The organism is Pseudomonas sp. NMI542_15 (assembly GCF_021283425.1).
GTDB classification, from domain to species: Bacteria; Pseudomonadota; Gammaproteobacteria; order Pseudomonadales; family Pseudomonadaceae; genus Aquipseudomonas; species Aquipseudomonas fortuita.
Window position 1 is genome coordinate 110,882 of record NZ_JAJSRO010000012.1, and the last position, 57,671, is coordinate 168,552.

Here is a 57,671-nt window from a genome sequence, read left to right on the forward strand (position 1 = left end):
GGCGTTCATGGGGTCGAAGAACGCCGGCAAGATCATGGTGGCGGAGGCAGGCTTCAAGTACCAGGGCATCACGATGAACCCTGAGGCCGCCCAGATGCTGGAGTCCAGGTCTTTCGGGATCGAGGAAATGTGCCGTTGGTTCCGTGTGCCGCCCTTCATGGTCGGTCACATGGACAAGCAGTCCAGCTGGGCTGCTTCGGTTGAGGCGCAAAACCTTCACTTCCTCACCAACAGCCTGCGGCCGCTACTGGTCAACATCGAGCAGGAAATCACTCGTTGCCTGATCGGCGAGGCCGATGCCGACGACTACTTCGCCGAGTTCGCGGTGGAAGGCTTGCTTCGCGCTGACAGTGCTGGCCGCGGGGCCTGGTACAACACGGCTCTGCAAAACGGTTGGATGTCTCGCAACGAGGTGCGCCGGCTTGAGAACCTGCCACCAATCCCGGGCGGCGACACATACACGGTCCAATCCGCACTGGTGCCATTGGACCAGCTCGGGAAGCCGAGCGCAGGGGTCTCGCCGGCTGCCTCGGCTTTCATGCTTCGGCTGGTCTCGGCACGCAACAACGACGACCGAGAGGCCATCAACAATGCGGTCGAACTGGCTTCCCAGGCATTGGCAACCGGAAACCCAGACGGGCCCATGATGGCCCACGCGCTGATATCGATGCCGCTGCTCAAAGCGGCCTGACCTGGAGTAACCCATGACTCTCAAGACACTACCGGCGGCGCCGGCGGTGCGGCCGCACGCGCGCGTCGAGTCCGATCTGCTGCCGAAGGCCATGGAGCGCTGGAATCCGGCGATCAAGGCGGCGGCCGGCGACGACTCCACCACCATCACCATGTACGACCCGATCGGCATGGATTGGTGGACAGGCGAGGGCGTCACCGCCAAGCGCGTCAGTGCCGCTCTGCGCAGCATCGGCGACAAAGACATCACCGTGAAGATAAACAGCCCAGGCGGCGATGTTTTCGAGGGCCTGGCGATCTACAACCTGCTGCGCGAGCACAAGGGCAAGGTAACCGTTCAGGTGCTTGGTCTGGCTGCCTCGGCCGCGTCGTTCATCGCCATGGCAGGCGATGAAATCCAGATCGCCCGAGCCGGTTTCATGATGATCCACAACGCTTGGACCATCGCCGCTGGCGACCGAAACGACTTCACCGAAGTCGCTGACTTCCTCGACCAGATCGACGCAACCCTGGCCGACATCTACGCGGTCAGGACGGGCGATGAAGCCGCAGCAATGCGCATCCTGATGGACGTAGAGACCTGGATGGACGGCAGTTCGGCAGTCGAGGCCGGATTCGCGGACGGCCTGCTCCCATCTGATGCGGCACAGGAAGACCCCCAAGCCAGCGCGCCTCAGCAGGTCGCAGCGCGACGCCTGGACACGATCCTAGCCAAACAGGGCATGCCTCGCTCCGAGCGCCGAGCCCTGATTCAAGAACTCAAGGGGGGTAAGCCTGGCGCTGCCCCCTCCGGTACGCGCAGCGCTGCCGAAAACCAGGCCGATCTGGCCAACCACTTTGCCGATTTGCAGGCCGCCATGTCGCGGTTTTCGGCAGCAGCCCTCAAGTAACCGGAGAAGATCCTATGGCAGACAACACCGCCGACCTGCTTAAGCAGGTCTCCAACGAGCTCAAGCAGGCCACTAGCGATTTCAGCAAACAGGCTGAAAACGCCCTGGCCGAGGCCAAGAAGGCCGGCAGCCTTTCCGAAGAAACCAAGAACGCTGTCGACGAGCTGGCGACCAAGTTCAACAGCCTGACCGAGGCCGAGAAGCAGCTGAAGGCCCAGCTGGGTGAGCTCGAACAGGAGTTCGCGCGCCTGCCTTCGGCTGGCACCCCGCAGACCCAGGACAGCCTCGGTGGCGTGGTGATCAAGAGCGAAGCGCTCAAGCAGTTCGCGGCCAGCATCGAAGGCGGCAAGCGTGTCAACATTCCGGTCAGCGCCGCGCTGCTGTCCACCGATGTTCCCGCCGGCATCGTCGAGCCTCAGCGCCTGCCTGGCATCGACACCGCGCCGAAGCAGCGGCTGTTCATCCGCGACCTGATCGCCCCGGGCCGAACCACTGCCCCGGCGATCTTCTGGGTACAGCAGACCGGCTTCACCAACGCCGCCAAAGTCGTGGCCGAGGGCACCGCCAAGCCCTACTCCAACATCGAATTCGCGTCGAAACTCACTGCAGTTTCGACCATCGCCCACATGTTCAAGGCCTCCAAACAGATCTTGGACGACTTCGCCCAGCTGGGTTCGACCATCGATGTCGAAATGCGATACGGCCTCAAGTACGTCGAGGAGCAGGAGATCCTGTTTGGTGACGGCACTGGCGTTCACCTGCACGGCATCGTCCCTCAGGCCTCGAAATACGTCCCGGCATTCGAAGTGGAGAAACGGTCGGGCATCGATGATCTCCGCCTGGCGATGTTGCAGGCCCAGCTGGCGCGCTTGCCGGCTTCCGGTCATGTCCTGCACTTCATGGACTGGGCCAAGATCGAACTGACCAAGGACACGCTGGGTCGCTACATCCTCGCCAACCCGCTGGGTCTGGCTGGCCCCGTCCTGTGGGGCTTGCCGGTGGTGGCCACCGAGGTCGCCGCCTTCCTAGGTAAGTTCCTGACCGGCGCATTCCAGACTGGCGCTCAGCTGTTCGACCGTGAAGACGCCAACGTGGTGATCTCGACCGAAAACGCCGACGACTTCGAGAAGAACCTGATCTCGATCCGGTGTGAAGAGCGCGCTGCGCTGGCGGTGAAGCGTCCGGAAGCGTTCATCTTCGGTGAATTCGCCGCCCCGGTCACTCCGTAACCCAATGTGAGGGCCGCACAAGATGCGGCCCCTGGAGGCATTCATGAAGCTGAAAACCCTGAAACCTCTGTACCTGGGTGGCCAAACGCTGGTGGAGGGCACGCCCTTCGAAACCATCGAGCAGCACGGACGCCAGTTGATCCAGAAGGGCTATGCAGAGCTGGACGACTCGGAAAGCAAGGTGGTGGTTACCATTTCGCAGGAAGATGCAGCTGGCGCGGGCGTGCTGACCACCAGCAGCCTGGGGGCGGTAGCCTTGCCGATTGCTCCGCCAGTCGCCGCCTTCAAGGCTAAGCACAAGGGCGCTGGCAAGTACATCGTGGTGGACGCTGAAGGCAACCAGGTTGGCGAGTTCTCCGGTAACCAGGAAGAAGCCAACGCGGAAGCTGAGCGACTGATCGCCGGTGGTGAGCCGGCGCAGGCCGAGGAGTAACCCATGCCCGTGATCGCCATCGATCTGGCCATGCGTCACCTGCTGGCCGAGCCGGAAGATCAGGTGCTGGTCGAGGCGCAGCTTGGTGCAGCGGAAGATGCGGCGATGGGTTTCCTCAACCGCCGCTTCTACCTGGATCAGGTGGCCCTCGACCAGGCCCGCGCCGGATTGTCGGCTTCCATGCGGCAAGCCAGGGAGGCGAACGCGGCGGCGGTTGCTGCTGCGGAAGCCGAGCAGGATCACACCCTGCGCTGTCGTCTGCTTGAACACGCCCGGCAAGCACTGGCCGAGGCTTACGACCATGCCGACGCCATCGCGTACGGCATGGTGCTCAACCCAGCGATCCAGGCTGCCTGCCTGCTCAAACTGGGTCATCTGTTCTCCAATCGTGAGGAGGTGGTCACCGGAGCGACCGCTGTCGAGCTGCCGCTGGCCTCCCAGCACCTGCTGATGCCGCACCGCATCCGGATGGGTGTGTGATGCAGGCCGGCAAGCTCCGGCACCGAATCGACATTCAGGAGTTTGTGCAAGTCCGCGACCCGGAAACCCTTGAGTTCGGCGAGCCCCAATGGATAACCCGCTGGTCCAAGTGTCCGGCTAGTGTCGAACCTCTTTCCGCCCGCGACCTGGTGGCCGCTCAGGCGGCTCAGTCCCAGGCCTCCGCAAGAATGGTGATTCGGTACCGCCCCGGCGTTCTGCCGACCATGCGCATCGTCTATAGGGGCGAGCCGTACAGCATCGAAGGTCCACCACTGGAAGACGCAAAGTCCGGCCGGGAGTATCTGACCATTCTGGCTTCCAAGGGGGTGAAGGATGGCTGACGGTGTCGAGTTCAGCATCACCGGGCTCGAAAGCCTGCTGGGGAAGCTGGATTCGGTCAGCTATGACGTGCGCCGCAAGGGTGGCCGTGCCGCGCTACGCAAGGCGGCCCAGGTGGTGGTGCAAAAGGCCAAAGAGGGAGCCGAGCGGATTGACGACAAGGCGACCGGCCGGTCGATATCGGACAACATCGCGTTGCGCTGGAATGGCCGCCTCTTTAAGCAGACCGGTGACCTCGGCTTCCGGATAGGTGTGCTACACGGCGCCGTGCTCAAGTATGGCGGTGATCTCAGCCAGAACGCCCCGACGCCGCACTGGCGCCTGTTCGAGTTCGGTACCGAGAAGATGGCCGCTGCCCCGTTCATGCGTCCGGCCGTGGCCAACAGCATCAGCGAGGTGACCAACACCTTCGTAACCGAGTACGAAAAGTCCATTGACCGCGCTATCAAGCGCGCAGCGAAGAAGGCAGCTTCCCGATGACACCACCGATTGCGCAGGCCTGCTTGCAGAGCTCTGCCGTCACAGCACTGCTCGGCACCGGCACTGATATGCGGCTCTATTCGTTTGGTGAGGCGCCACAGGGTGTGACGAAGCCCTATGCCGTCTGGCAGATCGTCAGCGGCAACCCTGAGAACTACCTGGCGGGCCGCCCGGATGCCGACAGCGTCACGCTGCAGGTCGACGTGTACGCGACCACCGGTGACATCGCGCGAAAGGTCCGTGACTCGATCCGTGACGCCATTGAGCTGGAGGCCTACATCACCCGCTGGGGCGCCGAGGGGCGCGATACCGAGACGACCAGTTACCGCGCCAGTTTCGACGTTGACTGGTGGGTTTCCCGTTGAAATTTAGATAGACCCGATGCCCGCCCAGTGCGGGCTTTTTCATTCCTGACTGGAGAAAAACCATGTCGATGAACGCTCAGGGCGCCCAGCTCTACGCGCTGCTGCCGCCTGCCAATGGCGGATCTGGCCCCAAGACCGTGATGGAAGTGGAGTGCCTCACAGCCTTCAACCCCGGCGGCGCCCCTGCCGACCAGATTGATGACACCTGTCTGTCCGACACCGATCGCAAGTACAAAAAGGGCCTGCGCACCCCGGGCCAGGCCACTGCCACCATCTTGGCTGACCCGCGCAACGCCAGCCATGTGCGTATGTTCCAGCTGTCCCAGGACGATAGCGACGAGGACATCCTGTGGGCTCTCGGTTGGTCTGACGGCAAGGGAATTGCGCCCACCGCCGATGCTGACGGGGATGACTTCGTACTGCCGAAAACTCGCACCTGGTGCTTGTTCGCCGGCTACGTCGCGGACTTCCCGTTCGACTTCGCCAGCAACGCTTCGGTGAGCACCGCTGCCACCATTCAGCGTTCGGGCAAACTCAACTGGGTAGTCAAGGAGAATCCATGAAACTGACACTTGAAGCGCTCAAGGGCGCCGGTTCGTTCACTGGGCGCCCAGTTGAAAAGGAGATCAAGTGGCGTCAGAACGATACTGACCTCACCGCTACAGTGTTCGTGCGCCCGCTGGGTTACCAGACTGCGGTCAGTGATGTACTCGCGTTCGGCGGCAAGACGGACAGCATTGCCGGAAAAATCGCCGCATCGATCTGCGATGAACATGGGAACCCCGTGTTCAGCAGCCCGATGGACATCACTCATGGCCCACTTGATCCGGTCGAGCTGGAAGCGGACCCGGAAAGCACCAAGCGCCTCGGCTCTCTCGACGGCGCCTTGACGGTCGCACTGCTTTGCGCGATCCATGAGGTGAACGATCTGGGAAAGACGCCGAACTCGACGAGCTTGATGAAATCTGGCACGAACTCGTCCTCTGCGGCATCGGCGGCTGCACCATCGCGCAGGCGCAAGAAAACCTGAGTCTGCGTGAATTCAGGTCTTGGGTGAAGTTCAGGCAGCGCCGTGGCTCGCTGCATCTGGGTATGCGGGTTGAGCGCTCGGTAGCTATGGTCGCCACGATGTTGGCCAACCGGACGCGCGATCCGAAAACGCGGCCAGAGCCTTACACAATCCAGGACTTCACACCGCATGACCAGGATGACAGGTCGATTTCTCTGCAGGAGGCCATCGCGTCTTGGGAGTAAGTGAATTTAGCCTGCATTTGTTATCATCGGTATTTTGAACTGTGAAGGATGAAAGATGCGTAAGCTAATTGCCGTGGTAATTGCGGCGACCCTGCTTTCGGGATGTGGCGAGCCGAGGATTGATGGAAGCTCTGAAGAGGCGTTCCACAAGTCGATGTCCAAGGTCGCGGAAAGTATCCCTGAGGAAAATCGAAAGCAATTTACCGCAGATGTAATGCTGCTGGCTTTCCAGAATATGGACCTTGGGAAAGTCATGAGCGGAAAGCAAAGACCTGAAGAAGTGCCAGGAATTATGCTTTCATCGCTCAATGGGAAAACTGCTGCTGAAGTATCTGCTGAAGCCTCAAGAGTTCGCGAAGCAAGGGCTGTGCGAGAAAAAGAGCAGGCGCTTTCTGAAATCTCAGATCTCTTGGATAAGAAAAGAAAGAGTGAGCTTGCGAAGGTTGAGCTTGAAAAGTTTGAGGTTCTGAAGTCTCGATATTACAAGCGAAAAGTCGAGTACTCATTCATGGATGATTCTGTAATCGAGCTCAATGTCAGGAACGGGACAGACAAGGCCGTTTCTCGTGCGTTCTTCAAAGGCACAATTTCCTCTCCAGGCAGATCCGTTCCTTGGCTTGTCGAGGAATTCAATCATTCGATCGCGGGAGGCATGGAGCCCGGTGAGTCACAAAGCTGGTCCCTGGCTCCAAACTCATTTAGCGCGTGGGGAAAGGTCAATCCGCCAACGGATGCGGTCCTCACTGTAGAGGTTGTACGGCTGAATGGCGCAGACGGTAAGCCGATTTTCGGTGATGGAGAGTTCACCGAGCGCGACGCCGATAGACTGGAATCGCTAAGGAAACAGTATCCCAATTGATAACTAGCCCGCACACAGCGGGCTTTTTTATGCTCGGAGGAAAAGATGGCCTCAAGATCATTGGGCACTTTGACTCTGGACGTTATTGCGCAGGTTGGCGGATTTGTAGCCGGCATGGACAAAGCGGAGCGCAGCTCTGTTAAATGGCGGAAAGAGGTTGAGAAGAGTGCTAAAGCAGTAGGGACTGCTGTTGGTGCAGGTGTCGCGACTGCTGTTACTGCGTTTACGGCGATGATGGGGGCGGCGGTAAATTCGGCATCTGAGATATCCAACCTTGCGGCTGTTGCAAACGTCAGCGTCACTGATTTCCAGAGAATGGCCGTAGGAGCCAAGACTGTAGGGATAGAGCAAGACAAGCTTGCCGATATTCTCAAGGATGTGAATGACAAGGTTGGCGATTTCCTGAATACCGGTGGCGGAGGGATGGCTGACTTCTTTACGCAAATTGCTCCTAAAGTCGGCGTCACTGCGGAGCAGTTTAGGAATTTAAGTGGTAGTCAGGCCCTTGGGCTTTATGTCTCAAGCCTTGAGAAGGCGAAGGTTAGCCAGTCGGAAATGACTTTCTACCTTGAAGCTATTGCTAGTGATGCTACTGCCCTTCTACCGCTACTTCGGAACAATGCTGCTGGCTTTAGGGAATATGGGGATGCGGCCGAGGCTGCTGGCGCAGTGATGGATGAAAAGACCATTTGGGCAGCTAAGCAGTTCGGCTCTGAGCTTACTGTTATCAGCCAGTACGCAAATTCGGCGAAAATCGCATTGGCAGCGGAGTTTATGCCGGTTCTAGCCCAGCTTGCGAAGGATCTGGCTGATACTACAAAAGAGGCTGGAGGACTTAGAAGTGTTGTGCATGAGCTTGCCAATGACTTAGTAGAGGCTACCGCTGTAACAGCTAGCCTGGCAGATGGTACGGCTCGTGCTTTCAAAATTGCTGCTGCGGTCATAGTTAGCGGGTTTTCTACTACTATGGCTTACCTCCAGAGTATTGGGGCGACGGCCAATACTATTATGGGGAGTGTAACTTTTGGCGATATGTCAAAAGATTTCAAAGAAAACGCCGACAGATTAACTGCTTACGCTATAGATCATTCAAGAACTGCAAGCAGCGTAATGTCTGAAGTGGCCGATGCCTACAATAAGCCCTGGTCTGGCGATGTGATCCGTGACTATGTGAAAAGGGCAAGAGAGGCGGCTACCGAGCTAGGCACTATCGCTCCCCCTCCGCCAGGCACTTTCACCCCGATTACCCCGGCCCAGCAAGCCGCCGCCAAAGCCGCTGAAACCGCCGCCAAGAAACTCCAAAGCCAGTTCGACACGGCCGAGGAAGGCTACAAGCGCCAGATCGCCCTGATCAACACCTCGACCGACAAGCGAAAGAATGCCACTGAGGTCGACAAGCTCGCCTTTGAGCTTGAGGAAGGGAAGCTCAAAGGGCTTTCGGAGGCGCAAGGCAAGAAGCTTGAGGGGCTGGCGGCTGAGTTGGACGCCAAGAAAGCGCTACTCAAGGCCGACCAGGACGCCAAGAAGCTCGCTGCCTTGCAGGTCAACCTCGATGAGGACAACCGAACTGCCAAGGAAGGTCTGGACATGGAGCTTGCTGGTGCTGGCCAGGGCGACAAGTCGCGGGAGCGGTTCCGGGCGTTGCTCGCCATCGAGCAGGACTACAACAAGCAGCGCCGCGAAATGTACAAGGAGTACAAAGAGGCGCTTCTTGCAGAAGACCCTGATGCGGAAGTGAACTACCAGAATGAGACCGATGCACTCGATAAGGCCCTGAAGCTTCGGCTTGAGCATCAGCGCAACTTCTACGAGCAGCAGGACGAGATGCAGGGCGACTGGCTCGCAGGTGTTTCAGATGCATGGCAGAACTACGTTGATAGCGCCGCCGACTTCAGCGAGCAGGCCGGTGCAGCCACTGAGTCGATACTAAGTGATGCCACGTCGTCGATATCGGGCAGCCTTCAGGGAATCATCAAGGGCACGGAGAGCGTAGGGGATGCCTTTGGCAACCTGGCGGCAACCATGGCCAATTCTGTCCTTGGCGCGCTGACCGACATTGCTGCGAAGTGGATCGTAGTGCAGGCGTTGAAAATGGCAGGTATTACAGCCGAAACCACGGCTACCGTGGCGAGCGAGGCTACCAAGACCACTGCAAAGCTAGCCACTGACGCGGCGTCCACGGCATCGTCGCTCACTGCAACAGCTACTGTCGCGTCGGCCCAGGTGGCGGCTGCGGGCACCACAATGACGGCATGGCTTCCTGCCGCCCTGGTTGCTTCTGTCGGTTCGTTCGGCGCGGCCGCGATTGTTGGCGGTACTGCACTGCTGGCGGCCTTTGCGCTGATCAAGGGCTTTTCGGGGGGCGGGTACACCGGTGCAGGCGGGGTCAATGAGCCGGCCGGCGTCGTCCACAAGGGTGAGGTTGTTTGGAGTCAGGCAGACATCAAGCGGTTTGGCGGTGTGTCTGCAGTGGAGGCCCTGCGTAAAGGCAAGGCCACACCGAAGGGTGATCTGCGCTCTGCTGGCGATAGCTGGGAGTTGCCAGCGCAAGTCGCTTCCAGTTCGGACGCTGCGGGTAGCAACACCAACGTGCACCAGGTCTTCCATGTGAATGGAGATGTGAGCCCTCAGACGGTTGCCATGATTCAACAGGGCATGCGCCAAACGATGTCCGCAATCCTGCAGGACGTGGGCCGAAACGGCCAAATCATGCAGAGCATCCGCAAGAAACTTTAAGGTGGAACGATGGCGATCGAATGGCCAACCCAGGTGTGCCCGGCTGAGATGAGTTGGGGCATGGTCTATAACAACCGCGACTTCAGCTCCACGCTGAATAACAGCCAGCAGATCGTGGGCTATCCAGGTTCGTACTGGAAATGCTCACTTTCGCTACCTCCGTTGACCCGCGACCGAGACCGAATCGTGACTGCTTTCATGGGGCGCCTACAGGGCCGCTTTGGCACGTTCAAACTGCCCGCGTTCACCCGTCGGCGCACTGACAACATCGGCGCTCCCGTTGTGCTGGGTGGCCTTGCAATGGCCTCCCACATCACGCTGGGGGCTGTGTCGGTGAATCGGAAAGTCTTTAGTCAGGGCGACTACATCACCATTGACGGCGTGATGCATGAGGTGGTTGAGGACGTGGTTTCGAGCGCGCAAGGGGTGGCGGTGCTGCCCCTCAACAGGCGCTTGCGAGCGGCCCTGATTTCCGGCACCCCGGTTGAGTATCGAAACCCTTACTCGATCATGCGCCTGTCTGAGGACAGCTACACCCTGTCGGTCAGGCCCGTGGTGGCTGAACTGACCATCGAATGCCGGGAGGCGTTTTAAATGGCATTGGTTTTCCCTTTCTCGCCGTCGGTGCTGAACATCATTGCCGCCGGCAACTTCACGCCGGTTTTCGCTTGCGAGCTGGATTTTGCCGATGGCATGGTTCGGGCGCATACGGGTACCGGCCAACTGACGATCAACGGCCAGGTCTACGATGGTGTTGGCACCTTCGGGGAAGTGGGCACGGCCAGCGAGAGCGCCGAATCGGGGTCATCGCTGTCCATTGACCTTACGCTAAACGGCCTGGACAGCTACATCCTTTCCCAGACCTCGGTGGCTGGCTGCCGGGGCCGGTTGGCTCGCCTGATGTTCGTCGTCTACGACGAGGCGGGGAATTACGCCGCCGACATCCTGTTCAGCGGTCGCATGGACGCCGCCAAGTTGTCTTACGGCGGCTCGACAGGCGATAGCTCGATCACGGTCACCATCATTGACCGGATGGCAGAGTGGAACCGGATCGGTACTGAGCGCTGGACCGATGAGAACCACCGCGCCCGGCATGACGGTGACCGCTTCTTCTACGCCGTCGCGCAGATGGCCGAATGGCCCATCTACTGGGGCGCCAAGAAAGACGCGCCGTCCTTCACCTACGAGTAAACGCCATGCGCTATCGAGACTGGCCCACGAGGCTACACGAGACCATCAAGGCCGCTTTCGAGCGGCCTTTTTTGTGGGGCGAATTTGACTGCTGCCTGTTTGTAGCGGACTGCGCAGTGGCGATCTGCGGCGTTGACCCGGCGAAGGAGTACCGCGGGCGGTACAAGACAGAGATCGGCGCCAAGCGCGTGATGGCGTCGACGCACGGATCGGTCGAGGCGGCGCTGGACACCTGCTTCGAAAGGGTTGATGTGCAGTTCGCTCAGCGCGGCGACATCGTCACGTTCGAAAACGAATCGGGGAAGTGCGTGGCAGTGCTCTGGAGTGGCCGGTATTGGGCGGCTACCGAGTCTGGTGCTGCAGCCGTTGATTGCGAGCCCTTGGTGGCCTGGAGAGTTGAATAGTGGGAAGCTCGATCAAATCAGTCGTGAAGCTCGTCACTGCGCCCATCAAAGCGCTTTACGACCCGGTGGGCGCCTTCAAGGACGTGTTCGGCGGCGTGCAGGGTATCTTCGCGGGCCTGACTGGTGCGGCCAAGGTTTCGGGTGCCGGCAGCTCGGAGCCCAGCTCACAGACTGTCCGCTCCTCCAAGGCCCCGGTGCGCTTCATTCTCGGTCGGGCCAGCACCGGTGGTGTGCTGGCCTGGATTCAGGAGCAGCCTGGCGACCAGACCAGTGGCGAGTGGCTGCACATCGTTTACGTGCTGTCTGAGGGGGCGATCGCGGGCGTCGATCAGATCTACGTAGATGAGCGCCCGCTGTCTGAGCTGGGGGAGAATGCCACGTCCGAGGTGATCATTGACCCGGCCCAGGTGAATGCCTTTCTTCTGGCCAACTGCCCAGACTGGCGCCAAGAGCAGATCGGCCGGGGCCTGTCGTTTGTCCGGCTGTCGTTCAAGTACGACGCCGAGAAGTTTCCGTCGGGCATCCCGGATGTGCGTTTCGTGGTTCGTGGGCGCCGCGACATTTATGACCCCCGCAACGGGAGCTCCGGCTATTCGGCCAACACCGCACTGCTGATCCTTTGGTACCTGCGCAACCGCTGCGGCATTCCCGACGACGAGATCATCTTCCAGTCCTTTGCCAGTGCGGCCAATGTCAGTGATGAGGCCGTTGGGGGGCCGGACGGCACAGTGACACCTCGCTACTTTGCAGGTGCCGTCATTGGCGCCGACGAGAAGCGCAATACCGTTTTGGACAACCTGCTGTCGGCCTGTGCCGGCACCTTGATCCGGGTCGGCGGGCGCTGGTCGCTCCAGGTGGGCGCCTACTATGGGCCGGCTGACTTCACCATCAACGAAGACATGGTGATCGGCACCGTTGAGGGCACGACCGAGGTCAGTAACAGCGATGCCATCAACACCATGCGCGGGACGTTTGTTGACCCTGCACAGGCCTGGGCCGAGACCGACTACCCGGAGGTCGCGATTCAGGACTGGATCACCGCAGACGGTGGCGAGCTCGCTGAGTCGCAGTCGTTTGCCTATGTGACAGACGCCTACCTGGCGCAGCGGCTCGCAAACATCAGCCTACGACGCCGACGCTCCGGCGGCTCTGTATCCATGCCGTTGAACTTCAACGGCTACAACTGCCGCCCGGGGCGTGCAGTCAAGGTCGATCTGCCTTCGCTGAACATTCTGGGCGAGTTCATGGTCACGGAGTGGACCATGGGCGCTGCCGATGCCTGCAAAGTGACCCTCAAGCCCTACGAGCAGGCCATCTTTGATGATGCTGTGGGCCAGCCCTACGACCCGCTGGGGTTCATCAACCTGCCCGTGGGCGGCCTGGCTGCAGTTACCGGCCTGGCGTGGACGCCCAGCAGCGTGGCCGAGATCATCCAAGGCGTTCTCAGCTGGGTGTCCCCGGCGCAGACCGTGCTGAGCTACACCGTGACGATCCGCAAGGGCACTGAGGTCGTCCAGTCGCTCAAGGTGGGCGGGGATGCCGCAAGCTGCAACATCAATGGCCTGGCCTCCGGCACCTATGCCATGAGCGTCGTTGCCTTCGGCCCGGGTACCCGATCGGGCGAGGCGAGCATCAACGTGAACGTGGGCGGCCCGCCCGTGCCAGAAAGTTGCGATTATTTCGCCTCGGTGGACAGCATCACCCTGGTACCGGTCAACCGGCAGAACAGCCTGAACGGCGGGACGTACGAATACTTCCATGCGACCAACCCCCAAGCGCCCATCGCTGATGCCGTGTACCTGGGGCAGGGACTGACCTTCACCCACACGGGGTTGGCGTTTGCCAAGCAGTACTTCTACTACGTGCGTTCGGCCAATGCTTACGGGAAGAGCGATTTCCTGTACGTGGCTGCCGCAACGTCCGATGACCCCACGCAGATGCTCGAGGTGATCAAGGGCGAGATCCTCGAGAGCCACCTTGGCCAGCAACTCACCGAGAAAATCGACCTTATCGATGGCAATGGCCCTGGGTCGGTGAACGAGCGCGTAGAGTCGGCGCGCAGCGAGCTGAGCGAGCAGGTTGCCGAGGTCAATAACGTGGTCGCGGCTGTAAGTAACTCGGTCACCGCCGTCCGCGACAACTTGCAGCAGCAGGTCAATGCGGTTGGTCAGGAGGTCGGTGCCGCCAAAGCCGACCTGCAGCAGAAGATCGATGCAGTATCGGTGCTGGCCGGCTCGTTGCCGTACAACAATGACAAGACCTACACCACCAATCAGGGGGTGCTGGGTGCTGACGGCAAGCTGTACCAGGCAGTGAAAGCGGTACCGAAGAGCACCCCGCCACCGAACGCGACCTACTGGACGGACGTTGGCCAGGCGATAGTCACCGCGGCCGGCACGGCTTCGCGTGTGTCCAAGGTCGAAACCGATGTGTCCACGTTGGACGGCAAGACCACGGCACAGGCGACACAGATCGGTGGCTTGCAGTCGAGCCTCACCACCACCAACCAGAACGTGACCACCGCTCAGCAGGCCGCAGATGCGGCGAACACGCTGGCAGGCGGCAAGGGCAAGGTGATCATTCAGTTGGCAGCGCCTGCGGCCGCTGATCGCTTGGCGCAGAACCTGTGGATCGACACGACCGGCAATGCCAACACGCCGAAGCGCTGGAACGGTACCACCTGGGTTGCGGTCACGGACAAGGCGGCTACCGATGCTGCGGCTGCCGCCCAGTCGGCGCTGTCTCAGGTTGCCTTGAAGGCCGATGCCACCGTGGTCAACAACGTGGCCACCCGGGTCAGTGAGGCTGAGGGAAAGCTGTCGTCCCAGGCTTCCCGCATGGATGGGATGCAGACCAGCATCGACGGCAAGGCCAGCTCACAGGCGCTGCAGCAGGTCACGACCCGCGTCACGGCCACTGAGCAAAAGGACGCGACGCAAGACCAGCAGCTCACTTCACAGAGCCAGGCCCTGACCTCGCTGACCGATAGCGTGAGCAAGAAAGCTGAAGCGTCGGCCGTTCAGAGCATGGGCAACACCGTTTCTCAGCAGGGGCAGACGCTGGCAGCACTGGGTCAGTCATTGACCCGGATCGATGCGGCATTGCCGCTGTTGAGCGGTGAGAACCTGCTGCCGAACAGCTCGTTCGAAGATCCTGCGAGTTCAGGGCGTCCCAAGCATTGGGTGGTGACCGGGAGTGCTGCGCGCTCGTTGGTACCTTCGCCGCTGACCAGCAGCGTCAACGCCCTGCGCGTCTCGGCATCAATCGCCGCAGGCGCTTATGTTGAGGTGGTTTCTACGGCGGATGATGGCCGTGCTCGCGTCAAGGTCACCGGAGGGTCAGCCTACACACTGAGCGTCTACGCTCGCGGGGGCGCGCCAGGCCTCATGCGGATGTACATCCAGTTCCTGGATGCAGCCGGCGCAGTGCTGTCCGCCCCCTGGACGGTAGATGGTTTCCCGCTGACTGAAACTTTTGGGCGTTATGTACTGACCGGAACGGCGCCTGCTGCCGCGACACAGGCCAACATCTATGCGGCCCGCTTGTTCAATACCGGGACGGCGGCCGCCTCGCTCTGGATGGAAATCGACAACGCCCAACTGCAAGAGGGCACGGTGGCCACCGCCTACCAGCCATCGGTACTGGCGGCAAGCGAGGTCAGTGCCGAGGCCACCAGTGCGCTGTCTGCCCGTGTCGACAAGAACGAGCAAGGTATTACATCGACCAGCGTGCAGGTCACTCAGCTCGGCGGCAAACTGGACACGACCAACCAGAGCGTGACCAATGCGCAGCAGGCGGCGCAAGCTGCCTCTGACGCCGCCGGCGCCAAGGGCAAGGTGCTGTACCAGTCGGCCACCCCAGCGGTCGCTGACCGCCTGACACAGAACCTGTGGATCGACACGACTGGCAATGCCAACACGCCTAAGCGCTGGAATGGTACCGCCTGGGTCGCGGTCACCGACAAGGTGGCAACGGATGCTGCCGCAGCCGCGCAGGACGCGCTCAGCAAAGTGGCCACCAAGGCGGATGCATCGACAGTTCAAGTGCTGAGCAACACGGTGGCGCAGCATGGGCAGCAGATCACAGCGGACGGTCAGGCCATCACCCGTATCGACGCCAATCTGGCGAACATCGGTGGCGAGAACTTGTTGTACAACCCCTCTTTTGAAAAAGCTCAAAGCGGAGGCATGGCCGAGGGTTGGACCTACACAGGAGCATCCGGTACCACTCGCACACCTTCACTAGTTGCTTCTGCGCTTGCCCCCGCAGAGCTGGCCCAGCGCGTGGACATGACTGGCCTGGCTCAGAACCTCTGGGTTCGCATTCAGCCTGATCCGATTAAGCGTCCGTCCGTAGCTTCCGGCCAAACATTTACCTTTTCGGTGAGTATGCGGGGGACTCCAGGACTGACGATCCGCCCAGAGATCCTGTTTCGGGATGCTCAAGGGACGGTGACAGGTTCTGTGCAAGGCGCGAATACGGTGGCCAGCAACGTATTCAAGAGGCTGTCGGTAACCATGGTCGCGCCGGAAGGCTCGGCTACGGTTGATGTCTACCCCGTTTGCTTTGGTACCAGCGCTATCAGCTCAGGGTTTATGGAAATAGACCGCTCTCAGCTAGAGCTTGGTGCCACGATGTCTGGATGGCGAGACAGCAATGGTGTCTCCGATGCGGATACCGCTGCCAATGCTGCCGCCACCACCGCCATTTCAGGTCGCGTGTCAGCGACAGAGCAGGGCCTTTCCAGCGCTTCTAGCCAGTTGACCCAACTGGACAACTCTATCGGCGACGCCGGCGGCGAAAATCTATTTTACAACCCGACGTTCTCGAAATATGCGAGCTTGAACGGATCCCCTGAAGGGTGGGAGTCAGAAGGATCAGTCATCAGCACTGACACCTTGGTTGATTCCTGGCTGAATTCAGGTGAGAAGGCACAAAGGGTCGTGGGTTCTGGCTTTGGGACCACTACCGGCTCTGGGTACAAGTCTCTTCGTCCGCAAGGAGCTGGCCCAGACCGCAGACCAACAGTTGCCCAAGGACAAACTGTGACCGCTTCTATCTATGTTCGGGGCACAGTTGGACTTAGCATGCGGATCTTCTTGCAGTGGTTCAACGCGGCAGGTGTCGTTATATCCGCTCCTGCATCGACTTTGTTGCCGATTACTGCTGCTGGGGATCGTAAGCAATTCAGCGGGGTTGCACCTGCCGAAGCGGCGAAGCTCCATGTCTATTACCGCGTTTATAGCACCACGGGAGCGGTGACGAGCGGTAACGCGGAGTTAGCCCGGCCGCAGCTGGAATACGGCGTACGGATGACCGGATGGCGTGATAACGGTCAGGTGAACGCAGCCAACAACGCCGCAACGTCAGCGGCCGTAAAAAGTCTGACTTCAGCCGTTAACCAGCAGGGAGGCACCCTAAGCAGCGTGGCCGGGAGGACCACGACACTCGAAAACAGCCTGAGCACGACCAACCAGAACGTGACCACCGCCCAGCAAGCGGCTGATGCGGCGAACACGCTGGCGGGTGGCAAGGGCAAGGTGATCATTCAGGCGGCAGCGCCTGCGGCCGCTGATCGCTTGGCGCAGAACCTGTGGATCGACACCACCAACAATGCGAATACGCCCAAGCGCTGGAGCGGTAGTGCCTGGGGCGCGGTCACGGACAAGGCGGCTACCGATGCTGCAGCCGCTGCAGCGAATGCGTTATCGGTAGCACAGACCAAAGCCGATTCCTCAGTTGTCCAGGGCATTAATTCGCGGGTGACCGATGCCGAGGGCAAGCTGACCTCACAGGGCCAGGCGATCACGGCCATGGACAACAGCCTGACCGTGACCAACCAAAACGTCACGACCGCGCAGCAGGCGGCACAAGCGGCAGCCGACTCGGCAGGGACCAAGGGCAAGGTGCTGTACCAGTCTGCCGCCCCGGCGGTGGCGGATCGCCTAGCCCAGAACCTGTGGATCGACACCACCAACAACGCCAACACGCCGAAACGGTGGAGCGGCAGCGCCTGGGTGGCGGTCACCGACAAGGCGGCGACCGATGCAGCGGCCGCGGCTCAGTCGGCGCTCACTCAGGTTGCTACCAAAGCCGAGGCATCCGCGCTGCAAACCCTTACCAACCGTGTTGCTGCGGCTGAGGGGGTGAATACCAGCCAGTCCGCGAGCCTGATCGACTTGAGCAACAATGTCGGTGCAATCCAGAGCGGCCTGGGCGCATCCGGGCTTGATCCCGCTCCCGGCGCCTACTGGCAGTTCGATGCCGGCGCCGAGGGGTGGGTAAGCATCAACGCTAACATTGCATCGTCTGGCGGATCTCTGCGCCTGACACCGACTAGTAACGACCCGCAACTGCTTAGCAGCAGCGGTGCGCTCAGCCTCAACATTCCGGGTGCTCAATACACCAAGGTGCGGGTGGGGCTGACGCGCCGTGGCGGTGCAGCCACCTCTTGGACGGGCACGCTTTACTACTCGACGGCCAGTCACGGCATTTCGACGGCCTATCGGGGCAGTGCGCCAAATCCGAACATCGCGGTGGGTCAGTCAGCCGTGGTTGAGTGGGACATGGCCAATCTGGCTGCCGGCGGCACGGACTGGGTGGATAGCGCCATCGGCCGGCTACGGTTCAACTTCGCCAATGCGCTCGACTCTGTATGGGACGTGGACTGGATCGCAGTGGGTCGGGTAGGCCCATCAGCTTCGAGCCGCGTGGTTGAGACGCTGACCTCGACGGTCACCCAGCAGGGCGACAAGCTGACAGCCGAGGCGCAGCGTATCGACGGGCTGTACACGTCGGTGGGCAACGCCCAGGCAGCAATCCAGAACGAGATCACGGCACGGACCAACGCTGACTCGGCACTCAGCCAGCAGATCCAGACCACGCAGGCGACCTTGGGGGAAACGACTGCATCTGTACAGCGAGTCAGCACGACGCTCAACCAGCTCAATGGCGTGGCGAACGCCTCGGAAGTGGTCAAGGTTCAGATCACTGCCAATCGCATCCGCCATGTGGCCGGGTTTGGCCTGAGCATCGACAACTCCAAAGGTGCGGTTCAATCCACGTTTGCGATCCTGGCCGACAGGTTTGCGATTCTCAACCCTTCTGGCGATGCAGTCTCAAGCCCGTTTGCGGTGGTCGGCAACCAGACGTTCATCAGTGATGCGTATATCCGGGACGCAAGTATCGGTAATGCCAAAATCACGAATGGTGCCATCACTACCGCGAAGATCGGTGAGGCGGAGGTGGATACCCTCCGCATTCGCGGCAATGCGGTGACGATCCCGGTGGGCGCCTTCGCAGGGTCCAGCACGGTTAGCGTGACGGTAACGTTGGATGGCAACTATCCAGTGTTCCTGCTGGGGTCCCTGACGCAAACCTATCAGTCGGATATCAGCATGACCCGTAACGGCGTCCTGCTCTGGACGGAGCGGCCCCAGAACTCAACGCTGGCAAGTCGCGGTGTGATGGATTACCCGGGGCCAGGCACGCACACCTACACCCTTTCCTCAAACCACGCCGGTAACACTAACGGCGCCTCGATTCTTGCGGTGGTATGCAAACGATGAGCAGATTGACCTTGGATGGGGACGATCCGTATGAGGTCGTCTCGTACTTTGTTACGGATCAGCAGAATGTGGTTATTCAGTCAGGCACCTCCCAGCGCCTGCACCTGAATGACCACGCCACGGGCGGCGTGCTGCACCTTGGCACGGCGCCTCAGGGGCGCTTCAAGTACATCGACGGTGAGTTTGAGCCCCATGCGCCCGATGTCAGTTATGACCTGGCGCGCCGGGGTGGGTACCCGCCCATTGAGGAGCAGCTGGACATGCTCTGGCACGCGATGGATCAAGGCGCGATGCCCAAAGCCGAACCCTTCTACACGACCCTGCAACGGGTCAAGCAGCAACACCCTAAAACCTGAACGCAACACCTACCCAATGCCCGCCGTCGAGCGGGCTTCTTTTTATCTGGAGAAAACCTATGCCATTTGTCGCCATCAACCTGAGCAATGACTACGAAGTTGCCAACAAAACCCGCTACGCCACCCAAGAGGAGGCTGACGCCCGGGCCCGCGAGATCCTGACCCAGTTCCCGGCCGCCCAGGTCTGTGTCGCGCAGGTGCTGAAGGACTACACCGCCAAGGTCTCCATCAGCGCGAAAGATCCGGCAGAGCCAGTACCGGAGCCTGAAGCGCAAACTGCATAGTAAATTTCAAGATCTTGGAATTGCACATGTAGGCGCCTCGATTAACGCGGGGCGCCTACATGCTCCTGCTTATATGCCCAGGCTACGGCCTTCTTTCTTGCCGTAATTCTCCCAGTGCCATTCTGCACCTACTCCTGACTTAGCAACGTCTGGATTGGCTCTGAGGTATGCGGCAGAATTGAAGTTCGGGTCGATTACTTTGCCTTTGTAGCGAACTGCATCAACAAACTCTTTTGGGATCGTATGTCCGCAGTACAAATTTTCTGTACGTTTCTGAGTGATCAGGTTGGTTACGTTTTTAAAGTTGATGGTTCCGTAGAAGGGGTCGGAAGACAAGGGCGAGTAGTAAGAGCAGTTTTCGAAGTAGTAATGAGTTACTTGAGACCAGCGGGTTTTATTTGGGTCTTGCTGCTTGCTTCCGCCGTGCAACAGGTTTGCAGTCCAAATCAACGCCTGACCTTTCTTGGCGGTGAAATGCTCTGGCTCAACTTTGTAGTGCTCGACCAGCTCGCGCCAGAGCGGTTCATACATTTTTTGATGCGGGTGCTCGGCCAGCTCTGTGGCACAGATCCCCAAGAACTCGTTTGTATAGACAGGCCACTTATGCGTGCCAGGGTAGTACACGAGCGGGCCGCTTTCCATAGTGATGTCTTCCAATGCGACCCAGACACCACACATGAAGCGCTCTGGCATGGAACTAAAGTGAATGGAATCAGTATGGAAGTGCTGCTGCGTACCTACTGGAAAGTTTAAGGTTTGGAAGGGCCATGCCCGACGACCATACAACTGGGAAAGCAAGTCAAGAATTTTTGGGTTAGTGGCGATTCTGTGGACGTTCTTGTTGAACTTCCAGGCGTCTTGAACGCGTAGGGAAATCTCGTTTTCGAATCCAAATTTTCTCCAGCCTTCCCACTCAAACTCTTTGTCGAGATCTTGTTTGATCTCTTCAGCCATGTTCGAGATTTCAGCATCTGGAAAGTCAATAACTGCATAGCCCCTTGTGTTGAGCTCCAGAGCGATTCGCAGGGTTTCCGCATCCACGACTTCGGTATTGAAGAATTTACTGAAGAAAGGCGATTCAATCTTCGGTACGCCGGGAAGAGGGTTGTGAACATCCTTCATAAGGTCTTGCTCCTAAAAGTGCCTGGCTAGAAATTCCGGTTATTAGAATTTTTCTTGTCCTGTCGGTCAGAAAGTGGCGCAGGTGGATTGTAAATTAAACGGCCAGGTTCGTCGATTTCGTGTCGCTGCGGATTGCTCTTCTTAAACCTACGGTCCACGGCCGAAATCGGCATAGACCTGCCTCATCACACTTTCAACTTTGGAGTAACTCGAATGACTGCACGCGGTGTCCGCAATGACAACCCACGCCCAGTTCGTGCTGGAGGCGGGCGCTGCCAAGCCGCGCCGCGCCTCCGATCCGGCGCCGGAACCGGAAGCGCCTGTCGCTTGACGCCCGCAGTCACCTCACGCCTGCATTGCGCAGGCTTCTTTTTGCCTGGAGAAAACCATGGCCCGAATTCCTGCCGCGGGTGCTGGCGGCGTAAACGTGATTGCCTTCCTGGACATGCTGGCCTGGTCCGAAGGCACTTCGACTATCAAGGCCAGTGACGACGGGTACAACGTCCTGGTGGGCGGGAAGCTGTTCAGCGACTACAGCAAGCACCCTAAGGTGAAGGTGTGGCTGCCGAAGTACAGCATCTACAGCTCCGCTGCCGGCCGGTATCAGTTCCTCGCCGGCACCTGGGACGCCATCGTGAAGAACTATGGTTTCAAGGGCCGTTTCATTCCCGAGGCCCAGGACCTGGCTGCAATCAAGTTGCTGACGGAGTGCGGCGCGCTGCCGCTCATCAAGGCCGGCCGCATTGCCGAAGCGATCGCCAAGGCTGCCCCGATCTGGGCCAGTCTGCCCGGTGCTGGCTATGGCCAGCGCGAGCACAAGCTGGCCGCGCTGCTGGGCATCTACGAAGCGGAGAGGGCGGTCGAGGCCAAGCCACAAGATCAGCTGCTTGCGATGTTCAGCGCCTGCGGCGGGGAGATGGCGGCGTGAAAGGCTGGGTCAAGACCGCAGCCTTGGTCCTTGTGGTGACGTCCTACTGGGGCGCCTACCAGCATGGCCGGTCGGTGGAGCGCGCGGTTGCCGGCCAAGCGTCAGCGCAACGTGACAGTGGTGACCGGCTGGCCGAGGTCATCGGCGAGCGCGGTGCCCGGCAGGAAGAACAACGACGCGCCGAAGCGCAGGAGGAGGCGAGAGCCCATGCCCAGGATGAAAGAGCGATTGCTGATGCTGGCGCTGCTGACGCCGATGCTGCTGGCCAGCGGTTGCGCGACGAAGCCAGCAAGTTCGCCGCCACCGTCAGTTGCCCCGGCACGGATACCGCCGCTGTCGCCAGAGGCCAGGCAGCCACCCGCGCCGCCATGGTGCTCTCCGACCTGTTCGCACGGGCTGATGCTCGAGCGGGAGAGTTGGCGAAAGCTTATGACCAAGCCCGAATAGCGGGCCAGGCCTGCGAAGCGTCCTATAATGCCCTGATCAAGTGATAGGGGTAGGGCAGTGGAAAAGCGCACATTCATTGGCATGGTCGAGGCCGGCGAGCCGCTGATTCAGCAGGCCTTCGACGCCATGCGCGAGTATCACCAGGCCCAAGACAACTGCGCGCCGCCTGAGGAGGTCGAGCGGCTACGCCTGCTCGCCGAGTCTCTTTTCCAGGCGGTGTCCGACTACCAGCTTCGGGTGATCGCAAAGCTGCGCGGCAAGGCTTTGCCGCCTCTTCACTAGAGCGTGAGGGCGCCGGCTTGCTGAAGACTGACACATTGGAGTGAAGGCGAGTGCGCTGCTAGCTGAGCAGCGCAAGTGAGCGGGGTGACGTAGGGTGACTGAGGCTGCGAAAGCTGCCTAATACGTAACTAGCCGAGCTAAAACTTTGGCAGATCATCCAATGTTTGCCCTGGCATCAGCAGCTCATGCGGCTTGGGTAACTCGAACGGAGGGTGTTTGTTCCAAGTGACCAAAGTGGTCTTGTAACCGCATGGGCTCAACATCATCTGGATCACCCATTCGGAGGTGTAGTCTCCATGCGGGCGGGATAGATCCCAGACCGGGTAGCCCGCATGGTAATGGTAGAGGTTGAACGTCCGAACGAAATTCACTTTCGCCAGCCAGCCAGCAGTGCTGGGGTTGATATCGTCAGACTTTTTCAAACGTCCAGGTAAGCCATTGAGGCCTTTGGCTTCAACGTGATCAATCAAATCGTCGATCGGTTGAGATTCGTTTGCAGGCAGCCTCGCGTAGATACGAGCGAAACTGACGCTCATATCTACGATGAATGGTGGCTGTCCAGTGCTTTCAGTTGGTTCCGTACCCATTCTTTCCGCTCTTGTGCTTTAAGTCCGCGTGGAAAGGTAATCACGCCGCTTTCAATCGACGCCTTCACTGCCTCTAAATCGAAGTCGAAGGTCGGCTCTTTGGAGTTATCCGTAGGCACTATCTGCTTCTTCTGCATGTGTTTTGGCCCTTCTGGGTCCATGACCTCAGCTCTCTATGAGTGAGTCCCGCCGTAGTCCATCCTTCGATAGTCACAGGGCAGGATCCGAGGGTGCGTTTCTCATAAGGCCCCCGGCGTATTCAAATAATAGCGTATTGCTGGCAACGGCCACCACGCCTTAGGTACTGTTTTTTTGGACAGCTCGTCTGGAGGCAAAGCTCCCCTTTCACGCTGTCATAAGGCTGGCATTTCCCAGCCAAAACCACCCATCGAGGCACAAAAAAAGCACTTAAGCCATTGGCTAAGTGCTTGATTTGTAAGGATAATTTGGTGGAGCCGGGGGGATTTGAACCCCCGTCCGCCAGTACTCCGCTGTCGGTACTACATGCGTAGCCGTGTCTACTGATTTAATCCGCAGCCGCCCGACGGGCAGGGTGCTTTGGATGAGTTGTGTAAGTTTTAGTCACTTCGCCCACAACGTGCTACGCGACGATCCTGTTCTGTATGACAATCAGTTCGGGTTTACAGGCATCCCCTAGTGATTGCTGGAGCCGAAGCTACCAGAAGCAACGGGTCAAGAGGACTGCTTACGCAGCCAGCTTGTACTCCGCGCCGTAGTTTTCGTCATTGGCAACTATAAAAGTTGCAACAGTGGATTTACGAGTTCTGTTACCAACTCGGCATGCACCTAGAGTTTCGCTACCGGCGTCGAATCCTAATCGGCCCCACACTAGCGTTACGCTAACGCACCTTACGGCACGTGGGATGGAGTATACGCCATTGCGCGGGCGACGTCGACAGCCGGTCCTGTCGCCCGCTTCATGGCTCACGCGCCGCCGCTGCCAGAGCCGCTGCCTTTCTCGGTTTTCTCCAGGCGCTCCAGGACTTTGCTGGTGATGGCGATGCATTCCTTGGTGTCGCCCGAGGCCTGGGCGGCTTTGGCTTTGTCGACGTGCTCGGTCAGGGCCTTGTCCAGGCCTTCGGAGGTGGCGCCGGCGGTGGCCATGCTGTCGTCGATCTTTTGCAGGTTGGTGGTGCAGAGGTCATCGGCGGCGAACACCGGCGAAGCCAGCAGGGTGGCGGCCGCGAACAGGGCCGAAAGCGCGGTACCTTTCATGGGTGTCTCCTCTGGGGCCTCTGGAAGGTGGGCCTGTAGGGTGGACTGTGGGGGATTGGCGGGGGTTCAATCGGGATGGTGGCGGGGCGATATTGAGGTGGGGGATGGCACCGGCTTTGCCGGTGTTCGCGGGGCGAGCCCGCTCCCACATGGATCGTGCTTGGGCCGGGGATACGCTGTGCCAGGTGCCTTTAGCCTGTAAACCATGTCCCCGGTTTGAAATGTAAACGATGTCTCCGGTTTGTACCCGGGGCGAGCCCACGCATGGATCTTGGTTGGCTCGGGGATAGGCTATAGCGGGGGCTTTAGGCGGGTGTAGGGATTGGTTTGTCGGGATGGTGGCGGGGCGATGTTGGGGTGGGGGATGGCACCGGCTTTGCCGGTGTTCGCGGCTGAAGCCGCTCCCACAGGAATCGTGCTTGGCATCGGAGATGCGCTGTACCTGTGGGGGCGGCCTTGTGCCGCGAAAGGGCTGCAGAGCAGCCCCGGCGATCGATGCAGCGCTACTGAGAACCTGGGGGCCGCTTTGCGGCCCAATCGCGACGCAAGGCCGCTCCTACAACAGTGAAGGTGTCTGCCTTTAGATGCTGCGTGGCCGGGTAACACGGTCTACCAGGTAGACCAGGCCGTGGTAGTCGATGCCGCTGTGGCTCGACAGGCCTATTTCGCAGGTGCGGCTGGTGGAGATGCCTTCGCTGCAATACTGCACCGCATCCTTCAGGCTGCGCAGCGAGTGGGCGTTGAGCTCGGGGGTGGTGAAGCCTTTGTCACCGGCAAACCCGCAACAATGGATGCCTTCGGGGATTACCACCTGTTTGCTGCAGCGCCGCGCCAGGTCGATCAAGGCCTGGCTTTCGCCCAGGTGCTGGGTGCTGCAGGTCACGTGCACGGCTACGGGCTCGTCCTGGGGGGTGAACTCCAGGCGGTCGAGCAGGTGGGTGCGGATGAAGCGCACGGGGTCGTACAGGTCCAGCCGGGTTTCGCCCAGGTCTTGCACCAGGCGCAGGGTGCAGGGGCTGGTGTCGCAGTAGATCGGGTCAAGGCCGCCGCGGCTGGCGTGCAGCAGGGCGGTGATCAGCTCCTGGCGCTTGTGCTCGGCCTGTTCGGGGTAACCCTTGGAGGCGAAAGGTTGGCCGCAGCACAGGCTGTCGGCGTTGTCGGGGAACACCACCTGGTAACCGGCCTTTTCCAGCAGGGCGCGGGTTTTGTCCAGCAGCGAGCTTTGCTCGCGGTCGGCATAGGCCGGGCCCATCACCCGTGACACGCAGGCTGCCAGGTACACCACGCGGGGCCGGGCGTCGTTGCTGACAGGGCCGAAGCTGATCGGGCGCAGGGGTTGTGGCATGGCCGGTGTCCACTGGGGCAGGCGGCCTTTGCTGGCTTTGCTCAGCGTGGCGCTCAGGCGGCCCAGGCGGGGGGCGCCGAGCAGCTTGCGGGCGGTGTTGGCGGCCGTGAGGGTAAGGCGGGCGCCACCCAGTGCGGTGTGGAAGTGGTCGGCGAGCCAGTCGGCGGTCTTGATGTGGTCGGCGGCCTGGCTGCGCAGCTTTTTCACCAGCTCGCCGGTGTTGATGCCGACTGGGCAGCGCTGGGCGCACAGGCCAGTGGCTGCGCAGGTGTCGATGCCTTGGTACTGGTAGGTCTGCATCAGTTCGCGGGTGTCGATGCCGGCGCGTTGCTTGGCCTGGATGTCACGCCACATGACGATGCGCTGGCGTGGGCTGAGGGTAAGCCCCTTGGACGGGCACACCGGTTCGCAGAAGCCGCATTCGATGCACTTGTCGACGATTTCGTCGGCGGCAGGCAGCGGCTTGAGGTTTTTCAGGTGGATGTCCGGATCGATGCTCAGCACCACGTCGGGGTTGAGGATGCCGTTGGGGTCGAGCAGGCGCTTGAGCTTCCACATCAGCTGGTAGGCGTCATGGCCCCACTCCAGTTCCACGAACGGTGCCATGTTGCGGCCGGTGCCGTGCTCGGCTTTTAGCGAACCGCCAAACTCCACGGCCACCAGGTGCGCCACGTCGTCCATGAAGGCCTGGTAACGGGCGACTTCCGCGGCGCTGTTGAAGCCTTGGGTGAAGACGAAGTGCAGGTTGCCTTCCAGCGCGTGGCCAAAAATGATCGCTTCGTCATAGCGGTGCTTGTCGAACAGCAGGATCAGGCGGTTGACGCCTTCGGCCAGTTGCTCGACGGGGAAGGTCACGTCTTCGATGATCACCGTGGTGCCGGTCTGGCGCACGGCGCCGACGGCGGGGAAGGTGTCCTTGCGGATTTTCCACAACTGGTTGTACACGGCCGGGTCTTCGCTGAAGTCCACTTGCTGTTCCAGCGGGAAGTCGGCGATCGAGGCCATTACCTGGTGCAATTGCTCGTGCAGCAGGCTCTGGCTGGCGGCGCGGGACTCGATCAGCAGGGCGCAGGCGTTGTCCGACAGGCCTTTTACCCACAGCGGCATGCCGGGCATGTTCTGCACCGAGCGCAGGCTGCGGCGGTCGAGCAGTTCCACGGCCGAGACCGGCTGCTGCTTGAGCACGGGTACCGCGCGGCAGCAGCTTTCGACGCTGGGGAACACCAGCAGGGCGCTGGCCTTGTGCGGGTGGTCGGGCACGGTGTTGTAGGTGACGGCGCTGATGAAGCCCAGCGTGCCTTCGGAACCGACCAGCAGGTGCTGCAGGATGTCCAGCGGCTGGTCGTAGTCCACCAGTGCGTTCAGCGACAGGCCGGTGGTGTTCTTCAGCCGGTATTTGTGCCGGATGCGCTCGGCCAGCGCAGTGTTGGCGCGGGTCTCGCGGGCCAGGCTGGCCAGCGATGCCAGCAACTCGGCGTGGCTGCTGGCAAAGGCGGCGACGCTGGCCGGGTCTTCGCTGTCCAGGCGGGTGCCGTCGGCCAGCACCAGGCGCAGGCCGGCCAGGGTGTGGTAGGTATTCTGCGCGGTGCCACAGCACATGCCGCTGGCGTTGTTGGCAACGATGCCGCCAATTTTGCAGGCGTTGATCGAGGCCGGGTCGGGGCCGATCTTGCGCCCGAAGGGGGCCAGCCAGGCGTTGGCCTGGGCGCCGATCACGCCGGGTTGCAGGCGGATCTGCTCGCCCTGGCCACGGATTTCGCGGCCGTTCCAGTTATCGCCGAGCACAATCAGCACCGAGTCGGTGATGGCCTGGCCAGACAGGCTGGTGCCGGCTGCGCGGAAGGTGACCGGCACCCGCTCGCGCTGGGCCAGTTTGATCAGGCCGACCACTTCGTCCTCGGACTCGACGCGCACCACCAGCCTGGGGATCAGCCGGTAGAAGCTGGCGTCGGTGCCAAAGGCCAGGGTGGACGTGGGGTCGTCGAAGCGGCGTTCGGCGGGTATCAGGCGCTCGGCATCACGCAGGAACGCGGCGGGCAAGCTCATGCAGTCTCCTCGCGGGGCTGTGGCGTCTGTGCGCCACATGCCCCGGGTCAATCAGGCGGTGTTTCTTGCAGGCGGTCAGGCGCCCAGTTCGCGTACCAGCGAGTCACGGGTGATCTCGCTGATCGACTTGGCGCCGGTCAGCACCATGGCCACGCGCATTTCCTTCTCGAACAGCTCAAGCAGGTTCTTCACCCCGGCCTGGCCATGCACGGCAAGGGCGTAGAGGAAGGCGCGGCCGATCAGTACGGTGTCGGCGCCCAGGGCGATCATGCGCACCACGTCGAGGCCACTGCGGATGCCGGAGTCGGCCAGAATCTTCAGGTCACCTTTGACGGCGTCGGCAATGGCCGGCAGGGCGCGGGCGCTGGACAGCACGCCATCGAGCTGGCGGCCACCGTGGTTGGACACCACGATGCCGTCGGCGCCGAACTTGACCGCATCGCGGGCGTCATCGGCATCCAGAATGCCCTTGATGATCATCGGGCCGTCCCAGTACTCGCGGATCCACTCCAGGTCTTTCCAGGAGATGGACGGGTCGAAGTTGTTACCCAGCCAGCCGATATAGTCGGCCAGGCCGGTGGGGTTGCCGCGGTACTTGGAGATGTTGCCCAGGTCGTGCGGGCGGCCCATCACCCCCACATCCCACGCCCACTCGGGGTGGGTCATGGCTTGCAGCACGCGGCGCAGCGGGCCGTTGCGGCCGCTCATGCCCGAGTGGGCATCGCGGTAGCGGGCGCCGGGTACCGGCATGTCGACGGTGAACACCAGGGTTTTGACCCCGGCGGCCTTGGCCCGCTCCAGGGCATTGCGCATGAAGCCGCGGTCCTTCAGCACGTACAGCTGGAACCACATCGGCCGGTCGATGGCCGGGGCCACTTCTTCGATCGGGCACACCGACACGGTAGACATCGTGAACGGGATGCCGTGGGCGGCCGCTGCACGCGCCGCCTGCACTTCGCCCCGGCGGGCGTACATGCCGGTGAGGCCGACCGGGGCCAGGGCCACCGGCATGCTCAGGGTTTCGTCGAACAGCTTGGTTTCCAGGCTGAGCTCGGACATGTTGTTCAGCACGCGCTGGCGCAGCGCAATACCGGCCAGGTCCGACACGTTGTGGCGCAGGGTGTGCTCGGCGTAGGCGCCGCCGTCGGCGTAGTGGAACAGGAAAGGAGGCAGCTTGCGTTGGGCCGCGGCGCGATAGTCGGTAGAGGCAGAAATGATCATGGATTCTCGCAGCGTTGCTTGTGGGGAGTGCCGGGCACGCGATGGCGCCCGGCCCCTTTCACTTTAGTGATGAACCAGCATGCCGGTCAGCCAGTAAGCCTGCACCAAGGTGATCAGGCCCACGATGGTGGCAAAGAACAGGCTGTGCTTGACGGTGAAGCGGAACAGGTCGGACTCCTTGCCCACCAGGCCGGTGGCGGCGCAGGCCACGGCAATGGACTGGGGCGAGATCATCTTGCCGGTCACGCCGCCGCTGGTGTTGGCCGCTACCAGCAAGGTGTCGTTGACGCCGATCTGGTGTGCGGTGGTGGCCTGCAGCGAGCTGAACAGGGCGTTGGACGAGGTGTCCGAACCGGTCAGGAACACACCCAGCCAGCCAAGGAACGGCGAGAAGAACGGGAACGCGGCGCCGGTGCCGGCCAGTACCAGGGCCATGGTCGAGGACATGCCCGAGTAGTTGGTGACGAAGGCGAAGGCCAGCACCATGCCGATCGACAGGATGGGCCAGCGCAGCTCCCAGAAGGTCTCCTTGAAAGTGGTCAGACCAGTTTTGAAGTTTATCTTCAGCACTGCCATGGAGATCAGCGCCGAGAGGAAGATCGCGGTGCCGGTGGCGGAGATCGGGTCGAGCTTGAACACTGCTGGCATGGCAGTGGGCGCGGCAACGATCGGTGCGGTCTTGATCACCAGTTGGTCGAGGTGCGGGATGGCGAAGTTGAACACGAAGTTGTACATCGCGCCGCCCGGGGCGAACGCTGCCTTGAACGGCTTCAGGGTCCAGATGGTGACCAGTACGGTCAGGATCAGGAACGGCGACCAGGCCTTGAAGATTTCGCCAAAGCTGTAAGGGCTAGGCTGGCTGCCGCTTGGCTGCACAACGGCTGCGCCGACGCTGCCTTTGGCTTCGCTGAACGAACGCTTTGGCTGCCAGACTTTCAGGAACAGGGTGAGGCAGATCAGGCTGGCCAGCGCCGAGGTGATGTCGGGCAGTTCAGGGCCGATGAAGTTCGAGGTGAAGTACTGGGTGACGGCGAAGCTCAGGCCGGCCACCAGGGCGGCAGGCCAGGTTTCTTTCACGCCACGTAGGCCGTCCATCATGAACACCAGCCAGAACGGCACGAACAGCGACAGCAGCGGCAGCTGGCGGCCAGTCATGGCGCCGATGTGGAAGGCGTCGATGCCGGTGACCTGGCCGGCCACGATGATCGGGATGCCCAGGGCGCCGAAGGCCACGGGGGCGGTGTTGGCGATCAGGCACAGGCCGGCGGCGTACAACGGGTTGAAGCCCAGGCCCACCAGCAGTGCGGCAGTGATTGCCACAGGGGCGCCGAAGCCCGCCGCGCCTTCGAGGAAGGCACCGAAGCAGAAGCCGATCAGCAGCACTTGCAAGCGCTGGTCGTCGGTAATCGACAGCACCGAGCTGCGGATCACTTCGAACTGGCCGCTCTTGACCGTGAGTTTGTACAGGAACACCGCGGCAACGATGATCCAGGCAATCGGCCAGAGGCCGTAGAGGAAGCCGTAACCCGCGGCGGCGAGGGCCATGTCGACAGGCATCTGGAAGGCGAAGATCGCCACCAGGATCGACAGGGCAAGGGTGATGCTGCCCGCTACGTGGCCTTTCAGGCGGAACACGGCGAGGGCAAGGAAGAAGAACACGATAGGGATGACTGCCGCCAGTGCGGACAGGCCAAGACTACCAAGCGGGCTATAGAGTTGTTGCCAGGTTTGCATATGGGGTGGCCCCTAATTGTTGTTGGTCAGCACTGGCATTGGATAATTGGTAAGACCAATTTACAATGGCTGGTCGCTAGGTTAAAAGCGCTGTCGTGGGTGTGTCAATTTGTCCTGTGCAAAACTTTGGTCGCGTGCCGATGAGCGGGCGCCTGATGCGCTGGCAAAATCGCGGCTTGATGGGTGTTTGCGCGGCCGGGATCGGCGAGAATAGGCGCCCCTGAAATTTGCCGGGGGTTTGTGGAGAGCATGTGATGGTTTTTGATCAGGTCCGCCAACGGCGCCTGTCCGACGACATCGTCGATCGGTTGGAAGGGATGATTCTGGAAGGCACGCTGACCTCGGGGCAGCGGCTGCCGGCCGAACGCGCCCTTGCCGAGCAGTTCGGCGTGTCCCGCCCGTCACTGCGTGAGGCGATCCAGAAGCTGGTGGCCAAAGGGCTGCTGGTCAGCCGCCAGGGCGGGGGCAATTTTGTTGCCGAATCACTGGGCTCTACCTTCAGCGACCCACTGCTGCAGTTGCTTGAGCACAGTGCCGAGGCGCAGCGCGACCTGCTCGAATTTCGCCATACCCTGGAGGCGTCGTGTGCCTACTACGCCGCCCAGCGCGCCACCGACCCGGACCGGGCGCGTTTGAAGGCGGCCTTCGATGCGTTGCAAGACTGCTACACCCGGGTCGATGAAGTGACCCGGGCGGAGGAGGGCGCGGCGGATGCACGCTTTCACCTGGCGATTGCCGAGGCCAGCCATAACGCGGTCTTGCTGCACACCATTCGGGGCTTGTTCGACCTGCTCAAGCGCAACGTGGTGACCAACATTGGCGGCATGTATCAGCAGCGCACCGAAACCCGGGACATGCTGATCAGTCAGCACCGGGAGCTGTACCTGGCGATTGTCGAGGGCAGGGCGGAAGATGCGCGGGAAGTGTCCAGCCGGCACATTCTGTATGTGCAGGAGGTGCTGGAAGAAGCGCATGAAGAGGCGCAGCGCGTGGCGCGCGCGGAGCGGCGCAGCGGGCGCTGAGGTTTGTATAGGCAGTGCTGGCCTCTTCGCGGGGCAAGCCCGCTCCCACAGGCCCCCCACAGCGTTCAATGGCTGTGAAGGCCATATGGGGGCGGGCTTGCCCCGCGAAGAGGCCGGAACAGGCTAAAGACCGATTAGTCTTCCTTGCCCTTGTTCCGCACAACCCGCTGCAGCTCGCGGTTGGAATCGCGTTCGCGCACGGTGTCGCGCTTGTCGAATTCCTTCTTGCCCTTGCCCAGTGCGATTTCGCACTTGATCAGGTGCTTGCTCCAGTACAGCGACAACGCCACGCAGGTGTAGCCTTTTTGCGCTACAGCCGCTTCCAGCCGCTCGAGCTCACGCTTGTTCAGCAGCAGCTTGCGGGTGCGGATGGGGTCGGCGATGACGTGGGTGCTGGCAGTGGTCAGCGGGGTGATGTGGCTGCCGAACAGCCAGGCCTCACCGTCCTTGAGCAGCACGTAACTGTCAACGAGGTGCGCCTTGCCAGCTCGCAGGCTTTTTACTTCCCAGCCGGACAGGACCAGCCCGGCCTCGAACTTGTGTTCGATGAAGTAATCGTGTCGCGCTTTTTTATTCTGCGCGATGGTCCCGGTCGGATGTTTTTTTTGCTTAGCCATAGGGGCGGCATTATAGGCAAAGCCGCGCGTCGTTCGCTATGGGATTTCGGTGTGCTTGAGCCACCGGAATGAATACCGGACAATACAAACCCTGTCATACGCACAGAACCTGTTTTCGGCACGCTGCGAAGCGAAGCCACCCAGCCTTGGAAGTGACGCCTGGATGACTACCCATATTCAACGCTCCGCCCTGCTGCCATACCCCGCCCAGGCGCTCTACGATCTGGTCAACGATGTGGCCAGCTACCCAGAGTTTCTGCCGTGGTGCTCGGCCTCGACGGTGATCGATGCCAGTGATACGCACATGCATGCCAAGCTGGAGGTGGCCAAGGGCGGCATGAGCCAGTACTTCGTCACGCGTAATGTGCTGGTGCCGGGGCAGTCGATCGAGATGAACCTTGAAGAGGGGCCGTTCACGCAGCTGCATGGCGTGTGGGTGTTCAAGCCGTTGGGCGAAAAGGCCTGCAAGATCAGCCTGGACCTGTCCTTCGATTATGCCGGGCCGATTGTGCGCGCCACGTTGGGCCCGCTGTTCAATCAGGCGGCCAACACACTGGTCGATGCGTTCTGCCAGCGTGCCAAGCAATTGAATGGCTGACGCATAAGCTGCAAACAAAAAGCCCGGACCAGGTCCGGGCTTTTTTGCATCTGCTGTTCCCGGTTAACGGGTTTCCAGCGGTGCCGGGGTCGGGACCGGGGTGGTCTCGATGGTGTCGATTTCGCGCTGAATGGCCTCTTCAGTTGAACCAGGCTTGGCTGGTTTTTCTTCAGGCTGCGCTGCTGGCTGTTCGGTCTGGCCTGGCTCGGTGGCCGGGCTGACGGTGGTGTCGCTGCTGCCACCGAGGATTTCCTGGTCGCGGCTGACGCCTGGCATGAAGTCGCCCGACAAGCTGACCAGTTGGTCGCTTTCGTTGAAGAAGATGCTCATGCGCTCTTGCTGGCGTTTACCACCACCCGGCTGCAGGCTGTACAGGTAATCCCAACGGTTGGTGTGGAAGGTGTCCTGGATCAGCGGGTTGCCCATGATAAACCTTACTTGCCGGCGGGTCATTCCCGGGCGTAATTGGTCTATCATGTCCTGCGTGACGACATTGCCCTGCTGGATGTCGATTTTGTAAACCCCGGGAAACGAGCAACCGGCGAGTGCGAGCAGTCCCACTAGGGTGAGGCTGGTTAGCAAGAGCTTGGTGTTTTGCATCGGTGGGCGACTTCCACTATCTTGGCTGGACAACGTAAACCCCGATCATACCCGTATTAAGAGAAGCTGCGAAGCAGCATCGGCGAGAAAGCTGACCATGGTTGAAAATAGCGAATTGCGCAAAGCCGGTCTCAAGGTGACCCTGCCTCGAGTCAAGATCCTTCAGATGCTCGATTCCACCGAGCAGCGTCACATGAGTGCCGAGGATGTTTACAAGGCACTGATGGAAGCAGGCGAGGACGTAGGCCTGGCCACCGTCTATCGCGTACTGACCCAGTTCGAAGCGGCGGGGCTGGTGGTTCGCCACAACTTCGACGGCGGCCATGCAGTGTTCGAGCTGGCCGATGGCGGTCACCACGACCATATGGTGAACGTGGATACCAGTGAAGTCATCGAGTTCATGGATGCCGAAATCGAGAAGCGCCAGCGCGAAATCGTAGCCGAGCATGGCTTTGAGCTGGTGGACCACAATCTGGTCCTGTATGTGCGTAAGAAGAAGTAACGATTTTTTATCGTTACAAATGACAAAGGCGACCTTCGGGTCGCCTTTGTGCTTCCTGCTTCGGGCAGATTAATTTGCTGCCGGCGATAGGGCCAGTACAGGTAGCATCAGGCCTTGCCAGAAACCACCATCTTGCGCGCATGCGCCAGGGATTCCTTGGTCAGGTCAATGCCGCCCAGCATTCGCGCCACTTCCTCGACCCGCTCACGCTTGCCCAGGCTGGCCACGGCGGTGTGGGTGGTGTCGCTGTTGCGCACCTTGTGCACAAACAGGTGGTGATGCCCTTGCGCGGCGACCTGTGGCAAGTGGGTCACCGTCAGTACCTGGCCGCGCTCGCCCAGGCGGCGCAACAACTGGCCGACAATTTCGGCCGTAGGGCCGCCGATGCCCACGTCGACTTCGTCGAACACCAGGGTAGGTATGCGTGATGTCTGCGCGGTAATCACCTGGATCGCCAGGCTGATACGCGACAGTTCGCCACCTGAGGCCACCTTTGCCAGGCCCTTGAGCGGTTGGCCGGGGTTGGCGCTGACCAACAGTTCGATCTGCTCCAGGCCATGCGGTGACAGGTCTGCGCCCTCGGTGGGAGTGAGCTCGATACGGAACCGCCCGCCGGGCATGCCCAGGCGCTGGATTTCCTGCTCGACGGCGCCCGCCAGTTGCTGCGCGGCTTGCTGGCGCAGGGCGCTGAGCTCGCGAGCCCGCTCTTTATAGTGGTGTGCGAAAGCGGCCAGTTCTTCGCCTAGGCGCTCGATCGACTCATCACTGGCGTTCAGGCCTTCGATCTCTTCCATCAACTGTTGTTGCAGGTGAGGCAGTTCAGTGGGGTGCACGCGGTGTTTGCGTGCCAGCGTATAAATGGTGTCCAGGCGCTCTTCCAGTGCTTGCAAGCGCATCGGGTCGGCGTCGAAATTGTCGAGGAAGCGATTGAGTTCGCCCACGGCTTCCTCGACCTGAATCTGTGCGCTGGCGATCAGGTTGGCTGCTTCGCTGAGTGCCTTGGGCGAGTGGGTAGCGGCACCCAGGCGGTTCAGGCTGGAGGTGAGGGCGCTGAGCACGTTGCCCGAATCGCTTTCACTGCACTGGTCGATCACCTGGCGGCAAATGCCGAACAGGGCTTCGGCGCTGGTCAGGTTCTTGTGTTCCTGTTCCAGTTGCTCCAGTTCGTGCTCACCCAGGCCAAGGTTGTCCAGCTCTTCCAGCTGGTAGCTGAGCAGTTGATGGCGGGCACGCTGCTCGTCACCCGAATTGGACAGCCGTTCCAGCTCCAGACGGGTCTGGTTCCAGCGCTTGGCGGCCAGATGCACCTGGCGGGCCAGGTCGACGGCGCCGGCGTACTCGTCGAGCAGGCGGCGGTGGGTGTCGGTCTTGAGCAGCGATTGGTGCTCGTGCTGGCTGTGGATATCGATCAGCAGCTCGCCCAGCGCCTTGAGGTCGCCCAGCGGGCACGGCGTGCCATTGATGTAGCCGCGGCTGCGGCCTTCAGCGGTGATTACCCGGCGCAGGATGCACAGGCCGTCGTTGTCCAGGTCGCGTTCGGCCAGCCAGGCGTGGGCCTCGGGGATGTCTACCAGGTCGAAGGTGGCGAGGATGTCCGCCTTGTCGGTGCCAGGGCGCACCACGCCACTGTCGGCCCGATCGCCCAGGGCCAGGCCGAGGGCGTCGAGCATGATCGATTTGCCAGCGCCGGTCTCACCCGTGATGACGGACATGCCGCGGGCAATTTCGAGGTCGAGGTGCTCGACGATGGCGTAGTTGTGAATGGACAGGTGCACCAGCATGGGGGCGGCTCCCGAAAGTCAGGTCTGGTTATTTATACAGTACTTTTTTCGGGCCTGCCAATGCCCTTCACAGAATCTGTTGCAGTCGGGAAAAGCACCTTGCCCCCTTGAAGCTGGTTTTTCCGGCCCCATATAGCCGACATCACAGGCGAGCCTGGCTCGCAGTCCACAAAATTGCGCAGGAGAGACCCCATGGCTGATGAACAGCTGAACGAGAAAGACCTTAACGTGGAAGAAACCGGTGCAGGCACTGCAGCTGACACCCGTGTTCTGGAGCTCGAGGAACAGCTGGCCGCAGCCAAGGACCAGGCGCTGCGCGCCGTTGCCGACGTGCAGAACGTGCGCCGTCGTGCCGAGCAGGATGTGGAGAAAGCCCACAAGTTTGCCCTGGAGAAGTTCTCCAGCGACCTGCTGCCGGTGATCGACAGCCTGGAGCTGGCCCTGGCCCACTCCAGCGCAGAGGACGAGCACGTCAAGCAGATCCGCGAAGGCGTCGAGCTGACCCTGAAGATGTTCCAGGACACCCTCAAGCGCTACAACCTCGAAGCGGTCGACCCGCACGGCCAGCCGTTCAACCCTGAGCACCACCAGGCCATGGCCATGCAGGAAAACGGCGAAGTCGAGCCAAACAGCGTGCTGAATGTGTTCCAGAAGGGTTACCTGCTGAACGGCCGCCTGCTGCGCCCCGCCATGGTGGTGGTCAGCAAGGCGCCGAGCGCGGCGCAACCCTCGATCAATGAAAAGGCTTGAAATCCATCGGGGCATCCCCATCTAGGTGTCAAGCCTTCAAGTATTACCGCAGTTGGCCAAAGTAGTCGCTGCTACCAAATTCAAGTTTCGGGAGAGTTAACATGGGTAAAATCATCGGTATCGACCTGGGGACCACCAACTCGTGCGTCTCCATTCTGGAAAACGGTAACGTCAAGGTCATCGAAAACGCCGAAGGTGCGCGTACTACCCCTTCGATCGTGGCCTACGCCAACGATGGCGAAATCCTGGTAGGTCAGTCGGCCAAGCGCCAGGCTGTGACCAACCCGCACAACACCCTGTTCGCAGTGAAGCGCCTGATTGGCCGCCGCTTCGAAGAAGATGTCGTGCAAAAAGACATCAAGCTGGTGCCGTACAAGATCGTCAAGGCGAACAACGGTGACGCCTGGGTCGAAGCGGCTGGCAAGGAAATGGCTCCGCCGCAAATCAGCGCCGAAGTCCTGAAGAAAATGAAGAAGACCGCCGAAGACTACCTCGGCGAGCCAGTGACCGAAGCGGTCATCACCGTTCCGGCCTACTTCAACGACAGCCAGCGTCAGGCTACCAAAGACGCCGGTCGTATCGCTGGCCTGGACGTAAAGCGCATCATCAACGAGCCGACCGCCGCTGCACTGGCGTACGGCATGGACAAGGCCAAGGGCGACCACACCGTCATCGTTTATGACCTGGGTGGTGGTACCTTCGACGTTTCGGTCATCGAAATCGCCGAAGTCGACGGTGAGCACCAGTTCGAAGTACTGGCTACCAACGGCGACACCTTCCTGGGTGGCGAAGACTTCGACATGCGCCTGATCGACTACCTCGTCGACGAGTTCAAGAAAGAGTCGGGCATGGACCTGAAGAACGATCCTCTGGCCCTGCAGCGCCTGAAAGAAGCCGCAGAAAAAGCCAAGATCGAACTGTCGTCCGCTCAGTCGACCGACGTCAACCTGCCGTACATCACTGCAGATGCCACCGGTCCTAAGCACCTGAACGTGAAGATCTCCCGCGCCAAGCTGGAGTCGCTGGTCGAAGACCTGGTCAAGCGTACCATCGAGCCTTGCCGCATCGCCCTGAAAGACGCCGGCATCGACGCCAGCAAGATCGACGACGTGATCCTGGTCGGCGGTCAGACCCGTATGCCGCTGGTGCAGAAAGAAGTAGCCGACTTCTTCGGTAAAGAAGCCCGCAAGGACGTCAACCCGGACGAAGCCGTTGCCATGGGCGCTGCCATCCAGGGTGCTGTTCTGGCCGGTGACGTGAAAGACGTACTGCTGCTGGACGTCAGCCCGCTGACCCTGGGTATCGAAACCATGGGCGGCGTGATGACTGCGCTGATCGAGAAGAACACCACCATCCCGACCAAGAAGTCGCAGGTGTTCTCCACTGCCGATGACAACCAGGGCGCCGTGACCATTCACGTACTGCAAGGCGAGCGTAAGCAGGCTGCGCAGAACAAGTCGCTGGGCAAGTTCGACCTGGCTGACATTCCGCCAGCACCGCGTGGCGTTCCACAAATCGAAGTAACCTTCGACATCGACGCCAACGGCATCCTGCACGTAGGCGCGAAAGACAAGGCTACCGGCAAGACTCAGTCGATCGTGATCAAGGCCAACTCCGGCCTGTCGGACGAAGAGATCGAGCGCATGGTGCGTGACGCCGAGGCCAACGCCGAGGAAGACCGCAAGTTCGAAGAGCTGGCCGCGGCCCGTAACCAGGGTGATGCACTGGTTCACTCGACCCGCAAGATGGTCGCTGACGCGGGTGACAAGGTCACCGCTGAAGAGAAAACTGCCATCGAAGCGGCTGTGGTTGCCCTGGAAGCCGCCGTCAAAGGCGACGACAAGGCTGCCATCGATGCCAAGGTCGAGGAGCTGTCCAAGGTCTCTGCCCCGGTTGCCCAGAAAATGTACGCCGAGCAGTCGGCTGAACAGCCTCAGGGTGGCGCGCAGCAGGCCGAGCCGGAAGCCAAGCACGATGACGTGGTTGACGCCGAGTTCGAAGAAGTGAAAGACAACAACAAGCAGTAATCCCTGCATGTTGTCGGCCAGCTCACCGCCGTTTGGCGGTGAGCTGGTAGGATGTCGCCGCGCGGGGGCTTGCTCCCGCGTTGGCGTATCTGGAATTCGAGAATTTTTACAGCATCTGTCAGCCACCTTTGGAGGCGCAGGCAGGTGCTGATGGCGCGGCGCAGATGCCAGACGCCCAACAAGGTGCAAATGACCTATGTCCAAGCGTGATTATTATGAGGTTCTGGGCGTCGAGCGCGGCGCCAGTGAGTCTGACCTCAAAAAGGCTTACCGCCGTTTGGCGATGAAGTACCACCCGGACCGCAACCCGGGTGACAAAGAGTCTGAAGACAAGTTCAAGGAGGCCAACGAGGCCTACGAAGTGCTGTCTGATGCCAGCAAGCGCGCGGCGTTCGACCAGTATGGCCACGCAGGTGTCGACCCAAGCATGGGCGGTGGTGGTGCCGGCTTCGGTGGCGCCAACTTCTCCGATATCTTCGGTGATGTGTTCAGCGACTTCTTCGGTGGCGGCCGCGGTGGCGGCCGTGGCGGTGCCCAGCGCGGCAGCGACCTGCGCTACACCCTGGAGCTGAACCTGGAAGAAGCAGTGCGTGGCACCACGGTCAGCATCCGTGTGCCTACCCTGGTCAACTGCCAGCCTTGCGATGGCTCTGGCGCCAAGAAGGGTTCGACCCCGTCCACCTGCCCGACTTGTGGTGGCATCGGCCAGGTGCGCATGCAGCAAGGCTTCTTCTCGGTGCAGCAGACCTGCCCGCGCTGCCATGGCCAAGGCAAGATCATCACCGACCCGTGCGCCTCGTGCCACGGCGAAGGCCGTGTCGAGGAATACAAGACGCTGTCGGTCAAGGTGCCGGCAGGTGTCGATACCGGTGACCGCATCCGCCTGTCGGGCGAGGGCGAGGCCGGGGCCCATGGTGGCCCCACTGGCGACCTGTACGTGGTGATCAGTGTGCGTGAGCACGAGATCTTCCAGCGCGATGGCAAGCACTTGTACTGCGAAGTGCCAATCAGCTTCACCGATGCCGCCCTGGGTGGCGAGCTGGAAGTGCCCACCCTCGATGGCCGCGTGAAACTGAAAATTCCGGAAGGTACCCAGACGGGCAAGCAGTTCCGCCTGCGTGGCAAGGGCGTGGCGCCGGTCCGCGGTGGTGGTGCCGGTGACCTGCTGTGCCGGGTGGCGGTGGAAACCCCGGTCAACCTCAGCCGCCGTCAGCGCGAGCTGCTCGAAGAGCTGCGTGACTCGCTGGAAGGCGACAGCTCCCACTCGCCCAAGGCCAGTGGCTGGTTCGATGGCGTGAAGCGCTTCTTCGGCGATCTCTGACAAGGAACAGGCTATGCGACGTATTGCAGTGATGGGTGCGGCAGGGCGGATGGGCAAGACCCTTATCGAAGCCGTGCAGCAAACCCCGGGTGCCGGGTTGACGGCGGCGATCGATCGTCCTGATAGTTCGCTGGTCGGGGCTGACGCCGGTGAGCTGGCGGCACTTGGCCGGATTGGCGTGCTGTTGTCCGATGATCTGGCCAAGGTCGCCGATGAATTCGATGTGCTCATCGACTTCACTCACCCCTCGGTCACCCTGAAAAACCTGGCGTTTTGCCGCAAGCACGGCAAGGCGATGATCATTGGCACCACCGGTTTTACAGCTGAAGAGAAGCAGCTGTTGGCCGAGGCCGGCAAGGACATTCCAATCGTGTTCGCCGCCAACTTCAGCGTGGGTGTAAACCTTAGCCTGAAGCTGCTGGACATGGCAGCGCGGGTGCTGGGCGATGATGTCGACATCGAGATCATCGAGGCGCACCACCGGCACAAGGTCGATGCACCTTCGGGCACTGCGCTGCGCATGGGTGAGGTCGTTGCCAATGCGCTGGGCCGAGACCTGCAGGAAGTGGCCGTGTATGGTCGTGAGGGGCAGACCGGCGCGCGTGATCGCAAGACCATCGGTTTCGCGACTGTGCGGGCTGGTGATGTGGTGGGTGACCACACCGTGCTGTTCGCTGCCGAAGGCGAGCGCCTGGAAATTACCCACAAGGCTTCCAGTCGCATGACCTTCGCCAAGGGCGCCGTGCGTGCGGCGCTGTGGCTGGATGGGCGCGCGCCTGGCCTGTACGACATGCAGGATGTGCTCGAGCTGCGCTAAGCCGTTCGAGTGGTGTTGGCTTCTTCACGGGCTTGCCTGCTCCCACAGGCATTGCGCAGGTCTTGGGGTCTGTGGTGTTCCTGTGGGAGCGGGCGAGCCCGCGAAGAAGCCCCCGCCGATGTCAGTCTGTCGCATTGATGTGTTTTAGAGACACATATGCGGTAGACCGAAAACGCACTTTTCTGTAAGCTACAGCTTTAGTGTGTCCACTAAAAGCGCGCAGCGAATTGAATTCAGCACATGAAAGCGGGGTGACGTGTCCATACGTCACTCCGCTTTTTTGCAACCTGCGATCGCCCTTTCATGCTTGATTTACGGGAGGTCTTCTTGACAAAGCCAGCCATACTCGCCCTTGCCGACGGCAGTATTTTTCGCGGTGAAGCCATCGGTGCCGACGGTCAGACCGTTGGTGAGGTGGTGTTCAACACCGCTATGACCGGCTACCAGGAAATCCTTACAGACCCTTCCTACGCGCAGCAAATCGTTACCCTGACCTATCCGCACATCGGCAACACCGGCACTACGCCGGAAGATGCCGAGTCGAACCGCGTCTGGTCCGCTGGCCTGGTCATCCGTGACCTGCCGCTGCTGGCCAGCAACTGGCGCAACACCCAGTCGCTGCCTGAGTACCTCAAGGCCAACAACGTTGTTGCCATCGCCGGCATCGACACCCGTCGCCTGACCCGTATCCTGCGTGAAAAAGGCGCTCAGAACGGTTGCATCCTCGCCGGTGACAACATCAGCGAAGAGGCAGCCATCGCCGCCGCCCGTGGCTTCCCTGGCCTGAAGGGCATGGACCTGGCCAAGGTCGTTTCCACCAAGGAGCGTTACGAGTGGCGCTCCAGTGTGTGGGAGCTGAAAACCGACAGCCACCCGACCATCGAAGCTGCCGACCTGCCGTACCACGTGGTCGCCTTCGACTACGGCGTCAAGCTGAACATCCTGCGCATGCTGGTTGCCCGTGGCTGCCGCGTGACTGTGGTGCCGGCCCAGACCCCGGCCAGCGAAGTGCTGGCACTCAACCCGGACGGTGTGTTCCTGTCCAACGGCCCTGGTGACCCCGAGCCGTGCGACTATGCCATTCAGGCGATCAAGGAAATTCTCGAAACCGAGATTCCGGTATTCGGCATTTGCCTCGGCCACCAACTGCTGGCCCTGGCGTCCGGTGCCAAGACCGTGAAAATGGGCCACGGTCACCACGGCGCCAACCACCCGGTCCAGGACCTGGATACCGGCGTGGTCATGATCACCAGCCAGAACCACGGTTTTGCTGTTGACGAAGCCACCCTGCCGGGCAACGTTCGCGCCATCCACAAGTCGCTGTTCGACGGCACCCTGCAGGGTATCGAGCGCACCGACAAGAGCGCGTTCAGCTTCCAGGGCCACCCTGAAGCGAGCCCTGGCCCGACCGACGTCGCGCCACTGTTCGATCGTTTCACCGATGCCATGGCCAAGCGCCGCTGAGCATCCTGCTTCAAGGCCCCGGGCCGGCTCGCGCCACGCCCGGAAGCGCCTGACCCAGATTGTTCAAAGCGGCTTGCCGACTGACCCCGGATTTGAGTGACCACCATGCCAAAACGTACAGACATCAAAAGCATCCTGATTCTCGGTGCCGGCCCGATCGTGATCGGCCAGGCCTGTGAATTCGACTACTCCGGCGCCCAGGCCTGCAAGGCCCTGCGCGAGGAAGGTTTCCGCGTCATCCTGGTGAACTCCAACCCAGCCACCATCATGACCGACCCGGCCATGGCCGACGCCACCTACATTGAGCCGATCAAGTGGCAATCGGTGGCCAAGATCATCGAGAAAGAACGCCCGGACGCCGTCTTGCCGACCATGGGCGGCCAGACCGCACTGAACTGCGCCCTGGACCTGGAGCGCCACGGCGTTCTGGAGAAGTTCGGCGTAGAGATGATCGGTGCCAACGCCGACACCATCGACAAGGCTGAAGACCGCTCGCGCTTCGACAAGGCGATGAAGGACATCGGCCTGGAGTGCCCGCGCTCCGGTATCGCCCACAGCATGGAAGAGGCCTATGCGGTCCTCGAGAAGCTTGGCTTCCCGTGCATCATTCGCCCGTCGTTCACCATGGGTGGCACTGGCGGTGGTATCGCTTACAACCGTGAAGAATTCGAAGAAATCTGCACCCGCGGTCTGGACCTGTCGCCGACCAAAGAGCTGCTGATCGACGAATCGCTGATCGGCTGGAAAGAGTACGAGATGGAAGTGGTCCGCGACAAAAAGGACAACTGCATCATCGTTTGCTCGATCGAAAACTTTGACCCGATGGGCGTGCACACCGGTGACTCGATCACCGTTGCTCCCGCGCAGACCCTGACCGACAAGGAATACCAGATCATGCGCAACGCCTCGCTGGCGGTGCTGCGTGAAATCGGTGTTGAAACCGGCGGTTCCAACGTGCAGTTCGGTATCTGCCCGAACACCGGCCGCATGGTCGTCATCGAGATGAACCCGCGGGTATCGCGTTCGTCCGCCCTGGCTTCGAAGGCTACCGGCTTCCCGATCGCCAAGATCGCCGCCAAGCTGGCCATCGGTTACACCCTCGACGAACTGCAGAACGACATCACCGGCGGCCGCACCCCGGCTTCCTTCGAGCCGTCGATCGACTACGTCGTCACCAAGCTGCCGCGCTTTGCCTTCGAGAAATTCCCGAAAGCCGACGCCCGCCTGACCACCCAGATGAAATCCGTGGGTGAAGTCATGGCCATCGGCCGTACCTTCCAGGAGTCCCTGCAGAAAGCCCTGCGCGGCCTGGAAGTGGGCGCCTGTGGCCTGGACCCGAAAGTCGACCTGGCCAGCCCGGAAGCTGCCGGCATCCTCAAGCGCGAGCTGACCGTGCCGGGCGCCGAGCGTATCTGGTACGTGGCTGACGCCATGCGTTCGGGCATGACCTGCGAAGAGATCTTTGCCCTGACCGGCATCGACATGTGGTTCCTGGTGCAGATGGAAGATCTGATCAAGGAAGAAGAGAAGGTCAAGACCCTGGCCCTGTCGTCGATCGACAAGAGCCTGATGCTGCGCCTCAAGCGCAAAGGTTTCTCGGACCAGCGCCTGGCTGTGCTGCTGGGTATCACCGACAAGAACCTGCGCCGTCACCGTCACAAGCTCGAAGTCTTCCCGGTGTACAAGCGCGTCGACACCTGCGCTGCCGAGTTCGCCACCGACACTGCCTACCTGTACTCCACCTACGAGGAAGAGTGCGAGGCCAACCCGTCGACTCGCGACAAGATCATGATCCTGGGTGGCGGCCCGAACCGTATCGGCCAAGGCATCGAGTTCGACTACTGCTGCGTACACGCCGCCCTGGCGCTGCGTGACGACGGTTACGAGACCATCATGGTCAACTGCAACCCGGAAACCGTCTCCACCGACTACGACACTTCTGACCGCCTGTACTTCGAGCCGCTGACGCTGGAAGACGTGCTGGAAGTGTGCCGCGTCGAGAAGCCAAAAGGCGTGATCGTCCATTACGGCGGCCAGACCCCGCTGAAACTGGCCCGCGCCCTGGAAGAAGCCGGCGTACCGATCATCGGTACCAGCCCGGACGCCATCGACCGCGCCGAAGACCGTGAGCGCTTCCAGCAGATGGTTCAGCGCCTGAACCTGCTGCAGCCGCCAAACGCCACCGTGCGCAGCGAAGAAGAAGCTATCCGCGCTGCTGGCAGCATCGGTTACCCGCTGGTGGTGCGCCCGTCGTACGTACTGGGCGGCCGCGCCATGGAGATCGTCTACGAACTGGACGAGCTCAAGCGCTACCTGCGTGAAGCCGTGCAAGTGTCCAACGACAGCCCGGTACTGCTCGACCACTTCCTCAACTGCGCCATCGAGATGGACGTGGATGCGGTGTGCGACGGCACCGACGTGGTGATCGGCGCCATCATGCAGCACATTGAGCAGGCCGGCGTTCACTCCGGTGACTCGGCGTGCTCGCTGCCACCTTACTCGCTGAGCAAGGAAGTGCAGGACGAAGTCCGCGTACAGGTCGCCAAAATGGCCCTGGAGCTCGGCGTTGTCGGCCTGATGAACGTGCAGCTGGCCCTGCAGGGCGACAAGATCTACGTGATCGAAGTCAACCCGCGCGCCTCGCGTACCGTGCCGTTCGTGTCCAAGTGCATCGGCACTTCCCTGGCCATGATCGCCGCCCGCGTAATGGCCGGCAAAACCTTGAAAGAGCTGGGCTTTACCCAGGAAATCATCCCGAACTTCTACAGCGTCAAGGAAGCCGTCTTCCCGTTCGCCAAGTTCCCAGGGGTTGACCCGATCCTCGGCCCTGAGATGAAATCGACCGGTGAAGTCATGGGTGTCGGTGACACCTTCGGTGAAGCGTTCGCCAAAGCCCAGATGGGTGCCAGCGAAGTGCTGCCGACCGGTGGTACCGCGTTCATCAGCGTGCGTGACGACGACAAGCCGCAAGTGGCTGGCGTTGCCCGCGACCTGATCGCCCTGGGCTTCGAAGTGGTTGCAACTGCTGGTACTGCCAAGGTGATCGAAGCGGCAGGCCTGAAAGTGCGCCGTGTGAACAAGGTGACCGAAGGCCGCCCGCACGTGGTCGACATGATCAAGAACGACGAAGTGTCGCTGATCATCAACACCACCGAAGGCCGCCAGTCGATTGCCGATTCCTACTCGATTCGTCGCAATGCGCTGCAGCACAAGATTTACTGCACCACTACCATTGCGGCCGGTGAAGCCATCTGCGAGGCGCTGAAATTTGGTCCGGAAAAGACCGTTCGTCGCCTGCAAGATCTGCATGCAGGACTGAAAGCATGAGCATTACCAAGTACCCGATGACCGTCCAGGGCGCTCGCGCCCTGGAAGAGGAGCACCTGTTCCTGAGCAAGACCGAACGCCCGCGCCTGAGCCAGGCGATTGGTGAGGCACGCGAACTGGGCGACCTCAAGGAAAACGCCGAATACCATGCCGCCCGTGAAGAACAGGGCATGGTCGAGGCGCGTATCCGCGATATCGAAGGCCGTTTGCAGAACTCGGTCGTGATCGACGTGACCACGATCCCCCACACCGGCAAGGTGATTTTCGGTACCACCGTGGTACTGGCCAACACTGAAACCGATGAAGAAGTGACCTACCAGATCGTCGGCGAGGATGAAGCCGACGTGAAACAGGGCAAACTCTCGAGCGGTGCGCCGATTGCCCGTGCCATCATCGGCAAGGAAGAAGGTGATACTGTCGTCGTCAAGACGCCTAGCGGCACGGTCGAGTACGAGATTGTCGAAGTCAAGCACATCTGACCGGCGCCTGCGGGCGCCATCCCTCGAGGGGATCCTCTGGCAACTGGCCCAGGTTTTCTGGGTCGGTGGCTTATGGGTGTTCCATGTGGGGCTGGTGCCTGCGCTCAAGGTCAGTGGCCTGGCCCCGCTGCTGGTGCAGGATATCGCCGGGCAGATCGACCGCTGGTTGATCGGCGTGGCGTTGCTTGGCTTGTTGACCCAGCTGGCAGTGCTGGCAAGGGTGGACGGCCTGGCGGCCTGGTGGCGGCAGTTCCGTGGCCAGATGCTGTTGCTCGGCTTCAGTGCCTGCGTGGGGTATTACACCTTGCGCTACGGTATTTCCGTGGGCGAGCGCTGGCAGATGTTCTGCTTCCTGGTCCTGGGCTTTTCCGGCATCGTGCTGGTGGCCCAGCCGGTGCCGGTCAGGGCGCGCTCATCGCGCCACTGACCGGAGCCACCGTTACTTGTAGCGGTGGATATTGGACAGCTGCTTGTTCGGCTGTGGGTTCTTGCGGTAAATCAGCGCTTTTTTGCCGATGGTCTGCACCAGCTCGGCACGGCCGGCCTTGCACAGCTCGGCGATGGTTGCTGCACGTTCTTCGCGGTCTTCCGAACGAATCTCGACCTTGATCAGCTCATGGTCGACCAGCGCACGCTCCAGTTCGGCGACTACGCCTTCATTCAGACCGTTCCCGGCAACGATCAGGACCGGCTTCAGGTCATGACCAATGGACTTGTATTGCTTCTTCTGCTCGTTATTGAGCGGCATAATCTGACCCTTTCCGTCTGATTCTGTAAAATTGACGGGCATTTTACCCGAGGGCCACCGGCTCCGCCCAGTCAATCACGACGCATATCATCGAGGTGCCCCGTGGTACAACGTTCCAAAAGCAGCGCAAACTGGCTGCGAGAGCATTTTAACGACCCTTTCGTCAAACAGGCGCAGAAGGATGGCTACCGCTCGCGTGCGAGCTACAAACTGCTGGAGATTCAGGAAAAGGACCGGCTGATCCGCCCGGGCATGAGTGTTATCGACCTCGGCGCGGCGCCTGGTGGCTGGTCGCAGGTGACCAGTCGTCTGATTGGTGGCCAGGGGCGCCTGATTGCTTCCGACATTCTGGAAATGGACTCGATCGCGGATGTGACCTTCATTCAGGGTGACTTCACCCATGACGAAGTGCTGCAGCGCATTCTCGAAGCGGTCGGCGATTCGCACGTGGACCTTGTGATTTCCGACATGGCCCCCAATATGAGTGGTACGCCCGCGGTAGATATTCCACGGGCCATGTTCCTCTGCGAGTTGGCGCTCGATCTGGCAACCCGCGTACTCAAGCCTGGCGGCGATTTCCTGATCAAGATTTTCCAGGGCGAAGGTTTTGACGTGTACCTGAAGGACGTGCGTAGCAAGTTCGACAAGGTGCAGATGCGCAAGCCATCGTCGTCGCGGGACCGTTCCCGTGAGCAATACCTGTTGGGCAGGGGCTTCAAAGGGGCATGAAAGGTGTGAAGCGGGGTGGCCGATAGTTAATTCCAATCGGCCACTGCGTCAGGATCGTCCGAACTTCGTGTAGTCTAGCTTTCACAAAGGGTTACAGACGGTGCCTGCGGCTGCGTAGGTAATGTAGTAAGTTAGGGCGATGAATATCATGCGAGGCACGGCTGCGTCGTGCGCCGGCCTCAGAGGGTAGCGAATTGAACGACATGGCAAAGAATCTGATCCTGTGGTTGATCATCGCAGCTGTCCTGGTGACAGTGATGAACAACTTCTCCAGCCCTAACGAGCCGCAGACCCTCAACTATTCCGACTTTATCCAGCAGGTCAAGGATGGCAAGGTCGAGCGTGTGACCGTCGACGGCTACATCATTACCGGCAAGCGCGCCGACGGCGACAGCTTCAAGACCGTGCGCCCGGCCATTACCGACAATGGCCTGATCGGTGACCTGGTTGACAACCACGTGGTTGTCGAAGGCAAGCAGCCAGAACAGCAGAGCATCTGGACGCAGTTGCTGGTCGCCAGCTTCCCGATCCTGGTGATCATCGCGGTGTTCATGTTCTTCATGCGCCAGATGCAAGGCGGCGCGGGTGGCAAGGGCGGGCCGATGAGCTTCGGCAAGAGCAAGGCGCGCCTGCTGTCCGAAGACCAGGTCAAGACCACATTGGCCGACGTTGCAGGTTGCGACGAAGCCAAGGAAGAAGTGGGCGAGCTGGTCGAGTTCCTGCGCGATCCGGGCAAGTTCCAGCGCCTGGGCGGTCGTATCCCCCGCGGCGTGCTGATGGTCGGCCCGCCCGGTACCGGTAAGACCCTGCTGGCAAAGGCCATTGCGGGCGAGGCGAAAGTACCGTTCTTCACCATTTCCGGTTCGGACTTCGTTGAAATGTTCGTCGGTGTCGGTGCCAGCCGCGTGCGCGACATGTTCGAGCAGGCCAAGAAGCACGCCCCGTGCATCATTTTCATTGACGAGATCGACGCCGTTGGTCGCCACCGTGGCGCCGGCATGGGTGGCGGTCACGACGAGCGTGAGCAAACCCTCAACCAGTTGCTGGTAGAGATGGATGGCTTCGAAATGAACGATGGCATCATCGTCATTGCCGCTACCAACCGCCCTGACGTACTCGACCCGGCGCTGCTGCGCCCTGGCCGCTTCGACCGTCAGGTGGTGGTAGGCCTGCCAGACATCCGTGGTCGCGAACAGATCCTCAAGGTGCACATGCGCAAGGTCCCGATTGGCGAAAACGTCAACCCGGCGGTCATTGCCCGTGGTACCCCCGGCTTCTCCGGTGCCGACCTGGCCAACCTGGTCAACGAGGCCTCGCTGTTTGCTGCCCGTTCCAACAAGCGCCTGGTCGAAATGAAAGAGTTCGAACTGTCCAAAGACAAGATCATGATGGGCGCCGAGCGCAAGACCATGGTCATGTCCGAGAAAGAAAAGAGGAACACTGCGTACCACGAGGCGGGTCATGCCATCGTTGGTCGCCTGGTGCCTGAGCACGACCCGGTCTACAAGGTTTCGATCATTCCGCGCGGTCGCGCCCTGGGCGTGACCATGTTCCTGCCGGAAGAAGACCGCTACAGCCTGTCCAAGCGTGCGCTGATCAGCCAGATCTGCTCGCTGTACGGTGGCCGTATCGCTGAGGAAATGACCCTGGGCTTCGATGGCGTCACCACGGGCGCTTCCAACGACATCATGCGGGCCAGCCAGCTCGCTCGCAACATGGTGACGAAGTGGGGCTTGTCGGAAAAACTCGGCCCGTTGATGTATGCAGAAGAAGAGGGTGAGGTGTTCCTGGGTCGTAGCGCGGGCAGCCAGCACGCCAGTGTTTCTGGCGAGACTGCCAAGCTGATCGACTCTGAAGTGCGCAGCATCATCGACCAGTGCTACGCCACCGCCAAGCAGCTGCTGATTGAAAATCGCGACAAGCTCGAGGCGATGACTGAAGCGCTGATGAAGTATGAGACCATTGATGCCGATCAGATCGATGACATCATGGCTGGCCGTACGCCACGCGAACCGCGTGATTGGGACGACGACAAGCATTCGGGCACCCCTGCTGCCCAGGATGATCGCCCTGAATCGCCAATTGGCGGTCCGGCAGCTCAACACTAAGGGCGTTTATGAGCTCAGTGCAGTACCCGACCCGGTTGCCTTGCGGCAACCGGGTTCTTGATTTGTCGCGTACCCATGTCATGGGTATTCTCAATATCACCCCCGATTCCTTCTCCGATGGCGGGCGCTTCAGTCAGCGCGACGAGGCCCTGCGCCATGCCGAAGCGATGGTTGCGGCCGGCGCCACGCTGATCGACATCGGCGGTGAGTCCACGCGCCCCGGCGCGCGAGCGGTATCGGTGACCGAGGAGCTGGAGCGTGTGGCGCCGATGGTGGAGGCCATCAACGGTCGCCTCGATGTCGTCATCTCGGTCGATACCTCGACGCCTGCCGTCATGCGTGAATCGGCGCGCCTCGGTGCCGGGTTGATCAACGACGTACGTGCCCTGGAGCGCGATGGCGCCCTGGACGCCGCTGCGGATACCGGCCTGCCGGTGTGCCTCATGCACATGCGCGGCGAGCCGGGTAACATGCAGGACGACCCGCACTACGATGATGTGACCGCTGACGTCACGCGTTATCTAGAGCAGCGGATGGCTGCCTGCGCTTCGGCGGGCATTGATGCGAGCAGAATCATCCTTGACCCGGGCTTTGGTTTCGCCAAGACACTGGCGCACAACCTGAGCCTGTTCAAGCACATGGAAGCGCTCTATCGCCTTGGGCGCCCGCTACTGGTGGGCGTATCACGAAAGAGCATGATCGGCCTGACGCTGGAACGTCCGGTCGGCGAGCGCTTGTACGGCAGCCTTGCGCTGGCGGCGTTGGCCATGACTAAAGGGGCGAGCATCCTTCGAGTCCATGATGTGGCTGAAACTGTCGATGTGGTACGCATGATTGCTGCGGTGCAAAACGCCGAATAAGAACATTGGAGTCCCTATGAGCAGAAAATACTTTGGTACCGACGGCATTCGTGGCCGCGTCGGCGAATTCCCGATCACGCCTGACTTCATGCTGAAGCTTGGCTGGGCGGCCGGCATGGCGTTCCGCAAGCAGGGCCATTGCCGGGTGTTGGTGGGCAAGGACACGCGTATTTCCGGCTACATGTTCGAGTCTGCACTCGAAGCCGGCCTGGCTGCGGCAGGTGCTGACGTCATGCTGCTGGGGCCAATGCCTACACCGGCCATCGCCTACCTGACCCGTACCTTCCATGCGCAGGCGGGCATTGTCATCAGTGCCTCGCACAACCCACACGAAGACAACGGCATCAAGTTTTTCTCGGGCCAAGGCACCAAACTGCCGGACGAAGTCGAGCTGATGATCGAAGAGCTGCTCGATCAGCCGATGACGGTTGTCGACTCGGGCAAGCTGGGCAAGGTGTCGCGCATCAACGATGCTGCCGGCCGCTACATCGAGTTCTGCAAGAGCAGCGTGCCTAGCAGCACCAGCTTCGACGGCCTCAAGCTGGTGGTCGATTGCGCCCACGGTGCAACCTACAAGGTGGCGCCGAGCGTGTTCCGTGAGCTGGGCGCCGATGTGACCGTGCTGCATGCGCAGCCAGACGGCCTGAACATCAACGAAGGTTGCGGCTCGACCCACATCGAATCGCTGCAGGCCGCCGTGCTGGTTGGCCATGCCGACCTCGGCATTGCCTTCGACGGTGACGGCGATCGCGTGTTGATGGTCGACCATACTGGCGCCATCGTCGACGGTGACGAGCTGCTGTTCATCATTGCCCGCGACCTGCACGATCGTGGCAAGCTGCAGGGCGGGGTGGTGGGTACGCTGATGAGCAACCTCGGCCTGGAGCTTGCGCTGAAGGACCTGGATATTCCGTTCGTACGGGCCAAGGTCGGCGACCGCTACGTCATGGCCGAGCTGCTGGAGCGTGAGTGGCTGATCGGTGGTGAAAACTCCGGGCACGTCGTGTGCTGCAACCACACCACCACCGGTGACGCGATCATTGCCGCGCTGCAGGTGCTGATGGCGCTCAAGCGCCGTGGCGAAACCCTGGCACAGGCCCGTCAGGCCCTGCGCAAGTGCCCGCAGGTACTGATCAACGTGCGCTTCGGCGCCAGCAAGGTCGACCCGCTGGAGCACCCGGCAGTCAAGGAAGCCAGTGCCAAGGTGACCGAGGCCCTGGCGGGGCGCGGCCGTGTTCTGTTGCGCAAGTCGGGTACAGAGCCGCTGGTGCGGGTTATGGTCGAAGGCGAAGACGAAAGCCAGGTGCGCACGCACGCTGAAGCGTTGGCCAAACTGGTCGGCGAAGTTTGTGCCTGAAGGCGCTTGCCAGCGCAGATCTGGTTGGGTAAGATCTGCGCCCACTTTGACCGACGAGGTAAAGCATGCGTCGCCCTATGGTAGCTGGTAACTGGAAGATGCACGGTACCCGCGCTAGCGTCGCTGAGCTGACCGAAGGCTTGAGCAATCTCGCCTTGCCGAGCGAAGTGGAAGTCGCAGTGTTTCCATCGGCCCTGTTCATCAATCAAGTGATCGATGGCCTGGCGGGTAAAGAAATTACTGTCGGTGCACAGAATTCTGCTGTACAACCCGAACAGGGTGCGCTGACCGGGGAAGTTGCTCCGGAGCAGCTGGTCGAGGCAGGTTGCAAGTTGGTGTTGGTTGGCCATTCGGAGCGTCGCCAGATCATTGGTGAAACCGACGAAGTGCTCAATCGCAAGTTTGCAGCGGCCCAGGCCAAAGGTTTGAAGCCAGTGCTTTGCATAGGGGAAACCCTTGAAGAGCGCGAGGCTGGCAAAACGCTTGAAGTTGTCGGGCGTCAACTAAGCAGTATCATCGAGGCATTCGGTGTTAAGGCTTTTGCCAATGCAGTAATTGCCTATGAGCCTGTATGGGCCATCGGCACCGGCCTCACGGCCACGCCACAGCAGGCCCAGGATGTGCACGCCGCCATCCGTAGCCAGCTGGCGGCAGAAGATGCTGAAGTAGCTGCGAAGGTGCAGTTGCTCTACGGCGGCAGCGTGAAGGCGGCCAATGCGGCCGAACTGTTCGGCATGCCGGATATCGATGGGGGTCTCATTGGTGGGGCTTCCCTGAACGCAGACGAATTCGGTGCAATTTGTCGCGCCGCAGGAAACTGAACAAATGCTGGAAACAGTCATCGTTGTTTTTCATCTGTTGGCAGCGCTGTCGCTTGTAGTGCTGGTTCTGTTGCAACAGGGTAAGGGTGCGGAAGCAGGTGCATCTTTCGGCGCGGGTGCTTCAAACACCGTGTTCGGGAGCCAAGGCTCTGCAACGTTCCTAAGTAAATTCACTGCTATACTCGCTGCCACTTTCTTTTTGACAGCACTTGGGTTAGGATACTTCGCGAAGCAACAAGCTCACCAGCTTAGCCAAGCAGGTCTTCCAGATCCAGCAGTGCTAGAAGTGAAAGAGCCGCAAAAATCGGCAGTTAATGATGATGTACCGGTGCTCCAACAGCAGAAGAGCGAAACCACCAATAACACTGGTGATGTACCTCCTCCGGCTCAAGAGCAGAAGTAACGGGTTTCAAGTAGTAATATTGCCGAGGTGGTGGAATTGGTAGACACGCAACCTTGAGGTGGTTGTGCCCATAGGGTGTAGGGGTTCGAGTCCCCTTCTCGGTACCAATTGAAGCTTGAGAGCCCGCTTTAGCGGGCTTTCTTGTAGGTGAACGTTTGGATTTGACCCTTAACAGGGTTCGGTCTTATACTTTCGCCCCAGCTTTGTCGCGGGGTGGAGCAGCTTGGTAGCTCGTCGGGCTCATAACCCGAAGGTCGTTGGTTCAAATCCAGCCCCCGCAACCAGCTTCAGCGGAGCCCCTTTTCAGGGGCTTTTTGCTAACCGAACAGTTTTCGGCGTCGTTGTCCAACGGCGCTTTCAGGGATGGGCGCTTTGCCCATTTTTTATTTGCACAGCATGCACGAGGGGGTTCAGGTGTCGAGCAAGCTAGAACAGTTGCAGGCCTTGTTGGCCCCGGTTGTCGAGGGTCTGGGCTATCAGTGCTGGGGGATCGAATTCGTTTCCCAGGGTAAGCATTCGGTACTGCGCATCTACATCGACAAAGACGGCGGCATCCTGGTGGAGGACTGCGAAGCGGTCAGTCGTCAGGCCAGCGCCATTCTCGATGTGGAAGATCCAATCAGCAGTGAGTACACCCTCGAGGTGTCTTCTCCAGGCATGGATCGCCCACTGTTCACTCTGGAACAGTTTGCCTCGCATGCCGGCGAACAAGTGAAGATCAAGCTGCGCTCACCCTTCGAGGGTCGTCGTAACTTCCAGGGCCTTCTCCGCGGTGTGGAGGAGCAGGATGTGGTTGTCCAGGTGGACAATCAGGAGTTCCTGTTGCCGATCGACTCGATCGACAAGGCCAATATTATTCCCAGTTTTGACTGAGACGTGCCGGGCCCGGCGGACTATCCGGGCCCAATGGCTTGCGCAAGGCGAGGCGTACGATGAGCAAAGAAGTACTGCTGGTTGTTGAATCGGTATCCAACGAAAAAGGTGTACCGCCCGGCGTCATTTTCGAAGCGCTGGAGGTGGCCCTGGCCACTGCGACCAAAAAACGTTTTGAAGACGAAGTTGATCTGCGTGTGGAAATCAACCGCCACACCGGTAGCTACGAGACCTTCCGTCGCTGGACCGTGGTCGACGAAGCCGATCTTGATGACCCGGCGATCGAAACCTGGTTGGACAAGATCAAGGACACTCATCCGGAAGCCAAGATTGGTGACGTGATCGAGGAGAAGATCGAGTCCATCGAGTTCGGTCGTATCGCCGCCCAGACCGCCAAGCAGGTCATCGTGCAGAAGGTCCGTGAGGCCGAGCGTGCCCAGGTGGTCGATGCCTACCGCGAACGCGTAGGCGAGATCATTTCCGGTACCGTCAAAAAGGTTACCCGCGACAACGTCATCGTTGACCTGGGCAACAACGCCGAGGCCTTGCTGGCCCGCGAAGATATCATTCCGCGCGAAACCTTCCGTGTGGGTGTGCGCCTGCGTGCACTGCTCAAGGAAATTCGCACTGAAAACCGTGGTCCTCAGCTGATCCTGTCGCGCACCGCGCCACAGATGCTGATCGAGCTTTTCCGCATTGAAGTGCCGGAAATTGCCGAGGGCCTCATTGAAGTCATGGCTGCCTCCCGTGATCCGGGTTCGCGAGCCAAGATCGCCGTCCGCTCCAAGGACAAGCGCATCGACCCGCAAGGCGCCTGTATCGGCATGCGTGGTTCGCGCGTCCAAGCTGTATCCGGGGAGTTGGGTGGTGAGCGTGTGGATATCGTCCTCTGGGACGATAACCCGGCGCAGTTCGTCATCAACGCCATGTCGCCGGCTGAAGTCGCGGCGATCATCGTTGATGAAGATGCCCATGCCATGGACATCGCCGTCGCCGAGGATAACCTGGCCCAGGCCATTGGTCGTGGCGGTCAGAACGTTCGTCTTGCCAGTCAGTTGACCGGCTGGACGCTGAACGTGATGACCGAGAAGGACATTCAGGCCAAGCAGCAGGCCGAAACCGGTGACATCCTGCGCAATTTCATTGATGAGCTGGAAGTCGACGAGGAGCTGGCCCAAGTGCTGGTCGACGAAGGCTTTACCAGCCTCGAAGAAATTGCCTACGTACCGTTGGAAGAAATGCTCAACATCGATGGCTTTGACGAAGATATCGTCAATGAGCTCCGCGCTCGAGCCAAGGACCGTTTGTTGACCAAGGCCATCGCTACCGAAGAAAAACTGGCAGACGCCCACCCGGCCGAAGACCTGCTCTCTCTTGAGGGTATGGACAAAGACCTGGCGGCTGAACTGGCGGTGCGCGGCGTGGTTAACCGCGAAGACCTGGCCGAGCAGTCGATCGACGATCTGCTCGACATCGACGGCATCGACGAAGAGCGTGCCGGCAAGTTGATCATGGCCGCCCGAGCCCATTGGTTCGAGTAATTAGGCGCGGCCTGAGGAGAGAAGTGCATGACGCAAGTCACGGTGAAAGAACTGGCCCAAGAGGTCGAGGCACCGGTAGAGCGCCTGCTGCAGCAGATGCGTGAGGCAGGTCTGCCGCACACCGACGCCGGTCAGGTAGTGACCGACAATGAGAAGCAGACCCTGTTGACTCATTTGAAGAGCAGCCACAAGAGCAAGGCGGAAGAACCGCGCAAGATTACCTTGCAGCGCAAAACCACCAGCACCCTGCGTGTCGCCGGTAGCAAGAGCATCAGCGTAGAAGTACGCAAGAAGAAAGTATTCGTGCAGCGCAGCCCGGAAGAAATCCAGGCTGAGCAGAAGCGTGAAGTGGAAGAGCGCCGCGCGGCTGAAAACGCCGCTCGCGACAAGGTTGACGCCGATGTTCGCCAGCGCAACGAAGATCAGGCTCGCCGTCAGGCAGCCAACTCTGCTGTAGCCGCCCCTGCGCCTGCCGCCAAGCCAGAGCCGGCACCTGCCGCTGCCCCGGCCCCGGTAGTCGCCGACGCCCCGGCCTCCGAAGACGCTGCAGCCCGTGCTGCCGAGCGCAAGAAGGACGAGACCCGTCGCAACGAAAGCCGCACCCGTGATGACGATCGTCGTCGTGGCGAGGCGCCTCGTGTGTCGATCAAGGTCAAGGTCAAGGAAAAGGAAAAGGCGCCGACTCCCCGTGCTGCTCCGCGTACCACCGACGAAGAGAGCGATGGCGCTCGTCGCGGCCGTGGTGGCAAGGGCAAGCTGAAGAAGCGTAACCAGCATGGTTTCCAGAACCCGACCGGCCCCGTCATCCGTGACGTGACCATCGGCGAGACCATCACGGTTTCCGAACTGGCCAACCAGATGTCCGTCAAGGGCGCTGAAGTCGTCAAGTTCATGTTCAAGATGGGCACCCCGGTTACCATCAACCAGGTGCTTGACCAGGAAACCGCTCAGCTGATCGCAGAAGAGCTGGGTCACAAGGTCACCCTGGTCAGCGATACCGCCCTGGAAGACTCCCTGGCCGAATCGCTGAAATTCGAAGGCCAGACCGAGTCGCGTGCGCCGGTGGTCACTGTCATGGGTCACGTTGACCATGGTAAGACCTCGCTGCTCGACTACATCCGTCGTGCCAAGGTTGCCGCTGGCGAAGCCGGTGGTATCACCCAGCACATCGGTGCCTACCACGTGGAAACCGATCGTGGCATGGTCACCTTCCTCGACACCCCGGGCCACGCAGCTTTCACCCAGATGCGTGCACGCGGTGCCAAGGCGACCGACATCGTCATCCTGGTGGTGGCAGCGGACGACGGCGTGATGCCACAAACCCGCGAAGCCGTTCAGCATGCCAAGGCAGCTGGCGTTCCGTTGGTAGTTGCGGTGAACAAGATCGACAAGCCAGGTGCTGACCTCGATCGCATCCGCAACGAACTGTCCGTCGAAGGTGTTACTTCCGAGGACTGGGGTGGTGACACTCCATTCGTCAAGGTTTCGGCGAAGATGGGTACCGGCGTCGACGAACTGCTCGAAGCCGTCCTGCTGCAGGCCGAGATCCTCGAGCTGACCGCAACCCCGACCGCTCCAGGTCGTGGCGTGGTCGTCGAATCGCGCCTGGACAAGGGCCGTGGCCCAGTGGCCACCATCCTGGTTCAGGACGGTACCCTGCGTCAGGGCGACATGGTGCTGTGCGGCTCCAACTATGGCCGCGTGCGTGCCATGCTGGACGAGAACGGCAAGCCTGTGAAGGAAGCCGGCCCGTCTATCCCGGTCGAGATCCTCGGCCTGGACGGTACTCCGGAAGCCGGTGACGAGCTGTCCGTGGTTGCTGACGAGAAGAAAGCCCGCGAAGTTGCCATGTTCCGTCAAGGCAAATACCGTGAGGTCAAGCTGGCCCGTGCTCATGCTGGCAAGCTGGAAAACATCTTCGAGACCATGGGTCAGGAAGAGAAGAAGACCCTCAACATCGTCCTCAAGACCGATGTGCGTGGTTCCCTGGAAGCGTTGAACGGGTCGCTCGCCGGCCTGGGCAACGACGAAGTCCAGGTGCGCGTGATCGGTGGTGGTGTTGGTGGTATCACCGAAAGCGACGCCAACCTGGCGCTGGCTTCGAATGCAGTACTGTTCGGCTTCAACGTGCGTGCCGATGCCGGCGCGCGCAAGATCGTCGAGCAGGAAGGTCTGGATATGCGTTACTACAACGTGATCTACGACATCATCGAAGACGTCAAGAAGGCCCTGACCGGCATGCTCGGCAGCGATGTTCGCGAGAACATCCTGGGTGTCGCCGAAGTGCGTGACGTGTTCCGTTCGCCGAAGTTCGGCGCCATCGCTGGCTGTATGGTCATCGAAGGTACCGTGTACCGTAACCGTCCGATCCGCGTTCTGCGCGAAGACGTGGTTATCTTCGAAGGCGAGCTGGAATCGCT

General features: G+C 60.7%; 52 protein-coding genes, 2 tRNA genes and 1 other RNA gene (2 of these 55 running past the window's edge). 44 read left to right on the plus strand and 11 right to left on the minus strand.

Translation table 11 applies throughout. The annotated features are described in order from the left end of the window. The 19 genes from LU684_RS18125 to LU684_RS18210 all read left to right on the plus strand — a co-directional run. On the plus strand, window positions 1-691 hold the end of the coding sequence (locus LU684_RS18125) for a phage portal protein (RefSeq protein ID WP_070087083.1). The gene continues 707 nt to the left of window position 1, outside the view; the window shows 691 of its 1,398 coding nt (coding positions 708-1,398); the start codon falls outside the window, past its left edge; it ends in the stop codon at window positions 689-691. A 13-nt stretch (window positions 692-704) separates the two neighbouring features. Next, on the plus strand, window positions 705-1,580 hold the full coding sequence (locus LU684_RS18130; protein ID WP_114941970.1) for a head maturation protease, ClpP-related: 876 nt from the start codon (window positions 705-707) through the stop codon (window positions 1,578-1,580). 14 nt (window positions 1,581-1,594) lie between these two features. Further along, complete coding sequence (locus LU684_RS18135; protein ID WP_102690117.1) at window positions 1,595-2,809, plus strand: phage major capsid protein; 1,215 nt, start codon at window positions 1,595-1,597, stop codon at window positions 2,807-2,809. A gap of 43 nt (window positions 2,810-2,852) precedes the next feature. Next, on the plus strand, window positions 2,853-3,242 hold the full coding sequence (locus tag LU684_RS18140) for a hypothetical protein (protein ID WP_202916030.1): 390 nt from the start codon (window positions 2,853-2,855) through the stop codon (window positions 3,240-3,242). A gap of 3 nt (window positions 3,243-3,245) precedes the next feature. Then, complete coding sequence (locus tag LU684_RS18145; RefSeq protein WP_114941971.1) at window positions 3,246-3,722, plus strand: head-tail connector protein; 477 nt, start codon at window positions 3,246-3,248, stop codon at window positions 3,720-3,722. Then, entirely contained in the window at window positions 3,722-4,063 is a 342-nt protein-coding gene (locus LU684_RS18150) for a phage head closure protein (protein ID WP_114941972.1), read from the plus strand. Before LU684_RS18145 ends, LU684_RS18150 begins: the two co-directional genes overlap by 1 nt. Next, complete coding sequence (locus LU684_RS18155) at window positions 4,056-4,541, plus strand: HK97-gp10 family putative phage morphogenesis protein (protein ID WP_232894881.1); 486 nt, start codon at window positions 4,056-4,058, stop codon at window positions 4,539-4,541. The genes LU684_RS18150 and LU684_RS18155 overlap by 8 nt, the downstream gene beginning before the upstream one ends. After that, on the plus strand, window positions 4,538-4,906 hold the full coding sequence (locus tag LU684_RS18160; protein WP_009685301.1) for a DUF3168 domain-containing protein: 369 nt from the start codon (window positions 4,538-4,540) through the stop codon (window positions 4,904-4,906). Before LU684_RS18155 ends, LU684_RS18160 begins: the two co-directional genes overlap by 4 nt. 62 nt (window positions 4,907-4,968) lie before the next feature. Further along, window positions 4,969-5,469 (plus strand): phage tail tube protein, encoded by a 501-nt coding sequence (locus LU684_RS18165; protein WP_009685302.1) that lies wholly within the window; start codon window positions 4,969-4,971, stop codon window positions 5,467-5,469. Continuing rightward, the gene (locus tag LU684_RS18170) at window positions 5,466-5,936 is read left to right on the plus strand and encodes a phage tail assembly chaperone family protein, TAC (RefSeq protein WP_009685303.1); all 471 of its coding nucleotides are present in this window, start codon (window positions 5,466-5,468) and stop codon (window positions 5,934-5,936) included. Before LU684_RS18165 ends, LU684_RS18170 begins: the two co-directional genes overlap by 4 nt. A 2-nt stretch (window positions 5,937-5,938) precedes the next feature. Continuing rightward, window positions 5,939-6,160: a phage tail assembly protein T gene (locus LU684_RS30765; protein ID WP_421666695.1), complete on the plus strand. Its 222-nt coding sequence runs from the start codon at window positions 5,939-5,941 to the stop codon at window positions 6,158-6,160. Window positions 6,161-6,215: 55 nt separating this feature from the next. Then, entirely contained in the window at window positions 6,216-7,019 is an 804-nt protein-coding gene (locus LU684_RS18175) for a DUF6694 family lipoprotein (RefSeq protein WP_156858329.1), read from the plus strand. Window positions 7,020-7,064: 45 nt separating this feature from the next. Continuing rightward, a complete protein-coding gene (locus LU684_RS18180; RefSeq protein WP_114942539.1) occupies window positions 7,065-9,755 on the plus strand; it encodes a phage tail tape measure C-terminal domain-containing protein in 2,691 nt (896 codons plus the stop codon). A 9-nt stretch (window positions 9,756-9,764) separates the two neighbouring features. Next, a complete protein-coding gene (locus LU684_RS18185) occupies window positions 9,765-10,349 on the plus strand; it encodes a hypothetical protein (RefSeq protein ID WP_102690127.1) in 585 nt (194 codons plus the stop codon). Next, entirely contained in the window at window positions 10,350-10,946 is a 597-nt protein-coding gene (locus LU684_RS18190) for a hypothetical protein (RefSeq protein WP_063426716.1), read from the plus strand. 5 nt (window positions 10,947-10,951) lie between these two features. Further along, window positions 10,952-11,350, plus strand: coding sequence for a DUF6950 family protein (locus LU684_RS18195; RefSeq protein WP_114942538.1), 399 nt, complete (start codon window positions 10,952-10,954; stop codon window positions 11,348-11,350). A 95-nt stretch (window positions 11,351-11,445) separates the two neighbouring features. Further along, complete coding sequence (locus LU684_RS18200) at window positions 11,446-18,918, plus strand: phage tail tip fiber protein (protein ID WP_442964205.1); 7,473 nt, start codon at window positions 11,446-11,448, stop codon at window positions 18,916-18,918. Beyond that, window positions 18,915-19,274 (plus strand): hypothetical protein, encoded by a 360-nt coding sequence (locus LU684_RS18205; RefSeq protein ID WP_156858328.1) that lies wholly within the window; start codon window positions 18,915-18,917, stop codon window positions 19,272-19,274. The genes LU684_RS18200 and LU684_RS18205 overlap by 4 nt, the downstream gene beginning before the upstream one ends. A gap of 59 nt (window positions 19,275-19,333) precedes the next feature. Further along, entirely contained in the window at window positions 19,334-19,558 is a 225-nt protein-coding gene (locus tag LU684_RS18210; protein ID WP_063426708.1) for a hypothetical protein, read from the plus strand. 69 nt (window positions 19,559-19,627) lie between these two features. Here LU684_RS18210 and LU684_RS18215 read toward each other — a convergent pair whose 3' ends face one another. Continuing rightward, window positions 19,628-20,680 (minus strand): phytanoyl-CoA dioxygenase family protein, encoded by a 1,053-nt coding sequence (locus tag LU684_RS18215; RefSeq protein ID WP_232894883.1) that lies wholly within the window; start codon window positions 20,678-20,680, stop codon window positions 19,628-19,630. 388 nt (window positions 20,681-21,068) lie between these two features. Here LU684_RS18215 and LU684_RS18220 point away from each other — a divergent pair, with 388 nt between their 5' ends. Genes LU684_RS18220 through LU684_RS18230 form a run of 3 tightly spaced genes read left to right on the plus strand, consistent with a single transcriptional unit; the run spans window position 21,069 to window position 22,337 of the window. After that, the gene (locus tag LU684_RS18220) at window positions 21,069-21,608 is read left to right on the plus strand and encodes a glycoside hydrolase family 24 protein (protein WP_063426704.1); all 540 of its coding nucleotides are present in this window, start codon (window positions 21,069-21,071) and stop codon (window positions 21,606-21,608) included. After that, the gene (locus LU684_RS18225; protein ID WP_114942537.1) at window positions 21,605-22,099 is read left to right on the plus strand and encodes a DUF2514 domain-containing protein; all 495 of its coding nucleotides are present in this window, start codon (window positions 21,605-21,607) and stop codon (window positions 22,097-22,099) included. Before LU684_RS18220 ends, LU684_RS18225 begins: the two co-directional genes overlap by 4 nt. Window positions 22,100-22,112: 13 nt before the next feature. Then, complete coding sequence (locus LU684_RS18230) at window positions 22,113-22,337, plus strand: hypothetical protein (protein WP_114942536.1); 225 nt, start codon at window positions 22,113-22,115, stop codon at window positions 22,335-22,337. A gap of 137 nt (window positions 22,338-22,474) precedes the next feature. Here LU684_RS18230 and LU684_RS18235 read toward each other — a convergent pair whose 3' ends face one another. From LU684_RS18235 to LU684_RS18260, 6 genes are all read right to left on the minus strand, one after another. Then, window positions 22,475-22,924: a hypothetical protein gene (locus tag LU684_RS18235; protein WP_156858327.1), complete on the minus strand. Its 450-nt coding sequence runs from the start codon at window positions 22,922-22,924 to the stop codon at window positions 22,475-22,477. Window positions 22,925-23,371: 447 nt separating this feature from the next. After that, window positions 23,372-23,770, minus strand: a transfer-messenger RNA (tmRNA) gene (ssrA, locus tag LU684_RS18240). Between the two features lie 99 nt (window positions 23,771-23,869). Further along, window positions 23,870-24,160 carry a hypothetical protein gene (locus tag LU684_RS18245; RefSeq protein ID WP_016489189.1) on the minus strand — a complete coding sequence of 97 codons (291 nt, stop codon included), beginning with the start codon at window positions 24,158-24,160 and terminating at the stop codon, window positions 23,870-23,872. A gap of 580 nt (window positions 24,161-24,740) precedes the next feature. Then, window positions 24,741-27,551: an FAD-binding and (Fe-S)-binding domain-containing protein gene (locus LU684_RS18250; protein WP_232894884.1), complete on the minus strand. Its 2,811-nt coding sequence runs from the start codon at window positions 27,549-27,551 to the stop codon at window positions 24,741-24,743. A gap of 75 nt (window positions 27,552-27,626) precedes the next feature. Further along, window positions 27,627-28,772 carry an FMN-dependent L-lactate dehydrogenase LldD gene (lldD, locus tag LU684_RS18255; RefSeq protein ID WP_019470436.1) on the minus strand — a complete coding sequence of 382 codons (1,146 nt, stop codon included), beginning with the start codon at window positions 28,770-28,772 and terminating at the stop codon, window positions 27,627-27,629. A 63-nt stretch (window positions 28,773-28,835) separates the two neighbouring features. Further along, window positions 28,836-30,506, minus strand: coding sequence for a lactate permease LctP family transporter (locus tag LU684_RS18260; protein WP_016489185.1), 1,671 nt, complete (start codon window positions 30,504-30,506; stop codon window positions 28,836-28,838). Between the two features lie 254 nt (window positions 30,507-30,760). Between LU684_RS18260 and LU684_RS18265 the strand changes: the two genes are divergently transcribed. Beyond that, on the plus strand, window positions 30,761-31,528 hold the full coding sequence (locus tag LU684_RS18265; RefSeq protein WP_016489184.1) for an FCD domain-containing protein: 768 nt from the start codon (window positions 30,761-30,763) through the stop codon (window positions 31,526-31,528). A gap of 134 nt (window positions 31,529-31,662) precedes the next feature. Here LU684_RS18265 and smpB read toward each other — a convergent pair whose 3' ends face one another. Continuing rightward, complete coding sequence (gene smpB / locus LU684_RS18270; RefSeq protein WP_016489183.1) at window positions 31,663-32,145, minus strand: SsrA-binding protein SmpB; 483 nt, start codon at window positions 32,143-32,145, stop codon at window positions 31,663-31,665. Between the two features lie 163 nt (window positions 32,146-32,308). On the opposite strand from smpB, the gene LU684_RS18275 reads away from it, so the two are divergent. After that, window positions 32,309-32,743 (plus strand): type II toxin-antitoxin system RatA family toxin, encoded by a 435-nt coding sequence (locus LU684_RS18275; protein ID WP_016489182.1) that lies wholly within the window; start codon window positions 32,309-32,311, stop codon window positions 32,741-32,743. A gap of 63 nt (window positions 32,744-32,806) precedes the next feature. On the opposite strand, the gene LU684_RS18280 is transcribed toward LU684_RS18275, so the two are convergent. Beyond that, on the minus strand, window positions 32,807-33,343 hold the full coding sequence (locus LU684_RS18280) for an outer membrane protein assembly factor BamE (RefSeq protein ID WP_024717412.1): 537 nt from the start codon (window positions 33,341-33,343) through the stop codon (window positions 32,807-32,809). Between the two features lie 97 nt (window positions 33,344-33,440). On the opposite strand from LU684_RS18280, the gene fur reads away from it, so the two are divergent. Beyond that, window positions 33,441-33,845: a ferric iron uptake transcriptional regulator gene (fur, locus tag LU684_RS18285; protein ID WP_003249922.1), complete on the plus strand. Its 405-nt coding sequence runs from the start codon at window positions 33,441-33,443 to the stop codon at window positions 33,843-33,845. A gap of 107 nt (window positions 33,846-33,952) precedes the next feature. Here the strand turns inward: fur and recN are convergent, their stop codons facing one another. Then, the gene (gene recN, locus LU684_RS18290; protein ID WP_016489180.1) at window positions 33,953-35,626 is read right to left on the minus strand and encodes a DNA repair protein RecN; all 1,674 of its coding nucleotides are present in this window, start codon (window positions 35,624-35,626) and stop codon (window positions 33,953-33,955) included. Between the two features lie 192 nt (window positions 35,627-35,818). On the opposite strand from recN, the gene grpE reads away from it, so the two are divergent. From grpE to LU684_RS18330, 8 genes are all read left to right on the plus strand, one after another. Further along, window positions 35,819-36,376 (plus strand): nucleotide exchange factor GrpE, encoded by a 558-nt coding sequence (gene grpE / locus LU684_RS18295; RefSeq protein WP_016489179.1) that lies wholly within the window; start codon window positions 35,819-35,821, stop codon window positions 36,374-36,376. A 101-nt stretch (window positions 36,377-36,477) separates the two neighbouring features. Beyond that, on the plus strand, window positions 36,478-38,403 hold the full coding sequence (gene dnaK / locus LU684_RS18300; protein ID WP_003249929.1) for a molecular chaperone DnaK: 1,926 nt from the start codon (window positions 36,478-36,480) through the stop codon (window positions 38,401-38,403). A gap of 196 nt (window positions 38,404-38,599) precedes the next feature. Beyond that, window positions 38,600-39,724 carry a molecular chaperone DnaJ gene (gene dnaJ / locus LU684_RS18305; protein WP_016489178.1) on the plus strand — a complete coding sequence of 375 codons (1,125 nt, stop codon included), beginning with the start codon at window positions 38,600-38,602 and terminating at the stop codon, window positions 39,722-39,724. A gap of 13 nt (window positions 39,725-39,737) precedes the next feature. Beyond that, entirely contained in the window at window positions 39,738-40,541 is an 804-nt protein-coding gene (gene dapB, locus LU684_RS18310) for a 4-hydroxy-tetrahydrodipicolinate reductase (protein WP_016489177.1), read from the plus strand. 327 nt (window positions 40,542-40,868) lie between these two features. Continuing rightward, window positions 40,869-42,005 carry a glutamine-hydrolyzing carbamoyl-phosphate synthase small subunit gene (carA, locus tag LU684_RS18315; protein WP_016391781.1) on the plus strand — a complete coding sequence of 379 codons (1,137 nt, stop codon included), beginning with the start codon at window positions 40,869-40,871 and terminating at the stop codon, window positions 42,003-42,005. A 105-nt stretch (window positions 42,006-42,110) separates the two neighbouring features. Next, window positions 42,111-45,332, plus strand: coding sequence for a carbamoyl-phosphate synthase large subunit (gene carB, locus LU684_RS18320; protein ID WP_016489176.1), 3,222 nt, complete (start codon window positions 42,111-42,113; stop codon window positions 45,330-45,332). A gap of 2 nt (window positions 45,333-45,334) precedes the next feature. Next, complete coding sequence (gene greA, locus LU684_RS18325; RefSeq protein ID WP_024717413.1) at window positions 45,335-45,811, plus strand: transcription elongation factor GreA; 477 nt, start codon at window positions 45,335-45,337, stop codon at window positions 45,809-45,811. Beyond that, window positions 45,789-46,238 (plus strand): MFS transporter, encoded by a 450-nt coding sequence (locus tag LU684_RS18330; RefSeq protein ID WP_080641087.1) that lies wholly within the window; start codon window positions 45,789-45,791, stop codon window positions 46,236-46,238. The genes greA and LU684_RS18330 overlap by 23 nt, the downstream gene beginning before the upstream one ends. A gap of 12 nt (window positions 46,239-46,250) precedes the next feature. Here the strand turns inward: LU684_RS18330 and LU684_RS18335 are convergent, their stop codons facing one another. Further along, window positions 46,251-46,559, minus strand: coding sequence for a YhbY family RNA-binding protein (locus tag LU684_RS18335; RefSeq protein WP_016489174.1), 309 nt, complete (start codon window positions 46,557-46,559; stop codon window positions 46,251-46,253). A gap of 102 nt (window positions 46,560-46,661) precedes the next feature. Between LU684_RS18335 and rlmE the strand changes: the two genes are divergently transcribed. The 11 genes from rlmE to infB form a co-directional block, all read left to right on the plus strand. Further along, the gene (gene rlmE, locus LU684_RS18340) at window positions 46,662-47,288 is read left to right on the plus strand and encodes a 23S rRNA (uridine(2552)-2'-O)-methyltransferase RlmE (RefSeq protein ID WP_012274251.1); all 627 of its coding nucleotides are present in this window, start codon (window positions 46,662-46,664) and stop codon (window positions 47,286-47,288) included. Window positions 47,289-47,491: 203 nt separating this feature from the next. Continuing rightward, complete coding sequence (ftsH, locus tag LU684_RS18345) at window positions 47,492-49,396, plus strand: ATP-dependent zinc metalloprotease FtsH (protein WP_232894885.1); 1,905 nt, start codon at window positions 47,492-47,494, stop codon at window positions 49,394-49,396. 8 nt (window positions 49,397-49,404) lie between these two features. Next, a complete protein-coding gene (gene folP, locus LU684_RS18350; protein WP_023047603.1) occupies window positions 49,405-50,256 on the plus strand; it encodes a dihydropteroate synthase in 852 nt (283 codons plus the stop codon). Between the two features lie 16 nt (window positions 50,257-50,272). Next, window positions 50,273-51,613, plus strand: coding sequence for a phosphoglucosamine mutase (gene glmM, locus LU684_RS18355; protein ID WP_016489171.1), 1,341 nt, complete (start codon window positions 50,273-50,275; stop codon window positions 51,611-51,613). A gap of 65 nt (window positions 51,614-51,678) precedes the next feature. Then, complete coding sequence (gene tpiA, locus LU684_RS18360) at window positions 51,679-52,434, plus strand: triose-phosphate isomerase (protein WP_016489170.1); 756 nt, start codon at window positions 51,679-51,681, stop codon at window positions 52,432-52,434. Window positions 52,435-52,438: 4 nt separating this feature from the next. After that, window positions 52,439-52,837, plus strand: a complete 399-nt coding sequence (gene secG, locus LU684_RS18365; protein WP_232894886.1) for a preprotein translocase subunit SecG — start codon at window positions 52,439-52,441, stop codon at window positions 52,835-52,837. Between the two features lie 21 nt (window positions 52,838-52,858). Next, window positions 52,859-52,944: transfer RNA gene (locus LU684_RS18370), tRNA-Leu, on the plus strand. Between the two features lie 100 nt (window positions 52,945-53,044). Then, window positions 53,045-53,121 (plus strand) — tRNA-Met (locus tag LU684_RS18375). Between the two features lie 130 nt (window positions 53,122-53,251). Then, window positions 53,252-53,710 carry a ribosome maturation factor RimP gene (rimP, locus tag LU684_RS18380; RefSeq protein WP_024717415.1) on the plus strand — a complete coding sequence of 153 codons (459 nt, stop codon included), beginning with the start codon at window positions 53,252-53,254 and terminating at the stop codon, window positions 53,708-53,710. 59 nt (window positions 53,711-53,769) lie between these two features. Continuing rightward, window positions 53,770-55,251, plus strand: a complete 1,482-nt coding sequence (gene nusA / locus LU684_RS18385) for a transcription termination factor NusA (RefSeq protein WP_016489167.1) — start codon at window positions 53,770-53,772, stop codon at window positions 55,249-55,251. 27 nt (window positions 55,252-55,278) lie between these two features. Next, window positions 55,279-57,671, plus strand: the 5' portion of a protein-coding gene (infB, locus tag LU684_RS18390) for a translation initiation factor IF-2 (RefSeq protein WP_016489166.1). Its footprint extends 136 nt past the window's final position; 2,393 of the gene's 2,529 nt are visible here — the first part of the coding sequence; the start codon lies at window positions 55,279-55,281; the stop codon falls past the right edge of the window.

Bases quoted from the DNA above. Each gene is read 5' to 3' on its own strand.
- LU684_RS18130 (WP_114941970.1), top strand. From the start codon at position 705: ATGACTCTCAAGACACTACCGGCGGCGCCGGCGGTGCGGCCGCACGCG.
- LU684_RS18135 (WP_102690117.1), top strand. From the start codon at position 1,595: ATGGCAGACAACACCGCCGACCTGCTTAAGCAGGTCTCCAACGAGCTC.
- LU684_RS18140 (WP_202916030.1), top strand. From the start codon at position 2,853: ATGAAGCTGAAAACCCTGAAACCTCTGTACCTGGGTGGCCAAACGCTG.
- LU684_RS18145 (WP_114941971.1), top strand. From the start codon at position 3,246: ATGCCCGTGATCGCCATCGATCTGGCCATGCGTCACCTGCTGGCCGAG.
- LU684_RS18150 (WP_114941972.1), top strand. From the start codon at position 3,722: ATGCAGGCCGGCAAGCTCCGGCACCGAATCGACATTCAGGAGTTTGTG.
- LU684_RS18155 (WP_232894881.1), top strand. From the start codon at position 4,056: ATGGCTGACGGTGTCGAGTTCAGCATCACCGGGCTCGAAAGCCTGCTG.
- LU684_RS18160 (WP_009685301.1), top strand. From the start codon at position 4,538: ATGACACCACCGATTGCGCAGGCCTGCTTGCAGAGCTCTGCCGTCACA.
- LU684_RS18165 (WP_009685302.1), top strand. From the start codon at position 4,969: ATGTCGATGAACGCTCAGGGCGCCCAGCTCTACGCGCTGCTGCCGCCT.
- LU684_RS18170 (WP_009685303.1), top strand. From the start codon at position 5,466: ATGAAACTGACACTTGAAGCGCTCAAGGGCGCCGGTTCGTTCACTGGG.
- LU684_RS18175 (WP_156858329.1), top strand. From the start codon at position 6,216: ATGCGTAAGCTAATTGCCGTGGTAATTGCGGCGACCCTGCTTTCGGGA.
- LU684_RS18180 (WP_114942539.1), top strand. From the start codon at position 7,065: ATGGCCTCAAGATCATTGGGCACTTTGACTCTGGACGTTATTGCGCAG.
- LU684_RS18185 (WP_102690127.1), top strand. From the start codon at position 9,765: ATGGCGATCGAATGGCCAACCCAGGTGTGCCCGGCTGAGATGAGTTGG.
- LU684_RS18190 (WP_063426716.1), top strand. From the start codon at position 10,350: ATGGCATTGGTTTTCCCTTTCTCGCCGTCGGTGCTGAACATCATTGCC.
- LU684_RS18195 (WP_114942538.1), top strand. From the start codon at position 10,952: ATGCGCTATCGAGACTGGCCCACGAGGCTACACGAGACCATCAAGGCC.
- LU684_RS18205 (WP_156858328.1), top strand. From the start codon at position 18,915: ATGAGCAGATTGACCTTGGATGGGGACGATCCGTATGAGGTCGTCTCG.
- LU684_RS18210 (WP_063426708.1), top strand. From the start codon at position 19,334: ATGCCATTTGTCGCCATCAACCTGAGCAATGACTACGAAGTTGCCAAC.
- LU684_RS18215 (WP_232894883.1), bottom strand. From the start codon at position 20,680: ATGAAGGATGTTCACAACCCTCTTCCCGGCGTACCGAAGATTGAATCG.
- LU684_RS18220 (WP_063426704.1), top strand. From the start codon at position 21,069: ATGGCCCGAATTCCTGCCGCGGGTGCTGGCGGCGTAAACGTGATTGCC.
- LU684_RS18235 (WP_156858327.1), bottom strand. From the start codon at position 22,924: ATGGGTACGGAACCAACTGAAAGCACTGGACAGCCACCATTCATCGTA.
- LU684_RS18245 (WP_016489189.1), bottom strand. From the start codon at position 24,160: ATGAAAGGTACCGCGCTTTCGGCCCTGTTCGCGGCCGCCACCCTGCTG.
- LU684_RS18250 (WP_232894884.1), bottom strand. From the start codon at position 27,551: ATGAGCTTGCCCGCCGCGTTCCTGCGTGATGCCGAGCGCCTGATACCC.
- lldD (WP_019470436.1), bottom strand. From the start codon at position 28,772: ATGATCATTTCTGCCTCTACCGACTATCGCGCCGCGGCCCAACGCAAG.
- LU684_RS18260 (WP_016489185.1), bottom strand. From the start codon at position 30,506: ATGCAAACCTGGCAACAACTCTATAGCCCGCTTGGTAGTCTTGGCCTG.
- LU684_RS18265 (WP_016489184.1), top strand. From the start codon at position 30,761: ATGGTTTTTGATCAGGTCCGCCAACGGCGCCTGTCCGACGACATCGTC.
- smpB (WP_016489183.1), bottom strand. From the start codon at position 32,145: ATGGCTAAGCAAAAAAAACATCCGACCGGGACCATCGCGCAGAATAAA.
- LU684_RS18275 (WP_016489182.1), top strand. From the start codon at position 32,309: ATGACTACCCATATTCAACGCTCCGCCCTGCTGCCATACCCCGCCCAG.
- LU684_RS18280 (WP_024717412.1), bottom strand. From the start codon at position 33,343: ATGCAAAACACCAAGCTCTTGCTAACCAGCCTCACCCTAGTGGGACTG.
- fur (WP_003249922.1), top strand. From the start codon at position 33,441: ATGGTTGAAAATAGCGAATTGCGCAAAGCCGGTCTCAAGGTGACCCTG.
- recN (WP_016489180.1), bottom strand. From the start codon at position 35,626: ATGCTGGTGCACCTGTCCATTCACAACTACGCCATCGTCGAGCACCTC.
- grpE (WP_016489179.1), top strand. From the start codon at position 35,819: ATGGCTGATGAACAGCTGAACGAGAAAGACCTTAACGTGGAAGAAACC.
- dnaK (WP_003249929.1), top strand. From the start codon at position 36,478: ATGGGTAAAATCATCGGTATCGACCTGGGGACCACCAACTCGTGCGTC.
- dnaJ (WP_016489178.1), top strand. From the start codon at position 38,600: ATGTCCAAGCGTGATTATTATGAGGTTCTGGGCGTCGAGCGCGGCGCC.
- dapB (WP_016489177.1), top strand. From the start codon at position 39,738: ATGCGACGTATTGCAGTGATGGGTGCGGCAGGGCGGATGGGCAAGACC.
- carB (WP_016489176.1), top strand. From the start codon at position 42,111: ATGCCAAAACGTACAGACATCAAAAGCATCCTGATTCTCGGTGCCGGC.
- LU684_RS18335 (WP_016489174.1), bottom strand. From the start codon at position 46,559: ATGCCGCTCAATAACGAGCAGAAGAAGCAATACAAGTCCATTGGTCAT.
- ftsH (WP_232894885.1), top strand. From the start codon at position 47,492: ATGGCAAAGAATCTGATCCTGTGGTTGATCATCGCAGCTGTCCTGGTG.
- folP (WP_023047603.1), top strand. From the start codon at position 49,405: ATGAGCTCAGTGCAGTACCCGACCCGGTTGCCTTGCGGCAACCGGGTT.
- glmM (WP_016489171.1), top strand. From the start codon at position 50,273: ATGAGCAGAAAATACTTTGGTACCGACGGCATTCGTGGCCGCGTCGGC.
- tpiA (WP_016489170.1), top strand. From the start codon at position 51,679: ATGCGTCGCCCTATGGTAGCTGGTAACTGGAAGATGCACGGTACCCGC.
- secG (WP_232894886.1), top strand. From the start codon at position 52,439: ATGCTGGAAACAGTCATCGTTGTTTTTCATCTGTTGGCAGCGCTGTCG.
- nusA (WP_016489167.1), top strand. From the start codon at position 53,770: ATGAGCAAAGAAGTACTGCTGGTTGTTGAATCGGTATCCAACGAAAAA.